General features: G+C 69.9%; 44 protein-coding genes and 1 pseudogene. 25 read left to right on the top strand and 20 right to left on the bottom strand.

The window, feature by feature from the left end; all coding sequences use genetic code 11:
* The 4 genes and pseudogenes from HV826_RS28225 to HV826_RS28210 all read right to left on the bottom strand — a co-directional run.
* A pseudogene (locus HV826_RS28225) lies at window positions 1-227 on the bottom strand (serine protease); the annotation flags it as partial.
* Window positions 228-339: 112 nt separating this feature from the next.
* Window positions 340-1,680 (bottom strand): DUF1552 domain-containing protein, encoded by a 1,341-nt coding sequence (locus tag HV826_RS28220; protein WP_176420061.1) that lies wholly within the window; start codon window positions 1,678-1,680, stop codon window positions 340-342.
* On the bottom strand, window positions 1,677-3,281 hold the full coding sequence (locus HV826_RS28215) for a DUF1592 domain-containing protein (protein ID WP_255217454.1): 1,605 nt from the start codon (window positions 3,279-3,281) through the stop codon (window positions 1,677-1,679). Before HV826_RS28215 ends, HV826_RS28220 begins: the two co-directional genes overlap by 4 nt.
* Before the next feature lie 294 nt (window positions 3,282-3,575).
* Window positions 3,576-5,630, bottom strand: coding sequence for a M3 family metallopeptidase (locus tag HV826_RS28210; RefSeq protein ID WP_217918817.1), 2,055 nt, complete (start codon window positions 5,628-5,630; stop codon window positions 3,576-3,578).
* 99 nt (window positions 5,631-5,729) lie between these two features.
* On the opposite strand from HV826_RS28210, the gene HV826_RS28205 reads away from it, so the two are divergent.
* From HV826_RS28205 to HV826_RS28190, 4 genes are all read left to right on the top strand, one after another.
* The gene (locus HV826_RS28205; protein WP_176420060.1) at window positions 5,730-6,551 is read left to right on the top strand and encodes a protein-glutamate O-methyltransferase CheR; all 822 of its coding nucleotides are present in this window, start codon (window positions 5,730-5,732) and stop codon (window positions 6,549-6,551) included.
* Window positions 6,552-6,671: 120 nt separating this feature from the next.
* Window positions 6,672-7,571, top strand: a complete 900-nt coding sequence (locus HV826_RS28200) for a hypothetical protein (RefSeq protein WP_176420059.1) — start codon at window positions 6,672-6,674, stop codon at window positions 7,569-7,571.
* 3 nt (window positions 7,572-7,574) lie between these two features.
* Window positions 7,575-7,952 (top strand): hypothetical protein, encoded by a 378-nt coding sequence (locus HV826_RS28195; RefSeq protein ID WP_176420058.1) that lies wholly within the window; start codon window positions 7,575-7,577, stop codon window positions 7,950-7,952.
* Window positions 7,953-7,975: 23 nt separating this feature from the next.
* On the top strand, window positions 7,976-8,533 hold the full coding sequence (locus HV826_RS28190; protein WP_255217453.1) for a hypothetical protein: 558 nt from the start codon (window positions 7,976-7,978) through the stop codon (window positions 8,531-8,533).
* A gap of 79 nt (window positions 8,534-8,612) precedes the next feature.
* On the opposite strand, the gene HV826_RS28185 is transcribed toward HV826_RS28190, so the two are convergent.
* A complete protein-coding gene (locus HV826_RS28185; RefSeq protein WP_176420057.1) occupies window positions 8,613-9,014 on the bottom strand; it encodes a hypothetical protein in 402 nt (133 codons plus the stop codon).
* A 164-nt stretch (window positions 9,015-9,178) separates the two neighbouring features.
* Here HV826_RS28185 and HV826_RS28180 point away from each other — a divergent pair, with 164 nt between their 5' ends.
* Window positions 9,179-9,838 (top strand): hypothetical protein, encoded by a 660-nt coding sequence (locus tag HV826_RS28180; RefSeq protein WP_255217452.1) that lies wholly within the window; start codon window positions 9,179-9,181, stop codon window positions 9,836-9,838.
* Window positions 9,839-9,899: 61 nt separating this feature from the next.
* On the opposite strand, the gene HV826_RS28175 is transcribed toward HV826_RS28180, so the two are convergent.
* A complete protein-coding gene (locus tag HV826_RS28175; protein WP_176420056.1) occupies window positions 9,900-10,127 on the bottom strand; it encodes a hypothetical protein in 228 nt (75 codons plus the stop codon).
* 436 nt (window positions 10,128-10,563) lie between these two features.
* Here HV826_RS28175 and HV826_RS28170 point away from each other — a divergent pair, with 436 nt between their 5' ends.
* Window positions 10,564-11,073, top strand: a complete 510-nt coding sequence (locus HV826_RS28170) for a hypothetical protein (protein WP_176420055.1) — start codon at window positions 10,564-10,566, stop codon at window positions 11,071-11,073.
* Between the two features lie 1,423 nt (window positions 11,074-12,496).
* Window positions 12,497-13,030: a hypothetical protein gene (locus HV826_RS36735; protein WP_217918819.1), complete on the top strand. Its 534-nt coding sequence runs from the start codon at window positions 12,497-12,499 to the stop codon at window positions 13,028-13,030.
* 331 nt (window positions 13,031-13,361) lie between these two features.
* On the opposite strand, the gene HV826_RS28160 is transcribed toward HV826_RS36735, so the two are convergent.
* The 5 genes from HV826_RS28160 to HV826_RS28140 form a co-directional block, all read right to left on the bottom strand.
* Window positions 13,362-13,733 (bottom strand): HEAT repeat domain-containing protein, encoded by a 372-nt coding sequence (locus tag HV826_RS28160; RefSeq protein WP_176420054.1) that lies wholly within the window; start codon window positions 13,731-13,733, stop codon window positions 13,362-13,364.
* Window positions 13,734-13,848: 115 nt separating this feature from the next.
* Window positions 13,849-15,279 carry a serine/threonine-protein kinase gene (locus HV826_RS28155; protein ID WP_255207759.1) on the bottom strand — a complete coding sequence of 477 codons (1,431 nt, stop codon included), beginning with the start codon at window positions 15,277-15,279 and terminating at the stop codon, window positions 13,849-13,851.
* Between the two features lie 160 nt (window positions 15,280-15,439).
* Complete coding sequence (locus HV826_RS28150; protein ID WP_176420053.1) at window positions 15,440-15,928, bottom strand: hypothetical protein; 489 nt, start codon at window positions 15,926-15,928, stop codon at window positions 15,440-15,442.
* Window positions 15,929-16,034: 106 nt separating this feature from the next.
* Window positions 16,035-17,543 carry an HAD-IG family 5'-nucleotidase gene (locus HV826_RS28145; RefSeq protein WP_176420052.1) on the bottom strand — a complete coding sequence of 503 codons (1,509 nt, stop codon included), beginning with the start codon at window positions 17,541-17,543 and terminating at the stop codon, window positions 16,035-16,037.
* A 95-nt stretch (window positions 17,544-17,638) separates the two neighbouring features.
* Window positions 17,639-18,190, bottom strand: a complete 552-nt coding sequence (locus HV826_RS28140; RefSeq protein ID WP_176420051.1) for a glutathione peroxidase — start codon at window positions 18,188-18,190, stop codon at window positions 17,639-17,641.
* A gap of 109 nt (window positions 18,191-18,299) precedes the next feature.
* Between HV826_RS28140 and HV826_RS28135 the strand changes: the two genes are divergently transcribed.
* The 9 genes from HV826_RS28135 to HV826_RS28095 all read left to right on the top strand — a co-directional run bounded on the left by HV826_RS28135 (window position 18,300) and on the right by HV826_RS28095 (window position 26,591).
* Entirely contained in the window at window positions 18,300-18,917 is a 618-nt protein-coding gene (locus HV826_RS28135) for a hypothetical protein (RefSeq protein WP_176420050.1), read from the top strand.
* A complete protein-coding gene (locus HV826_RS28130) occupies window positions 18,914-19,153 on the top strand; it encodes a hypothetical protein (RefSeq protein ID WP_176420049.1) in 240 nt (79 codons plus the stop codon). Before HV826_RS28135 ends, HV826_RS28130 begins: the two co-directional genes overlap by 4 nt.
* A gap of 156 nt (window positions 19,154-19,309) precedes the next feature.
* A complete protein-coding gene (locus tag HV826_RS28125; RefSeq protein ID WP_255217451.1) occupies window positions 19,310-19,957 on the top strand; it encodes an START domain-containing protein in 648 nt (215 codons plus the stop codon).
* 164 nt (window positions 19,958-20,121) lie between these two features.
* Window positions 20,122-20,385, top strand: coding sequence for a TraR/DksA C4-type zinc finger protein (locus tag HV826_RS28120; protein WP_176420047.1), 264 nt, complete (start codon window positions 20,122-20,124; stop codon window positions 20,383-20,385).
* A gap of 120 nt (window positions 20,386-20,505) precedes the next feature.
* A complete protein-coding gene (locus tag HV826_RS28115) occupies window positions 20,506-20,727 on the top strand; it encodes a hypothetical protein (RefSeq protein WP_176420046.1) in 222 nt (73 codons plus the stop codon).
* Window positions 20,724-21,719: a type I methionyl aminopeptidase gene (gene map / locus HV826_RS28110; RefSeq protein ID WP_176420045.1), complete on the top strand. Its 996-nt coding sequence runs from the start codon at window positions 20,724-20,726 to the stop codon at window positions 21,717-21,719. The genes HV826_RS28115 and map overlap by 4 nt, the downstream gene beginning before the upstream one ends.
* Before the next feature lie 200 nt (window positions 21,720-21,919).
* On the top strand, window positions 21,920-22,825 hold the full coding sequence (locus tag HV826_RS28105) for a transcriptional regulator (RefSeq protein ID WP_255217450.1): 906 nt from the start codon (window positions 21,920-21,922) through the stop codon (window positions 22,823-22,825).
* Window positions 22,822-25,887 (top strand): serine/threonine-protein kinase, encoded by a 3,066-nt coding sequence (locus HV826_RS37885; protein WP_176420044.1) that lies wholly within the window; start codon window positions 22,822-22,824, stop codon window positions 25,885-25,887. The genes HV826_RS28105 and HV826_RS37885 overlap by 4 nt, the downstream gene beginning before the upstream one ends.
* 86 nt (window positions 25,888-25,973) lie before the next feature.
* On the top strand, window positions 25,974-26,591 hold the full coding sequence (locus HV826_RS28095) for a hypothetical protein (RefSeq protein WP_176420043.1): 618 nt from the start codon (window positions 25,974-25,976) through the stop codon (window positions 26,589-26,591).
* 103 nt (window positions 26,592-26,694) lie between these two features.
* On the opposite strand, the gene HV826_RS28090 is transcribed toward HV826_RS28095, so the two are convergent.
* Complete coding sequence (locus HV826_RS28090; protein ID WP_176420042.1) at window positions 26,695-27,408, bottom strand: class I SAM-dependent methyltransferase; 714 nt, start codon at window positions 27,406-27,408, stop codon at window positions 26,695-26,697.
* Window positions 27,409-27,524: 116 nt separating this feature from the next.
* Complete coding sequence (locus HV826_RS28085; protein WP_368671007.1) at window positions 27,525-28,373, bottom strand: helix-turn-helix transcriptional regulator; 849 nt, start codon at window positions 28,371-28,373, stop codon at window positions 27,525-27,527.
* Window positions 28,374-28,466: 93 nt separating this feature from the next.
* On the opposite strand from HV826_RS28085, the gene HV826_RS28080 reads away from it, so the two are divergent.
* Window positions 28,467-29,447 (top strand): Xaa-Pro aminopeptidase, encoded by a 981-nt coding sequence (locus tag HV826_RS28080; RefSeq protein WP_255217449.1) that lies wholly within the window; start codon window positions 28,467-28,469, stop codon window positions 29,445-29,447.
* A 91-nt stretch (window positions 29,448-29,538) separates the two neighbouring features.
* Here the strand turns inward: HV826_RS28080 and HV826_RS28075 are convergent, their stop codons facing one another.
* The gene (locus tag HV826_RS28075) at window positions 29,539-30,402 is read right to left on the bottom strand and encodes a hypothetical protein (protein WP_255217456.1); all 864 of its coding nucleotides are present in this window, start codon (window positions 30,400-30,402) and stop codon (window positions 29,539-29,541) included.
* A 239-nt stretch (window positions 30,403-30,641) separates the two neighbouring features.
* Here HV826_RS28075 and HV826_RS28070 point away from each other — a divergent pair, with 239 nt between their 5' ends.
* Entirely contained in the window at window positions 30,642-32,051 is a 1,410-nt protein-coding gene (locus tag HV826_RS28070) for a discoidin domain-containing protein (RefSeq protein WP_176420039.1), read from the top strand.
* 97 nt (window positions 32,052-32,148) lie between these two features.
* On the opposite strand, the gene HV826_RS28065 is transcribed toward HV826_RS28070, so the two are convergent.
* Window positions 32,149-32,457, bottom strand: a complete 309-nt coding sequence (locus HV826_RS28065; RefSeq protein ID WP_255207756.1) for a DUF2917 domain-containing protein — start codon at window positions 32,455-32,457, stop codon at window positions 32,149-32,151.
* Window positions 32,458-32,664: 207 nt separating this feature from the next.
* On the opposite strand from HV826_RS28065, the gene HV826_RS28060 reads away from it, so the two are divergent.
* Complete coding sequence (locus tag HV826_RS28060) at window positions 32,665-34,101, top strand: PLP-dependent aminotransferase family protein (RefSeq protein WP_176420037.1); 1,437 nt, start codon at window positions 32,665-32,667, stop codon at window positions 34,099-34,101.
* Here the strand turns inward: HV826_RS28060 and HV826_RS28055 are convergent.
* The gene (locus HV826_RS28055; RefSeq protein WP_176420036.1) at window positions 34,098-34,814 is read right to left on the bottom strand and encodes a hypothetical protein; all 717 of its coding nucleotides are present in this window, start codon (window positions 34,812-34,814) and stop codon (window positions 34,098-34,100) included. The two genes, HV826_RS28060 and HV826_RS28055, sit on opposite strands and share 4 nt — an antisense overlap.
* 81 nt (window positions 34,815-34,895) lie before the next feature.
* The gene (locus tag HV826_RS28050) at window positions 34,896-36,731 is read right to left on the bottom strand and encodes a metallophosphoesterase (RefSeq protein ID WP_176420035.1); all 1,836 of its coding nucleotides are present in this window, start codon (window positions 36,729-36,731) and stop codon (window positions 34,896-34,898) included.
* A gap of 185 nt (window positions 36,732-36,916) precedes the next feature.
* Here HV826_RS28050 and HV826_RS28045 point away from each other — a divergent pair, with 185 nt between their 5' ends.
* Window positions 36,917-37,381 carry a thioesterase family protein gene (locus HV826_RS28045; RefSeq protein WP_176420063.1) on the top strand — a complete coding sequence of 155 codons (465 nt, stop codon included), beginning with the start codon at window positions 36,917-36,919 and terminating at the stop codon, window positions 37,379-37,381.
* 32 nt (window positions 37,382-37,413) lie between these two features.
* Window positions 37,414-38,184, top strand: coding sequence for a class I SAM-dependent methyltransferase (locus tag HV826_RS28040; RefSeq protein ID WP_176420034.1), 771 nt, complete (start codon window positions 37,414-37,416; stop codon window positions 38,182-38,184).
* Between the two features lie 35 nt (window positions 38,185-38,219).
* Here HV826_RS28040 and HV826_RS28035 read toward each other — a convergent pair whose 3' ends face one another.
* Window positions 38,220-39,332: a hypothetical protein gene (locus HV826_RS28035; protein ID WP_176420062.1), complete on the bottom strand. Its 1,113-nt coding sequence runs from the start codon at window positions 39,330-39,332 to the stop codon at window positions 38,220-38,222.
* Window positions 39,333-39,493: 161 nt separating this feature from the next.
* On the opposite strand from HV826_RS28035, the gene HV826_RS28030 reads away from it, so the two are divergent.
* Complete coding sequence (locus HV826_RS28030; RefSeq protein ID WP_176420033.1) at window positions 39,494-39,877, top strand: DUF962 domain-containing protein; 384 nt, start codon at window positions 39,494-39,496, stop codon at window positions 39,875-39,877.
* On the opposite strand, the gene HV826_RS28025 is transcribed toward HV826_RS28030, so the two are convergent.
* Together HV826_RS28025 and HV826_RS28020 are read right to left on the bottom strand one after the other, a co-directional pair.
* Complete coding sequence (locus tag HV826_RS28025) at window positions 39,874-40,323, bottom strand: DUF4265 domain-containing protein (protein WP_176420032.1); 450 nt, start codon at window positions 40,321-40,323, stop codon at window positions 39,874-39,876. The two genes, HV826_RS28030 and HV826_RS28025, sit on opposite strands and share 4 nt — an antisense overlap.
* Complete coding sequence (locus HV826_RS28020; RefSeq protein ID WP_217918816.1) at window positions 40,320-40,841, bottom strand: HNH endonuclease signature motif containing protein; 522 nt, start codon at window positions 40,839-40,841, stop codon at window positions 40,320-40,322. Before HV826_RS28020 ends, HV826_RS28025 begins: the two co-directional genes overlap by 4 nt.
* Window positions 40,842-41,077: 236 nt before the next feature.
* Between HV826_RS28020 and HV826_RS28015 the strand changes: the two genes are divergently transcribed.
* The 3 genes from HV826_RS28015 to HV826_RS28005 form a co-directional block, all read left to right on the top strand.
* On the top strand, window positions 41,078-41,962 hold the full coding sequence (locus HV826_RS28015) for a methyltransferase domain-containing protein (RefSeq protein ID WP_176420030.1): 885 nt from the start codon (window positions 41,078-41,080) through the stop codon (window positions 41,960-41,962).
* Window positions 41,963-42,074: 112 nt separating this feature from the next.
* A complete protein-coding gene (locus HV826_RS28010; protein ID WP_176420029.1) occupies window positions 42,075-44,138 on the top strand; it encodes a carbon starvation CstA family protein in 2,064 nt (687 codons plus the stop codon).
* A gap of 10 nt (window positions 44,139-44,148) precedes the next feature.
* A partial coding sequence (locus HV826_RS28005) for a YbdD/YjiX family protein (RefSeq protein WP_407938440.1) occupies window positions 44,149-44,310 on the top strand: 162 nt, incomplete at its 3' end.

The raw sequence follows: 44,310 nt of genomic DNA, 5'->3' as shown, positions 1-44,310 counted from the left end.
GGCTTGGGGGCGGGCTGGGCGCGGGAGCGCGCCAGGTTGTGCGCGGCCACCATGTCCCGGGAGAAGTCCTTCGCCGCGGGGAGGGCCGAGGTGGGCTGCCTGGAGGCCACGGCCTGCCGGGAGGTGGCGTGCTGTCTGCGCCCCTGCTGGGTGCCACCCCCCGCGCAGCCGAGCAGCGGCAGCAGGAGCAGGGCGGACCAGCGGGAGGCGCGGGAGGAGGAAGGCATGAGGGGGATGATGCGCCAGGAAGCCCACTCATGCATGTGAAGCGTGCGCGGCGGGCACGGCGCGCGGTGGGCCGCCCGCTCGCATGCTCCGCCGCGCACGACACCGCGGGGACTAGACGAGGCCCGGCAGCGGGCCCGTCCCGTCGTCACCGAAGGTGGTGACGTTGGGCACGCCCATGGCCTGCATCAGGTAGATGTACAGGTTGGCCAGCGGGTCCTTCTGGTAGCGGAGGTGCCGGCCCGGCGTGAGCGCGCCGCCACCCTTGCCCGCCAGGATGATGGGCAGGTCGACGTGGTTGTGAGAGTCCCCGTCGCCGACTTCGCTGGAGAAGTAGACAATCGAGTTGTCGAGCAGCGACATGCCGTTGACCTCGATGACCGACTTCATGCGCTCCAGCAGGTACTGGAGGAGCGTCACCTCCCACTTGTCGATGGTGGCGAGCGCGTCGTAGTTGGACTGCACCTTCTGGTGGTGCGAGTACGTGTGGTGTGCGCCGCTGAGCCCCAGGAAGGGGTAGACCTTGTTGGCGCGCGCGTTGGCCAGCATGAAGGTGGCCACGCGGGTGAGGTCGCACTGGAAGGCGAGGACGATGAGGTCCATCATCGCCCGGGTCTTCGCCGTCGGGTCCTCGGACACGATGGGGGCTGCTCCCGTAGCGCAGGTCATGGATGGGACGGACACGTCCTCCACCTGCTTCTCCAGCTCCCGTACGCTGGTGAAGTACTCATCCAGCTTCCGCAGGTCCGCGGTGCCCAGCTGGCCCTGCAGCGCGGTGGCGTCATCGCGCACGACGTCGATGATGCTCTTGCCGTACGCGCGCCGCTTCTCGATTTGCGCCTGGGTCTCCCCGGGGATTCCGCCCGCGAAGAGCCGGTTGAACGCGGCCTGCGCGTTGGTCTCCTTCGCCACCGGCGTGCGTGGCCCCGACCACGCGATGTTGTTGGCATACGGGCACGCGTAGCCGGAGTCGCAGTTGCCGATGCCGCGGCCCGCGTCGATGCCCAGCTCCATGGACCCGTAGCGAGTGGCCCGCGTCGCCGTCAGGTGGTTGGCGATGACCTGGTCCATGGAGATGCCCACGCGGATGTTGGTGCCCTCCGTCTTGAACACCTTGGCGCAGGTCAGGAACGCGCCGGTCGCGGCGGCATGGTGGCCGTCGCCATCCGGGAAGGCGGGCATGTTCGCCAGGCCGGAGACGACCAGCAGGTCGTTCTTCACCGCCGCCAGGGGCTCCAGCGTGGGCGTCAGCTCCCACGCGGGGCCCTCCGTGCTGGGCGTCCACTTCTGCATGTGGATGCCGTTGGGCGTGTAGAAGACGGCCAGCCTGCGGGGCACGGTGCCCGGCGCGCCGTGTGCGTTGCGGGGAAGCATCTGCTCCAGCAGGGGCAGCGCCATCAGCGCCCCCGTCCCCCGCAGGACGGTCCGTCGCGAGAGTCTGAATTTCTTGCTCATGGCGTCTGCTCCTCCTCCGCGCCACGCTGCGTGAAGTGGCTGCTCGAGACGATGCTGAGGATGTAGTCGACGAGCCGCCCACCGCGGGCCTCGGCCTTGTCGGCGACAGCCTTCACCGCGCAGTGGTCGGCCTCGTTCAGGCCACGGCCCGTGGCATAGGTGAGCATGTGCTCGGTGATGCAGTGGGTCAGCTTGGGGTCCTCCTTCAGGTAGCGCTGCATGTCGCGCACGCCGTTGAGGATGGCGCCGTCGGGCATGTCACCCGTGGCGTCCACGGGCGCGCCGCTCACCTCCTGGAGGCGCCAGCGGCCAATGGGGTCGAAGTTCTCCATCGACAGCCCCAGCGGGTCCATCAGCCGGTGGCAGCCCTGGCACGCCGGCGCGCTGCGGTGCAGCGCCATGCGCTCCTTCATCGTCATGTCCGGAGTGATGGGCGGCGGCAGGTTCTCCACGTCCGGCGGCGGCGGCGGCGGCGCCGAGCACAGCAGTTGCTCCAACACCCAGACGCCGCGCTGCACCGGTGAGGTGCGGTCCGGGTTGGACGTGACGGTGAGCAGCGAGCCCTTGCCGAAGATGCCGCTGCGCTCCGGGTGGCCCGTGAGCTCCACGCGCTGGTGCGTGGGGCTGCCGGGCAATGGCAGGCCGTAGTGGGCGGCCAATGGGTCGTTCACGTAGGTGAACGGCGCGTCGATGAGGTCCTTCAGCTTGTGGTCGCCGGAGATGAACTCCGCGAAGAAGAGCTCCGTCTCCGTGCGCATGGCGGCGCGCAGCTCCTCGTTGAACGCGCCATAGAGTGTGCCGTCCGGCGTGGCGGTGCCCAGCGCGCGGGTGAAGAGCCACTGGCCAGCGAAGTTCTCCACCAGCGCGCGTGCCTTCGGGTCCGCGAGCATGCGCCGCACCTGGGCCTCCAGCTCCGCGGGGTCGCTCAGTTGCCCCGCCTCGGCGGCGGCGAACAGCGCGTCGTCCGGCATGCTGCTCCACAGGAAGTAGGAGAGCCTGCTGGCCAGCTCGAAGTTGTCGAGCGTGTACGGCTCGGTGCTTCCCGGCGGCGCGTCCTTCTCCACCCGGAAGAGGAAGTGCGGTGAGACGAGCACCGAGCGCAGGGCCAGCTTCACGCCCACCTCGGGCGGGTCCGCGTGCTGGCTCGCCAGGCTGACGAAGGTCATCAGCTTGTCGACCTCTGCCTGCTGCACCGGCCGGCGCCAGGCGCGGCGGGCGAAGTTGGAGAGGATTTCGTGCGCGCACGGCGCCGGGTTGAGCGGGTCCAGCGCGCAGGAGTTGAAGACGCCGCGCGTCCAGGCGTCTTCCACCAGCCGCTCCGCCGCGGCGGAGTACTTCTCCATCAACAGTGGGGACAGCGAGAGCACATCGGCGATGTTGTCGAAGCCGTAGCCGTGGTCATCGATGGGGAAGTCCTTGGCCGGCTGGGTGGTGTCCCCCAGCAGGTCTCTCACGGTGGCGTTGTATTCCGCGCGGTTGAGGCGGTGGAGCGTGACGCGTCCCGGATTCTGGGGCGCGCTCTCGCACTCGCCTTCCACCGGGGGCTGCCCCGGTGGAACCGGCTCCCCTGGCACCTCCTCGTCGGGTTTGACCCGTGCCATCGGGTCGTCATCAGTGCAGCTGGTCACCAGCAGGGCGAGAGTCACGCCCGCAAGGAAGCGCCAGCCCCCTCTTCGTCGATGCATCATGGGTGTCACGTCGGCTACCCCCCCTCCACACTGCCCCATACGAAGCCGGGACAGCCGAAGCCGTAGCAAGGCGCTCTCCAGCCAGGGACGTAGCCTGGCGGACCTCTCCGTTGTTTCAGGGGGTAGGACGGCGTTGGCTACCCGGAAGCGCGCTGGGAAGAGTTTTGCGCGAGTGGGTAGCGAAGTTCCCGGTGAGGGAACCGCGGACTACTTCGCGTCGAGGTAGGCGCGGTACGCGTCGAAGCCGTACTCCCGCCCGAGGAAGTCCTTCACCAGCTCGGCGGCGGGCTTGGAGCCGCCGGGCTCCAGCACGGCGCGGCGGTACTTCATCGCCGTCTCCCGGTCGAGGAAGCCCTTCTCCTGGAACTCGGTCTCCAGGTCCTTCGCGATGACGGAGGACCAGAGGTACGTGTAGTACGCCGCCGAGTAGCCATCCAGGTGCCCGAAGGCCACCTCGAAGTGCGTGCCGTCCCGGTGCTCGTGCTTGAAGGGGCTGAGCTTGTCCTGCAGGGCCACCAGGGCCTCGGTGGTGTCGAAGCCCGGCTCGCGCGAGTAGTAGTCCAGGCTCACGGCGGACAGGAAGAGCTGCCGCCGCGCCCACAGGCCCTGGCCGAACGCCTTCGACGCGCGGAGCTTCTCCACCAGCTCCGCGGGGATGGGCTGGTTCGTCTCGTGGTGCTTCGCGAACTCCTTCAGCACCTCCGGGTTGCCCGCCCACTGCTGGAGCAGCATGGACGGCGTCTCCACGAAGTCCCACTCCACGCGGGTGCCCGCGATGCCCGCCCACTTCAGGTGCCCGCCGAAGATGGCGTGCAGCAGGTGGCCGAACTCGTGGAAGAAGGTCTCCACCTCGTCGTACGTCATCAGCTCGCCGGGGCGCGCGAAGTTGCACACCAGCGACGCCTCCGGGTAGCGCTTGCCGGCCTGGCCCGCGACGAGGTCGAACTGCGCCGCGTGCTTGTACTTGTCGTCACGCGGGTGCATGTCCAGGTAGATGCGGCCCAGCAGCGTGTCGCCATCGAACACGTCGTAGGTCTCCACCTCCCGTTGCCACACCTGGGCGTCCTTCACCGGCTTGTAGGTGATGCCCCAGAGGCGCGAGGTGACGTCCATCACCCCCGCCTTCACCCGGCTGTACTCGAAGTAGGGCCGCACCGCCTGCGAGTCGAAGCTGTAGCGCTCCGCGCGCAGCCGGTCCTCGTAGAAGTCCTGGTCCCAGGGCTCCAGCACCTTGGCGCCCCGCACGTCCTGCTGCTTGCGCGCCAGCAGCTGCGCGTACTCCTGCTTCGCGCGGGCCTCGGTGGCCACGCCCAGCCGGTCGATGAAGTCCGCGGCCGCCTGCTGCGTGCGCGTCATCTTCGTCTCGGTGGTGTACGCGGCCCAGCTCGCGTAGCCCAGCAGCGTGGCCAGCTCGTGGCGTTTGGCGATGAGCCGCGCCAGCACGTCCTGGTTGGCCGGGTACGCGCGCTGACGGTAGGTGCGCCACAGCTTCTCGCGCGCCTTCGCGTCCTTCGCGTACGTCATGAAGGGGAAGTAGTCAGGGTAGTTGGTGGTGATGACCACTTGCCCGTCCGCGCCCGGCGGGTGCGCCTTGCGGTAGTCCTCCGGCAGGCCGTCCAGCTCGGAGGGCTTGAAGCTCGCCTCGCGGACGTCCTCGGCGATGTTCTTGCTGAACTGCTGCCCCAGCTTGAGCAGCTCCTCGTTGAGCGACTTCACCTTGGCGCGGGTGGCGTCGTCGCGGTCCACGCCGGCGCGGCGGAAGTCGAGCAGCGCGCGCTCCATCCAGTACCGGGTCGCCGCGTCCGCGCCGGACAGGTCCACCGCGGCCAGCACGTCATAGACGCCGCGGTCCTGGGACAGCGCCACGTTGGCGGAGTCCACGCGCTGCTCACACTCGCGCGCGGCGTCGCGGAAGGCCGCTTCTGGATGCACCTCGCGCGCGAGGCTGGAGCGGTTGGCCGCGGCGAGCAGCGAGCCCAGGGCATCGTCATAGGCGGCGAGCACGGCCTGGCCGTCCGCGCGCGCGTCCAGCGCCTTGATGGCGGTCACCTGCGCGCGGGTGCGCTCGAGGTCCGCATCACACGCGGCGGTGAAGTCGGCCAGGGTGCCGGCGAGGACGCTGGCGCCTTCGGGAGGCGGCACGGGCTTGGGCGCGGCGGCGGGGGCCTGCTGCGCGGTGGGCTCGGGGGCCGCGGCGGGGGTGTGCGTGCAGCCGGCCGACGCCAGTGCCGCGCAGAGGGTGAGGGCGCTCAGTCTCTTCAAGGGTGGGTTCCTCCAGGGGCCAACGACAACGCCGGAGCGTCATGCCACATCCCGTCCGCCTCCGCTCGTGCTGACATCCAGGAGGAGGAGGCCGACCCGATGACGGACCGTGAATGCGTGGAGCTGTTGCAGTGGGCCGCGCCCCGCCTGCGCCTGCGCTGGGAGGGCTTCCGGCGCGTGCGGGGGCAGGTGTGCAAGCGCATCGGCCGCAGGCTGAAGGCGCTGGGCCTGCCAGACGCCGGAGCCTACCGTGCCCGGCTGGAGGCCGAGCCCGCGGAGTGGGACGTGCTCGACGCGCTGTGCCGCGTCACCATCTCCCGCTTCTACCGGGACGCGCGCGTCTTCGAGGTCCTGCGCCATGACTTGCTCCCCGCCCGGCTGGCGTCGCTGCGCGCGCGAGGAGAGGCCACGCTGCGGGCGTGGAGCGCGGGCTGTGCTTCCGGTGAGGAGCCCTACACGCTGTCGGTGCTCTTCCAGTTGGGGTTGGAGCCGCGCTTCCCGGGAGCGCGGCTGGCGTTGGTGGCCACCGATGCGGACGCGGCGCTGCTCGCGCGGGCGGCGCGGGGCTGCTATCCGCGTGGGGCGTTGCGCGAGCTGCCTCGTGCGTGGGCGGAGCGCGCCTTTCCGGGACCCGGCGACGAACCGTGCCTGGCGCCGGAGTACCGGCGGGCAGTGGACTTTCGCCAGCAGGACTTGCGCTCCCAGATGCCCGACGGGCCCTTCCACCTGGTGCTGTGCCGCAACGTCGCCTTCACCTACTTCGCGCCGCCGCTTCAGCGCGAGGTGCTGTCACGGCTGGTGGCGCGGCTGGCCCCTGGTGGACTGCTGGTGATTGGCGGTCATGAGTCCCTGCCCGAAGGAGACTTCGGCCTGATGCGCGCCGCTGGCCCGCTGCCTGTCTTCGCGCGGACAGACGCCTGAGACCGCCGGGCTCTGGCTACGAATTCGTCCGGTGCGAGCATTCCGCGTCGCTGGGCCGTGCTCCCCTGACGTGAGCGGGAAGGAGGGTTCGGGCCTGCTCCTGGCCGGGGGAATCCGAGGATGCGCACGAACCTGTGGTGGAGCGTGGTGCTGGTGGCGTGTGCTTGTGGCGGCGCCGCGAAGACGGGTGACGCGCTCCGCTCGCGGCAGGCGGGGCTGTCGCTCTCCGCCGCGCCAGGAGGCGTCCAGGGCACCTTCGTCCATGAGGACGATGATGCGGTGACGTTCTCCTCTCGCGAGGTGGAGCCAGGGGTGTACCGGCTGGAGGTCCGGCTGCGCGGGCTGACGCTCACCGGGTTGATGGAGCCGGCCAGCGGCGTCTCCACGCTGGATGGCTTCGCGGAGGCGAATGCCGCGGACGCGCAGATGGGCGCCGCGGACCGCGCGCTGCTCACCGCCCTCTATCGCGAGCTCGACGCGGCGCTCCCCAAGGGAGACGCGGCGGCCCCCGCGGCCATGTACCTGCGCCGCGCGGTGAGCGTGTGGTCCCAGTACCCGGACACCGTGGGGCTGCGGCGCGTGGTGATGGGCGAGAAGGGACGTGGCTACACGACGTTGTGCAGCTATGCGCGGTGCAACGGGCGCGACTCGGGCAGCTGCGAGGGGCGCTACAACTGGTACGCCCACGCGACGCATGACTGCGACCGGGGCGGCTTCGACTGGCCGGGCAATCAGCAACTGGCCCAGCTCGGTGACCACTATTCGTGTAACGGGGACGAGTTCTATCTGGCCGGTGATACCTGGCACTGCGGTTCACCCAATCACTGGCACCGGCCGAAGGTGGTGGGCAACTGCTTCGGGCGCTGCGGCAGCACGTGCGGCGGGGACACCCAGTACACGGTGGACGCCACCAACCACGACAGCTGCGTGCGCAATGGCCACATCCTGGTGAGCGGCTGGTGCAATGACCAGTTCGTCGCCGCCGTGGATGACGAGCTGTTCGCTCCCAACTGCTACTGAGCCATGTCACGACGGTCCCCGCCAGCGAGGTGGATGGGGTGGCTGATGCTGGCCGCGCTCGGGTGTTCCTTTGAAGCGCCGAAGACGCGGGCCGCGGAGGCGGCGGTGCGCCACTTCTTCTCGGCGCTGCCCGCGGGCGACTGCGAGGTGCTGGCACCGCTGCTGGCCACGGGGGGAAGCGCGAGACCCTGTGTGGAGACGGTGCGTGAGCTGCGGGGGCATGGCCTCACGCTGGTGGAGATTGTCGAATCGACGGTGGACGGGCGCGACGCCGAGGCCGTCCTCGTGCGGGCCCGGGTGGCCCATGGTGGACGCGAGCGTCCGGCACCGTGGTTGCTACGCGTGGAGCGTCAGGACGGCGACTGGCGGGTGCGCTTCTGAGCGCCGGGGCGGGGAGGGGGACCATGCGGATTCGTTACCGTTTGATTCTGGCGGGTGCGGGCGTGCTCGCCGTGGCACTGGGCAGCGTGGAGTTCTGGCCCCAGTCCGAGCCGGCGCCGCTGCCCGCCGCGATGCGCTCCATGGCCGTGCCTCCGGCTCCACCTCCACCCGCGCCGCCCCCCAGGGTGGTGCCGGTGAACGCCGCCGAGGTGCCCGCTCCGGCGCCTCCGCGCGAGGTGCCCCAGGTCACGGTGGCGCGGATGGAGCCAGAGCCCGTGGAGCCAGAGCCGGAGCTGGAGGACGCGTCACTGCCTCGTCCCGAGGACAACGACGACCTCGAACCCGAGCTGCCGCAGACAGCCCAGTGGGAGCTGGAGAAGACGGCGCGAGTGGCGGCGCTGGTGGAGCGAGACGTGGTGCGGCTGGCGCGCGAGCGAGAAGACGCCGCGGCACAAGGTGACGTGCGGCGGGGCGAGCAGCTTGACGTGCTGCTTCAGCGCAGCCTGGAGCAGCTGCGCGACCTGCACGAGGAGGTTCGCAGGCTGGCCGCGGTGGTGAACGGCGTCGCCCCCTCGGAATGAGCGCCAGGGGGCCGGACGCCGAGGAGGCCCTGGCGGCGCCTTCCGTGGCCTGGAGGCAGGGCTCCAGACTGGGAGGGCCTCAGGCGCGGATGCTCGTCTTCCGCGTGCCCGCTCTTTTGTAGACCTTGCCCGCCGTCAGCGGAGTCGTATCGCCGCGTCCTGTCGTCTTCTTGGGACGGCCCTCCTTGCGGTAGGCCACGGCGGCCGCCGACGGCAGCGTCTTGCGCCGCGACGTGCTGCTCTGGCCCGGCTCCGGTTCGGGCAGCTTGCGGCTCTTCGCCGTGAGGCCCGTCCCTGGCGCGTGGCGGGGGCTGACGCTGCGGTCCGCGAAGGTCCGTTTGCCCAGGGCTCGCCGGCCGCTCTTCTTCGCGTGGTGCGTGCTGTCCTCGCTGGAGAGGTGCACATCGGTGGGCTTGAGCTCCAGCGTCGTCCCCTGCCGCTTCGCGCGCTTCACGCGCTCCGTCTGACTCTTCTCTGGCATGCCACCTCCAGCGACACAGGTAGGAATGCCGCGCGGAGGATGCCAGGGAGCAGCGAAGCGGCCGGGGCCCGGTGCCCAAGCCTGGTGGTGCCTCCGAAGCGTCCGTCATGGCCTTCCGGGACGGGTTGCGGCGGCGCGGGGCGAGGTGCTCCGATGGTGGGGCCATGCGCCGCGCTCGAAGCTCCCTGGATGCGCCGTACCTCTCGCTGGAGGCGAGCGAGCTCCGCATCGTCTGCCCTGGCTGCGGGCATGCCGTCACGGTGAGCGCCGAGGCCCTCTGCATGAAGTGCGGCGCGAGCCTGGAGGCGGCCCTGAGCGCCGCGCGAGGTCCGCCGCCTCCGTTGCCCCCGCGCCGGTTGACCCGGGCACAGCGCGCGGCCGTCTCGCGGCCCAAGCTGCACAAACACTACATGCTGGGAACGCTGGGGCTGTGGGCGGGGGTGATGCTGCTCCCGGTGGGTCTGCTCTTGGTGCGGCCCCTGCTCCTGCAAGCCGCCATCTTCATTGGGGTGGGGTTGCTCTTCCGGCGCACGAGCTGGCCGGTGGCGCTGCGGCGCGAGCAGCGGCGCCAGTTGAAGGCGTTGGTCTGGGGATTGCCGGCCGCGGCGGAAGTCACGCGGGTGGAGCGTCAGGTGGCGCCTTCGCTGCATGCTGGGCGCCTGGTGCAGCTCAACTACGTCTTCACGGTGCATGGCCAGCGCGTCGAAGGGAGTCTGCCTTCGACGCACGCGGCGGACCTGCTGCGGCGCCCGGGAGAGCGCGTCTGGGCCGTCTACGTGGCGGAGGACCCTGGCGCCAGCGCGCTGTGGCCACCGGCCCCCTGAAGCGAGCATGGCCCCTGCCCCGGAGGTCGCGAGGCAGGGGCCGCGTCACGACGTGTCTGTGTTATCCGCCGTGAAGGGGCAGGCGCTTCTTCGGCCCGCCAATGTGCTTCACGTTCATCTCGCTGGGGGTCTTCTTGCGGCCCTTGAGCGCCGTCGCGCGGCGCCGATGACTCTTGGGCTCATGCGCCTCGGCGGCGGGGCCCAGCGTCACGCGCTCCAGCGTCTTCTGCCGCCGCAACGCGGCCGCGTCATCGTGGGGCAGCGTCTTGCGCCCCTTGCTGGCCTGCACGCTCGGTTGGGCTCCGTGCGCGTCGACCCGCCGCCTGTTCTTGATGCCTGCCACTGTCGTCCGAACGGCCATGTTGCCTCCCTCCGGGTGAGGTAAGGACGGCGCCCCGGCTTTTCCATCCCCTCCGTCAATCGCCCCGGGTCGGACTTGAACGTTCACCTGAGACAACCTGCTTCGCGGCCCAACGCTGTACTCAAGGTTGCCGCAAGGGACGTGCCGCTTCGTGGTCTGTAGAATTCACTGCCGGGACTGTGAAGCGCGCTCCCCCTGGATGGCATGCGGCTTTCCTTTACGCCTGATGCCACCTGTCCGGCGGGATGTGGCACTTGTCATTGAGGCGATACTCGCCATTTCGCCAGACCATGAAATCCGCTGGCACAAGGGGTGCTCTCTCCACTCGCACGACCGCCTGTTCGGTCGACAGGAGAGGGATCCGATGAAGAAGAGCATTGGCCTTGCGCTCGCTTTGACAATCATTGCTTGCGGCAAGGCCCAGGACGATGAAATGCCGCCAGTCGAGCCCGTGGAGGGAAATACGGCGCAGACCGTGGCGGTGCGGTTGCTGGGCGTCCGCGGCTCGGGGCCGGTGCGCGTGCAGGTCTCCGCGCTCGAGTTGACGGTCGACGGCAACCCGCTTTCGTCTCAGCTGGGTGGCAGTGAAATCGACCTCGGCAACGAAGAGAACGCGTGGGCCGTGACGACGTTTGACCTCCCGGTCGACGCGCGCAAGGTCGGGATCCGGTTGAAGTTTGACCCGGAAGGCATCGTGGAGCGCAACGGGAAGACGCAGTTGCTCGACCTGAGTGGGCCACCGGTCTCGTTGATCGCGGACGCCGCGCAGCTCCGAAAGCGCAGCAAGGTCGTGCTTGAGATCGACCTCGCGCGCTCATTGGTCGACCGTGGCGAACAGGTCTTCATGTTTCCGGAGTTCATTGTTCGCTACTGATGAGACTTCGAGCATCACGGCCACATGCGGTGAATTCAAACTGTAAGCAGAAATGAAAGGTAGATGGGGGAGTATGCGTTTTGGATGGCTATTGGCAACAGCGGGCCTGCTGACAGGCAATGTCGCGCTTGCGCATGAATTGGCGTGTGACAAGCGAGTGAACGGGGAGCTCATCTACGAGATTCAGTCGTACCCGGCGCCGCTCGAATGGACGATGAAGGTGCGCAATGTGCACCCAACGGGCGCGTCGACGGTCGATGTAGTGGAGGACCGACTGCTCACCGATGCGTTCGGTTGGGTCCCCACTCGGACGCCGCCGTACACGCTGGCCGTTGGAGAGTTCTATACCGAGCGCTACACGGTCACGGTGAACTCGTTCGAGGAGTGCAAGCAGCTCGCGCTGGCTGATGGTTCGAAAGACGAGCTCATCGACAACGTGTTCTCCGCGTCCTGGGACGATGGTGAGATTCAATGCCGGGCTCGCGTCGTCTGCCTGCCGCTCTGCCCGCCCGGGACCTGCATCGGCGAACAGGGACCTCCGGGGCCCGAGGGACCTCTGGGGCCCGAGGGACCTCCGGGCGAGGATGGGCTCCAAGGGCCCGTGGGGCCTCAAGGCGTGCCAGGCGTCGCTGGACCGCAGGGGGTGCCCGGCGTCGCCGGTCCAGTGGGTCCTCCCGGAGAGACGGGCGCCACCGGACCTGCGGGGCCGGCTGGGCCCGCGGGTGAGACGGGCGCCACGGGCCCTGCTGGGCCCGCGGGTGAGACGGGCGCCACGGGCCCTGCGGGGCCGGCTGGGCCCGCGGGTGAGACGGGCGCCACGGGCCCTGCGGGGCCGGCTGGGCCCGCGGGTGAGACGGGCGCCACGGGCCCTGCGGGGCCGGCTGGGCCGGTTGGTGAGACGGGTGCCACGGGCCCTGCGGGGCCGGCGGGGCCGGTTGGTGAGACGGGCGCCACGGGCCCTGCGGGGCCGGCTGGGCCGGTTGGTGAGACGGGTGCCACGGGCCCTGCGGGACCGGCTGGGCCTGTTGGTGAGACGGGTGCCACGGGCCCTGCGGGACCGGCTGGGCCTGTGGGTGAGACGGGTGCCACGGGACCTGCGGGACCGGCTGGGCCTGTGGGTGAGACAGGTGCCACGGGCCCTGCGGGGCCTGCCGGGCCGGCTGGGCCTGCGGGTGAGACGGGCGCCACGGGACCTGCGGGGCCGGCTGGGCCGGCGGGTGAGACGGGCGCCACGGGACCTGCGGGGCCGGCTGGGCCTGCGGGGCCGGCTGGGCCTGCCGGAGAGACGGGCGCCACGGGCCCTACGGGGCCGACTGGGCCCGCGGGTGAAACGGGTGCGACGGGGCCTGCTGGGCCGACGGGGCCTGCTGGTGAAACGGGCGCGACGGGGCCTGTCGGGCCGACGGGGCCCGCGGGGCAGTCCGTGGTCGGTGCGTCCGAGCCCCCCGGGGCGAACTGCACCTATGGGGGCGTCCAGTACACCTCCGCGTCGGGCATCAACTATGTCTGCAATGGGGCTCCGGGCGACACGCTGGCCTTCGGGTACTTCTATGCCCTGATGCCGCCCGACAACGCGGCGACCGTTGCTGCCGCGTCCGCGGTGGACTTCCCGCGCGATGGCGCAACGAACGGAATCAATCGGGCCAGCGACAGCGAGTTCATCCTGCCCGCGATTGGTGTCTACGAAGTCTCCTGGCAGGTGAGCGTCACCGAGGCCGGGCAGCTCATCCTGGGGCTCGACAGTGGTGGCGGGGTCGTGGAGCAGATCAACACCGTGGCTGGCCGCGCTACCGGAGCGTCTCAAATCATGAACCACGTCTTGATCACGACGACCGTGGTGAACTCGGTGCTCACCGTCCGCAATCCCGCGGGGAACTCGCCGGCACTGACGATTACGCCCCTCGCTGGCGGAACGCGCGCCGTCTCCGCCTCGCTGGTCATCAAGCAGATTCAGTAGCTGGACCCCCGGAGAGGCCATTCGACACGTTCGAGTGGCCTCTCCTCAGGGGCGATGGTCCGTAGGGCGCTGCCGGACGTGACGTCGACCGTGTTCGTCAGGGCCTTCCGTGGGCGAAGGGAAGACGGATGGAGCCCGGTGCTACGTCGACGACCCGTTGCCACGCCGGGGCGGGCGGGTGCTGGTGGTTCTTTGCCTCCCTCCGGGTGAGGTAAGGACGGCGCCCCGGCTTTTCCATCCCCTCCAGGGGACGGCGGAGGTCATTACTCACCTGCCTGCCGGGATGAAGAGATGCCGCGCGCTGTCTGGATGCGTTCGCGCGCGTTCGACTTCATGAGGGTGGGTATCTCCCGCTCTTCCACTCCCGGAGCGTCAGTGCGGCACTGAGCCCGACCTGGCTCATCGGCGTCGCGGCCAGTTCCTCCAGGGTGCGCTCCGCCTTTTCGGAAGCAAACTTCACTAAAGCCGTTGCGGCCCAGTATCGGGTTCCGGGCTCGGTCACCGTCAGGAGGTTCAGCAGGGGCGGCAGCGCGGCGGGCCCTCGTGTGTTCAGCTCGTCACGAGCTGCTGCGGCGGCGTCGTACTCGCGGTTGGCTGCCTGGGTTTTCCGTGCGTTCAGCAGGCTCCCATGCCGCGCCGAGACCTCCCGAAAATGGTCCACCAACCGGGCGGTATCGAGATTTCCGAGTCCGTGCGCCTTCATGGCAGGACGCCGAACCACGGAAGAAGGGCTACGCGCCAGGAGGCGAGCCGCGCCGACAAGTCGCAACGTCATGTGTCCTCGCTGTCGGCCCCGTCGACTACATCAAGCAAGGTGTTTAAAAGGGTGGCTCTGAAGGGCCCGAGGTAGATGGTCGCGCGGATGGGAACGTGGGGCCGTAGCACGCGCCTTTGTAGACGATGTAGTTCCAGTCTGGGTCGCAATCCTTCAGCGCTACGTCTAGCTTCACCCAACACCCACCATTGATGGGGATTTGTGTCTTGCTTGGGCAGCGGCCTGCGGCATCTGTTCGCGTCTGGCCTGGGATGGGCCTGGGAGGAGGCTCTACGGCGATGGTTGACCACGCAGATGGAGCCCGCCGCAGTGGTCCCGGGGCCGTCAATGCGGAGTCTCCGACGGCCACCGTGCCGCCATCCTTCACGACCTCGGACTTGGATGCGTGAGCCTGCTCGGCTCCCTCGGAGTCCGCGCGCAGCATCCACATTGCGCCAAGTGCCATGGCGCTTCCCAGAGCGCCTGCTACCGTGACCCATGTCCACCGAGTCCACCTGGACGCTTGAGGCACGGCGTGGTGGGCGTCAGCCCCAGCGTCGCTAGACCGGGAGTCCTCCTGGTCAAAAAGTGGCAGATCCGCCTCGGGGCCCGCCTGGGTTGCGGCCCGTGTCAGCGCTTCGGCCAGTGCTTGGGGGCTACCGCGTGCCTCGGGCTGCACGGCCAGCATCTGGGATACAAGCGCGCTCAACTCCGCGCAGCATCGACCGTTGACTGCGCATGGCGGGTGAACCCCCGGGCCCTTCGGATTCCAGGCGTGGCGCGCATCATCCAGTTGCGCCGTTGCGAGCGGGTACTCGTTGGTTACGAGCCGGTAGGCTGTTACCCCCAACGCGAAGACATCATCCGCAGGTCCGGGTGCGTAGGCGGAAGTCGACGCACGCGTGGGATGCCGCGCCGAGCGCCACGCCTCTGGTGAGCGATAGGGGGGCGTCCCCGGAGGAAACGGCGGTGGCGTGAGGGGGGCGGCACCTACGTAGTGTCCTGACCCGAAGTCGATCAAGAAGACCTGGTCGTCCGTAGCACGCACCAGCACGTTGTATTCCTTCACATCTCTGTGGACCCCGCCCGCGGCGTGGGTGGCCTCAAGCGCACTCGCGAGGCTGGCGAGGACGTTGAGCACCTGTCGCGAGGTGGTCCGTCGCACTCGCCCCCACTCGGATAGGGACACGCCCTCTATCCACTCCATGGCGAGGTAGGGGTGCGTGGCGCCCGCCGCTTGCTGCCAGCTCCCATGGTCCACCAGTCGCGGGACGCTCCGATGGCGGATCCGAGCGAGGAGTTCCGCTTCGCGAGTGAAGCGCTCATCGCCTGGGTGCAGTGCGACTTTGAGCGCAACGGGCTCAGAGTCGCCTGCTGCATTGATTGCGCGGTAGACGGCGCCGTAGGTCCCCCACCCTCGGCGCTCCAGCACGCGCCACCGCCCTACGCGTGTTCCGGGTGGCAAACGTGCTGGATTCAGGGTTCCAGGTCCCATTGCAGACCCCGTGCAAAGAGGAGGGGCGCTACGCTGGCGGCGAGTCTACTTCCTGGAACGGAGGGTGTCAGGGACACCTCTCGGTTTCCGGAGCACCCTCCAGTGACGCCCCCTCCGGCAGTGAACGGGATCGCCAGGACGTGCGCCCAGGGGCCCGGCGCTACGTCGACGAGCCCTTGCCACGCCGGGGCGGGCGGGTGCTGGTGGTGCTCTCCGGCGGGAACAGCCAGCCGTCCGTGCCGCGCGGGGCGCTGTTGCTGGTCCGCGACGTCTCCGTGGGCTCCAGGTGCAGGCCCCGGCAGCCGCGGCACCAGGACTGGGGCCGGCGCTCACCGCGCATGATGCGGTAGCCGAAGTCCTGCGCCGTGGGGCCCCGGTGGCCGCAGCGGGGGCAGGTGCTCAGGGACGTGACGCCCGTCTCCTTCGCCTTCTGCTTGCCATGCTCCACCACCAGCGCCAGCGCCGCGGCGAACCCCACCCGCCGCTCCGAGGCGACGTGGAAGCGCCGGGCGCGCTTGCGGCCCTTGCCGCCCAGCACCGGTTCCAGGTCCATTCCCCCAAGCAGGTTGCGCTGCTCGAGGATGCGCGTCGAAGAGCTGTTCGCGGTCGAGTGGCTCACAAGAGCACTCATACCGGGGCGGTCTGACATGCCCCGTGGAGGCGGATGCCTGCCTGCCCTCGCCTCGGAGGGGCACTGAACGAAAGTTCAATGAATCCAAGGCTCTACACATCCGCCCCGCCCGGTAGGACGCCGGCTACTCCCCGCCGTCCGCGCCGGACAGGCCGCCGCCGGCCTCGCTGGTGCCGAAGACGGGGGTGCCGCCGGGCAGGCTCGGGTCATGCGGGAGGCTGCCGCGCGGGCTGCGCAGGTAGACGAAGGGCGTGGCGAACAGGAAGTTGGACACGCGCGACGTGTAGATGTCCGCGTACCGCTCCACCTGCCGGGCCAGGTGGCTCTTGTCGTTGCCCGCGCGCGTCAGCAGGCCCCAGATGGGGTTGGACAGCTCGGTGGCCGCGCGCGCCAGGGGCCCCAGCTCCGCGTCCAGCGCCTCCACCTCCGCGCGCAGCGTGGCCTGCCGCGCCACCAGCTCCGCCTCCGTCGGCGTGTCAGTACGCGGGCCGTACTGGAAGCGCCGCCGCTGGAGCTCCAGGCGAATCTGGCGGCTCTCCGCCTCCAGCCGCTCCTTGACCACCATGCGCTCGGCCAGCCGGGTCTCCGTGGCGCGGAACGCGGCGATGGAGCGCACCTCGTCCTCCAACTCGCGCAGGATGAGCGCCGTGCGCCAGCGCAGCACGTTCTTCGTGACATGCACGTCGCCGAACATGTGGTCGCCCACGTAGAGAATCTGGTCACCGCTCATGCCCAGGTGGCGCTCCAGCTCCACCGCGCTGCCGCCGAAGTACGGCGTGCCGGGCTTGAAGGGGCCTGAGTGCGGACGCAGCAGCGCCTCGCCGCTGGACTCCACGACTTCGAAGAGCGACGAGCGCGTGGTGAAGAACTCCGGCTTGCGCGCGGAGACAATCACCACGTCGAAGAGCTGCCGCCACGTCATGCCGTCGGGCAGGTGCCGGTCGAAGGCGAAGTGCATCATGGGCTCGGTGTAGGCCCACTCGCTGTTGGTGATGAGCAGCAGCTTCTTGCCGGCGTTGCGCTGGTCCAGCAGCGCCAGCGGCGTCTCCGGGTCGTCGATGACGTAGCGCTCCGGGTCGGCGATGATCTCCGCCTTCAGCCGCCCCTGCATGTGCGTGGCGTCCAGGTTCTTCCGGACGTGCTCGTAGAGGTCCGAGTAGCCCATGGGGCCCGGGAGCTGGCCGGCGTCCAGCCGGTCCACGAGCTGCGCGTAGATGCACGCCTCCGACAGCGAGAAGAGCGTGTTGAGGAACACCCAGCGCCGCTCATGCAGGTCGATGATGGTGCGCGCGTATTCGTCGCGCTGCGCCTCGAAGCTCATGGCCTGCGTGCCGTGCAGCGCCTTCTTCACGAAGCCGAAGCGGTTGGCCTTGAGGAGGTTGCCCTTCTCCGTGTCGATGATGAGGCCGCGCATCGACAGCTCGGGGTCGAACGACAGGTCCGCCACCGGCCAGCCCTGCTCCACGAGCCGGTCGCGGATGTGCTCGTAGGCGCGGCGCTCCCACGCCTCCACATGGTAGTGGATGAGCGTGTAATCCATGTCGTAACCCACCGCCTTGATGGCGCGCAGGTTGAGGGTGCGGTTGCAGAACAGCCCGCGCTCGGGCGGGGGACCAGGAATGAACGTGCTCATGGCCCCCCTGGCTTGCCCCGGAGCGCGCGAAAAGTCACTGCTTTCGTCAGGGCCCGTCCGCTGGACGGCAGAAGTCCAGCGGCACCCCGGCCGGCTCAGGCCTGCTTCGCGAGCTCCGCGTCGATGGCGGCCAGCAGGCGCGCGTCGTCCGCGGCGACGTCCGGCGCGAACCGCGCGGCGACGCGGCCATCACGCCCCACGAGGAACTTCTCGAAGTTCCACTGCACCTCCGGCGCGGGGTTGGCGGTGATGCCGTAGCCCTGCAGCCGGCTGCGCATGGGGCCTTCACCCACGGCGTCCGGGATGGCGCCCGTCAGCGCGTGGTAGAGCGGGTGCTTGTCCGCGCCCACCACCGAAATCTTGGAGAACAGCGGGAACTTCACGTCGTAGGTCAGCGTGCAGAAGTCCTTGATCTCCGCCTCGCTGCCCGGCTCCTGGCCCAGGAAGTCGTTGGCCGGGAAGCCCAGCACCTCGAAGCCCTCGGCGCGCTTGCGCTCGTAGAGCTGCTCCAGGCCTTCGTACTGCGGCGTCAAACCGCACTTGGAGGCCACGTTGACCACCAGCAGGACCTTGCCCTTGAACTGGCTCAGTGACTGCGGGGCACCGTCAATGGACTTGAGGGGAATGTCGTAGAGGTTCTGGCTCATGCCTCACCCTATAACCGCTCGGTGGGGAGTAGGCCGGGGAGATTGTAAAATCCAGAATTGACGACTATCCATCACCTCCTCTCAACCTTCCCTCATTGGAGGTCTGCCCATGTCGTGGACGATTCGGAGCCTGCTCCTTGGTGTCTTCCTGCTGTCCGGCTGCAAGCACGCGGGAGGCGGCGTCACCCCCACCCCGACGCAGCCGCAGGCCTGTGATGCGCAGCAGGCGCAAATCTCCCGCGAGGCCGACGAGCGCGCCAGCCCGTGGAGCGTGGAGCAGCACCTGGCGAAGAACTTCCCCGGGAAGAAGGTGTCGTGGCTGATGACGGACTCCGCGTACCAGAACTTCGTGGTGAAGCCGAACGCGCAGAAGTTTGGCCGCTGCAATGACAGCGGCTGTTACCTGTTCGCCGCGCCGTCGGAGACCATCCAGGCCGCCGTCGAGAAGTCGATGGTGGACGGCGCGCATGACCCGGCGGTGATTGGCCAGGCGCTGGGCCTGCCGGCGAAGAACTTCGAAGGGCCGCTGCGGATGATGACGCTGGACCTGGCGGCCACCGGCGTGTGCGTGCGCCTGCCCGTGGACAGCGACCCGGGCGTGTGGAAGTGCACCAGCGAGGCGGACACGGACTGCTTCAAGTTCGGTGGCTACACCTCTGGCGGCGTGCCGGAGCTGATGGTCATCGACGCGCCCGTCTCCCAGGCGGTGGTGACGGAGATTCCGTGAGCGAGGAGCAGGTCCTCATCCAGAGCCCGCTGATGTACCGGCTGGTGCGCTCGGCGGAAGGGGCGCTCTTCCTCGACGTGGTCGTGGGAGGCATCGCCCAGTTCACGGTGCGGGTGGTCCTCACCGCCCAGGAAGCGGAGGCCTACGGCCGGCTGGGCCGCCCCTACGCCGACCGTCTGGCGATGGATGTCATGGCCAGCCCGGCGTTCGGTGGGCGGGCCATCCGCGTGCCGTAGGGCGCGGCGAGGGCTGGCCGCCCCGGGCCATCTTGGAGGGTGGCTCGGGGGCGGTGCTTGCGTGGGCCCGTTGCACCTTCGTGAATGCGCCGCCGCGCCTGGGTGTCGGAGGCTGACGTGACGTCACCTCCGGCCCGAGCCGCGAAGGAAGCTTGCATGAAGATGCTGTGGAGTGGGGCGGCCCTGTCCGCCTGTGTGCTGGGGCTCGCCGCCGGTGCGGCCCGCGCCGAAGCGGCGTGGAAGACGGTGGCGGAGAAGCCCTACGTGGTGAAGGTCCGCGCGCGCCCGGGCTCCGAGGCCAAGGACGTGTGGGCGGAGGGCGAGCTGGCCGCGAGCGCCGCGGACGTCCAGGCGGTGCTGCGGGACGTGGACGCCTACCGGCGTTGGATGCCGTACGTGAAGGAGTCCCGCATCCTGAAGGACCTGCCGGACGAGGGCCAGCGCACGTACACGAAGCTGGACCTGCCGGTGGTGTCCTCGCGCGACTACATCTGCGACGTGGTGCTGGAGTCCAAGCTGGCGGAGGACGGCTCGGGGGTGTTCGCGCAGCGCTGGCAGGCGACGCCGGACGCCATTCCCCAGCGGCGCGGCACGGTGCGTATCCGGCTCAACGAGGGGAGCTGGCGCGTGGAGCCTCGCGGCGAGGGGAAGTCCCACGCCGTGTACCGCTTCAGCGTGGACCCGGCCGGCTCCATCCCTGGCTTCCTGGCGCGCATGGGGCAGAAGGACGCCGTGGAGGACACGTTCCGCGCGGTGGAGAAGCGCGCCCGGGAACGCGCCGCGTCCCGCGCGAAAGCGAAGTGACGCCAGCGCGCCGCAACCGATGCGGGGCCCTGGCCGGAGTACGCAAGCCTTGCGCGCCTCCAGGGCTGTCGCGCCGCGCACCGCAAGGCACGCTTCCTGAAAGCATTATCTCCCGCTGGGCCGCGGGTTGGCAGTGGCCGGGGTGGCAGCAGTAGGAGGCGAACGTGGAGCTGCTGGCTCGGGAGGCCCAGGAAGCATTGCGGCAACGCAGCCATCGGCTGCGCGCCCGGGCCTCGTCGGGGGTGGGAGGGCTGTCCTTCACCCAGGCGGAGGCGCAGGAGCTGCGGGACATCGAGGAGGCGCTGACGCGCATCGCCCAGGGTGAGTTCGGCCGGTGCGCGCGCTGCGGCGGGGCCATTGGCCGGCACCGGCTGCGCGCTGTACCAGAGGCCCGGCACTGCCTGACGTGTGCTGCCCTGGCGCGCTGAAGGCCCGCTCCCTGCCCGGGCGGGCGACGTTGCCTGGCGCGCAGGGGCGCCGCCCCGCCTGGGAAAGAAGCCGTGCACGGGTGCGTGTCTAGGGGTATAGACACGCCCGACATGTGTCCCATGGTGAAGACCGAAGACCTGATTGACGCTCAGGCGGTGGCCGGGTTGCTGCGCCTGCGCCACTCCAACAGCGTCAGCACCTACCTGCGCCGCTATCCCGACATGCCCCGGCCCGTCCTGGACCTGGGCACGGGGCGGCCCCGGCTTTGGCTTCGTCCCCAGGTGGTGCGCTGGATGCGCGCCCGTAAGCCCGAGCAGCTCCGCGCTGGAGGTGAGTCATGACTACCGCCGTTCCCCGTACCCCGCCCGCCGTGCTGCCGGGGCCCAACGACGCCTGCTGGTGTGGCAGTGGCACCAAGTACAAGAAGTGCCACCGCGGCGCGGACGCCGCCGAGGCGCGCAAGAAGGGCCCGGACGTCCTCCGCAAGGGCGTCCGCCCGGGTGTCATCAGCCCCCGCCGCGAGGTGCCGCTCCACATCCCCCGTCCGGACTACGCGCTGACGGGCCGTCCGTCGCGCAAGGACGTGGGCTCCGACATCAAGACGCCGGACGTCATCGCCCGCATGCGCAAGGCGTGCAAGGCCGCCGCCGAGGTGCTGCGGGAGGTGGGCTCGCACGTGCGTCCGGGCATCACCACGGACGAGCTGGATGCGATTACCCACGAGGCGTACATCAAGCGGGGCGGCTACCCGAGCACGCTCAACTACCACCGCTATCCGAAGTCGCTCTGCACGTCCGTCAACGAGGTCATCTGCCACGGCATCCCGGACAGCCGGCCGCTGGAGGACGGGGACATCGTCAACCTGGACGTCACCATCTACCTGGATGGCGTGCACGGTGACTGTTCGATGACGGTCTTCGTGGGCAACGTGGACGAGGAGAGCCAGCGGCTGGTGCGCGTCACGCGCGAGTGCCTGGAGCTGGGCATCGCCGCGGTGAAGCCGGGCCGGCCCATCAGCGATATCGGCCGCGCGATTGAGACGCATGCCACCCAGAACGGCATGAGCGTGGTGCGCGCCTACTGCGGCCACGGCATCGGCGAGACGTTCCACACCTCGCTCCAGATTCCGCACTACTACGAAGCCGAGGCCGACACCGTCATGCAGCCCGGCATGATTTTCACCGTCGAGCCGATGATCAACCTGGGCGGCTGGGGTCACCGCACCTGGGATGACGAGTGGACCGCCGTCACCGCTGACGGCAGCCGCAGCGCCCAGTTCGAGCACACCCTGCTCGTCACCGAGCAGGGCGCGGAGATCCTCACCGTGCCGTGAGCCCGTGGACGCGCGCGGCCGGGTGCTTCCGGCCGCGCGCTCCGGCTCCCCGGCGGTCGCTGTCAGGGACGTAGCCCGTCGGGTGAGCGCGGCCCCGCGCAGGCGCGCGCCGCTCGGGGACCGGGAGCCCGCTCAGGCATTCGTGCTAGAGATTCCGGGGAGGGGGATGTGGTCTCATCGTCACGGGAAGTCACCATCTCATGTGTACGGACAGCGCTCTTCCCGAGGAGATTCTCGAGACGGTTCTTCGTTCGATGGACACCGCCGCCGCGGGCCGCTTGCGCTCCGCGCCGGAGGCGCCGCGGGCGCTCGCCCTGGCCTTCCGTGAGGCGGCCTCCCTTCAGTGCTCGGCGCCCGAGCCCCTGGTGTTCGCGCGGCACCTGGGGGCACGGCTCTCCGAGGCGGAGGACCCCGTCGTCGCGCTGGAACGTTTGCACGCACGGGACCTTGCCCTTGCGCTCGCCTGCGCTCGAGGGACGCCGGGGGCGGCGGACCTCTTCGAAGCGCAGGTCCTGCGCAAGCTGCATGGCTCGCTCGCACGGCTCCATTCCTCGCCCACGTTCGTGGATGAGGTGCTTCAGGCGCTCCGGGGAAATCTGCTGATGCCTCGGCCCGACTCGCCGCCCCGGCTCCTTGGCTATGCGGGCGTGGGGTCGTTGTTGCACTGGGTCAACATCTCCGCGGTGCGCCTCGCGCTCCGGATGCGAAAGGCCCAGGGGAAGGAGGCGCGGGTGGACGCGGAGATGCTGGCCGCGGACCCCGCGCAAGGCGGGCTGGAGCTGGGGCTGGTTCGCGAGGAGTCCCGCTCGCACGTGCGCGCCGCCTTCGTCCAGGCGGTGGCCTCCCTGGACGACGAGGACCGGGAGTTGCTCCGTCTCCACTTCGTCGAGCATCTGTCGCTGGCGCGCATGGGGGAACTCTACGGCGTGCACAAGTCCACCCTGTCCCGGCGGCTGTCCGGGGTGAAGGCGCTGCTGGAGACGCGCACCCACGAGGGGCTGACGGAGCGGCTGTCGCTCTCCCAGGACGAGCTGGACAGCATGATGCGGGCCGTTCATGGCCGCCTCGACGTGAGCCTGTCCGGACTCCTGGCGGCGAAGGAATGAGCTGCCCGGACGAGAACGACCTCGCGCGTCACCTGGAAGGCCAGCTCTCCTCCGAGCGTGAGCAACAGGTGCGTGCCCACGTTGCCGGCTGCGCCGAGTGCCGGAGCGTGCTCGCCGCGCTGAGCCCGGATGAGGCGCGGACCTCCTTCGCGGGCGTGGGGCCGCTCGCCACGGGCACGCGGGTGGGGCGCTACGTGGTGCTGGGGCTGCTGGGCGAGGGCGGCATGGGCCGGGTTCATGTCGCGTATGACCCCGAGCTGGACCGCAAGGTGGCGCTGAAGCTGCTCAAGCCGGAGCGGTTCCAGGAGGACTCGCTGGCCCTGGCGCGGCAACGCCTGGAGCGCGAGGCCCGCATCATGGCGAAGCTGTCCCACCCGCACATCGCCAGCCTCCACGACGTGGGCGAGTACCAGGGGCAGCTCTTCCTGGTGATGGAGTTCCTGGAGGGCGGCACGCTGCGGCGCTGGCTGGCGGAGCAACCGCGCCCGCTCCGGGAGGTGCTCGAGCGCTTCCGGCAGGCGGCGGATGGACTCGCCGCGTCGCACGCGCTGGGCATCGTCCACCGGGACTTCAAGCCGGACAATGTCTTGCTGACGAAGGGGGGCCTCGTCCGCATCACTGACTTCGGCCTGGCCAACGCGACCCTGGTGCCCGGAGCGGCGGCTCCCGGCGCGGTGACTTCGGCGTCCCTCACCGTCACGGGGACCTTGCTGGGCACGCTGGCCTACGGCGCGCCCGAACAGCTCCGCGGCGAGCATGGTGACGCCCGTTCGGACCAGTTCTCCTTCTGCGTCGCGCTCTACGAGGCGCTCAACGGCCAGCGTCCCTTCGAGGGAAATACGCGTGAGGCCTTGCTGGAGCAGGTGGCGCGGAATGCCGTGCGGCCGGAGCGCGCCGGTGTCCCCGCGTGGCTGCGGGCCGTCGTCCGGCGCGGGCTCGCCGCCGACCCCGCGGAGCGGTTCTCCTCCATGGAGGCGCTGCGCGCGCGGTTGTCCCGGGACCCCGTGGCGCGCAGGCGCACGGTCGCCCTGGTGATGCTGGGCGCGGTCCTGACGGGGCTGACTGTTTTCGGGTTGCTGTCCAGGCAGCCGCCTCAAGCGCTGTGTCAGGGCAGTGAGCGGCACTTCGCGGGCGTCTGGGATGCGCGGATGCGGGAGTCCACCCGGAGGGCCTTCCTGGCCACGAGCGCCCCGGACGCGGAGGCGTCCTTCTCCGCGGTGGCGGCGGCGCTGGAGCGCTGGAAGCTGGACTGGACGCGCGAGCACCAGGAGGCCTGCGAGGCCACGCGGGTCTGGGGTGAGCAGCCAGACCAGGTCCTGGGCCTGCGCATGGCCTGCCTCGACGAGCGGCTGGAGGAGGTGACCCGCGTGGTGGCGGCGCTCCAGAAGGCGGATGCCCGCACCGTGGCGCGCGGCTTCGGGCTGGGGGGCTCGTTGGCGAGCCTGCGGCGCTGCTCGGACGTGAGGACGTTGATGGAGGCCGTGGCGCCTCCGGAGGACCCGGCCGTGCTGTTGGAGGTAACGGCGGTCCGGGCGGAGCTGGCCCGGGCGAACGCGGGGCTGCTCGCGGGGCATACGCCAGAGGCGTTGAAGGTGGCGCTGGCGGCACGGGAGCGGGCCGTACGCACGCGCTACCGCCCGCTGGAGGCGGAGGCCCACCTGCTGTGCGCCACGCTCCAGGAAGACGCCAGTGCGTTCGAGGATGCGCGAGCCTCGCTGGTCCAGGCCGGCCTCGCCGCGGAGGCGGGGCGCCATCATGCCGTGCTGGCCCGGGTGCTCTATGTCCAGGCGTGGTTGAGTGGCCATGACCTGGGACGGACACAGGAGGCCTGGGCCTCTCTGAACCGCGCTCAGGCGGTGGCTGAGCCGCTGCGCGACCCCGAGTTCGACGCGCTGTTGAGCTATGTCCGCGCCGAGTTGTTCGAGCAGGAGGGACGTTTCTCCGAGGCGGAGCCACTGCTGCGCGAGGCGCTGGACCGCGTCACGGCGAAGGGCGTCTCCTATGCCGCTGCCCGCGCGGAGCTCAACGGACGTCTGGGCTTGCTGGCCCGGCATCAGGGCCGGCTCCTGGAGGCGAAGCGCTGGCAGGAAGAGGCGCTGCGGCTTCAAGAGGACTTGCATGGCCCCGACCACCGCGACACCGCCCGGGCCCTGGTGAACCTGGGCGGCACGCTGGCGCACGCGGGGGAGCTGGCCCGCGCGGAGGCCGTCCTGCAGCGGGCGCTGGCCAGCCTCCGCCGCAGCCTGGGCGAGGAACACCTCGTGGTGGCGCGCACGTTGTCCAACCTGGCCGTCATCTATTTCGAGTGGGGGCGGGGTCCGGAGGCGCTGCGCGCGGCGGAGCAGAGCCTCGCGGTCGCTCGCAAGAGCGTGCCGCCGGAGGGCGCGGACGCGGTGCTCATGGGCATGACGTCGAACCGGACGGGGGTGCTGGGCGAGCTGGGCGCGCGCGAGGCCGAGCTGGAGCAGGCCCGGCGCAGCCTGGCCCACCGTGAGCGCGTGTACGGCGCCACGCATCCGGAGGTCGCGTTGGACCTGCACGAGGTGGGGCGGCTGTTGCGATTGCTGGGGCGCGCGAAGGAGGCTCGGGGCTTCCATGCGCGCGGCGTCGCGCTCCAGGAGTCGTTGCTGGCGCGAGGTGCGCTGGAGGGGGAGGGGCTGCGCTGGCTCGCGGATGCCCTGCTGTTCCTGGGGCGCGTCGAGGAGGCTCGGGGCCACGCGGAGCGGGCGCTCGCGAGGCTGGAGCGGGACTGGGGGCCGGTGGCGCCGGAGCGCATCAAGGCGCTGGTGCTGCTGGGCGACATCCATCTGGCGAGGCGCGAGCCAGCGGAGGCGGCGGCGCCCTTGAGGGCGGCGCTGGCGGCGCTCGCGAGCGAACAGGTGGCGTCCGCGCGGGTTCCCCTGGCGCGGCGGCGGCTCGCCCAGGCCTTGCGTCTGTCCGGGGCGTCTGGCGAGGCGTGTCAGGAGGCGCGCAGGGCGTGGCTGGAGTGGGCGCCCTGGCGCAAGGCCTACCCCGGTGAAGTCGCCGAGGCTCGAGCCGAAAAGGACCGCTGTCCGCGCTAGCCGTCCGATTTCGACGCAACGATGACTCCCGGGCTGTCTCTTTGTCGTGGGGCAAATCCCCATGAACCTTTTTCCGGGAAGTTCCGATGAAGAACCTGACGCGTGCGTTCGTGCTGTCGCTCTCACTCCTCGCTGTGGCGTGTGGTGACTCCAAGGGAGACGACAAAGACGGTGACGGAGGAGGAGGCGGCGGCGGTGACGGAGGCGGCGGCGACGCGCTCCAGTGTTCCGCGGTGGGGTGGTGCACGACGTGGAGCGCGGACACCACCGAGGTGACGAACGCACCGCCGCTGACGGGGGGCACCCTCCGGGAGGGCACCTACCGCGTCGAGCAGGGCCGCGGCTACGACGCGGCGATGGTCCTCCGTGGCAGCTCCGTCATCCTCCTGGGGGGAAGCTGGAACAACTACCTGGGCACCTGGAAGGTGAGCAACGGGAAGCTGGAGCTGACCCGGGCCTCCGCGTGCGACGACTCCAGCGAGGGGCCGCTGGACAACCTCTTCACCGAGGTCCACGCCTTCGCGGTCCGGGGCGACGAGCTCTTCACCCAGGACCAGGACAGCTCGGGGGGGGCCATCCTCCGCTGGAAGCGGGTGAATGACCTGTGTGAGGAGAGCGCCTCGTTCAAGTGCCGGAGCGGCATCTGCTCCTGTGCCACGACGACGAACAGGCCCATGACGGGGCAGCCGAGCTGCAGCGGGTGAGCGCCAGGGCTCACTCTCACGTGCTCCTCCTCCGTGGCGTGAGCCTGTGGGCGCGCGCGGCCGGACTCCTCCGGCCGCCCGCTCCGGGTTCGTCCGGTCGCGCTCAGGGCGCGTTGCGCGCCAGGAAGACCTTGTACTGAAGCGACACGAAGAGGGTGCGAGGCTCCACCAGTCCCGCCCTCGCGAACATGTCGAAGAGCGCGGCGTCGGAGGGGATGGGCTTCATCTGGGCGGACATCTGGCGCCGCCGCTCCAGGGCCTCCGGGGAGACGCCGCAGGCCCGCAGCCGCCGCAGCTCGATGTCCGTCAGCACGGGGTCCATGCCGACGCGGCAGCCCAGGACCAGCGGCGCCCCCGGCTTGAGACGCCGCGTCACCTCGCGCAGCAGCGCCATGCGGGCCTCCTCGCCCTCCACGTGGTGGAGGACGCCCATCACCTGCGCGCCGTCGAACGGGGCGCTGGCGGGCAGGGTGTGCAGCGCGCCCTGGTGCAGGTGGGTGCGTGAGCGCAGCCCCTCGTCCTCCAGCCGCTTGCGAGCGACGGCGAGCATGGGCTCCGAGGGCTCCACGCCCGTGAAGCGCCAGCCCGGAACCTCAAAGCGGTGGTAGGGCACCAGCTCCGCGCCCGTGCCCACGCCCACGAAGAGGATGGATGCGGCGTCCTGCCCGTCGAGCTGGGCCGTCAGCGCGCTGGCGCCGAGTTCATAGATGGCTGGCGCGCCCGCGAGGTTGATGGCGGCCTGGGCGTCGTAGTGGGGGGCGCGGTCCGCGCCGAAGCCCGCAACGACGAGGTGGTGGGCGGAGTGCTCATGCGTCATGCGGGGACCTCGGGGGAAAGCAGATGGAGCCCGAGGATGCGTCGCGGCCTCGATGTTCGGGAGAGCGGGGATTCAGGTTGAATCGGCGGGGACGCGAGCACCGCCCGCCGCGGCGGTCAGGCGGGCTTGAGCGCGCGAGCGCGGTAGGCACGAGGCGAGAGACCGAACGCTCGCGTGAAGCTCGTCGTGAAGTGGGACAGGTCCCCGAAGCCGGCCTCCAGGGCGACATCGGTGATTCGCGCACGGCTGCCGCGCAGCGCCGAGGCCGCCATGCCTAGCCGCGTGGCGATGACGAGCTGGCGGGGTGTCTGCCCCGTCACTGCTCGGAACATGCGCAGGAAGTGAAAGCGCGTGAGCCCCGCGACGTCCGCGAGCGTGTCCAGCGAGCAGTCCTCCATGAACTTTGATTCGAGATATCGCAGGACCCGGGCCACTCTGCGCGCCTGGAGGTCGGAGACCTCCACCCGTGTCTCCGTCGGGTTGCTTCCCAGCGTCACCCCCGCGTCCACCACCGCCAGTGCCGCCTCTCGCAGGTCCTCCACCTGGCCACTCTCAAGTGCTTGTCGCGCCAGGAGGACGGCGTTCACCGAGGTGAGCGACGCCGGAGCGCAGACGCGCGCGAAGGGGCGCGTTGCTCGCGAGGAGCGTCCCAGCGAGCGGAGGGCATCGTCCAGCAGCGCGTCCGAGCACTCGATGACGAGCGAGCGGTCTCCACCATCATCGACGTGCCGGAACTCATACGGCGCCGCCCGGTTCCCGAGCAGCAGCGCGCCCGGCCCCACCACCGCGACCCCCTCGGGGCTCCGGACATGGAACGCGCCGGACAGCACGACGCTGATGCAGACCCGAGCGTGCTCGCCGCCGAAGATGGGACTTCGCGTGCCTGCTCGGCAGACACAGTCCCTGATGTCGACGGCGTCGTCCGCGCTGAGCGCGTGATAGCCAGGAGCCCGCTCGGGAAGCACCGCAACATTCCCAAAGTTTCGCCTCATGGGCCGATGCTATCCCGACCGCCGTGGTGCTGAAGCAAGGCCCAGGAGGAGCCGTACATGGCGGGGATGTCGTCGATGCGAGGCGTGCTCTTGATGATGACGCTCTGGGAGCTGGGGTGTGGCGCACACGGTGGGCGGCCCGCGGAGGCGCTGAAGCGTCAAGAGGGCACCTGCACGCCCGAACTCTACGGCGCGGGGCTCTTCACCACCGGGGCCTGGGACTTCTTCATGGCCTTCTCGCCAGACCAGCGACGCGTGCTCTTTGGCAGGGCAGATGACCGCTTCGAACAATATACGCTCTACGAAACGCAGCTGACCGCTGAAGGGCACTGGTCCCGTCCGGTGCTCCCTCGCTTCGCCACGGAGTGGAGCAACGCGGACCCACACCTCTCGCCCGACGGGCGCACGGTGTACTTCATCTCGAACCGTCCCGAGCCTGGGGAGCAAGGCCCCCGAAGCTCGTATGACATCTGGGCCGCGTCGCTGGGCGCCGACGGAGCATGGGGGGACGCGCGACGCCTTCCGGCCCCCGTCAATGACAAGCACCGCGACGAGTGGTCACCAGCCGTGGCCGCCAATGGCAATCTCTACTTCGGGGGTGAGCGAGACGGCACCCTGGGGGGCAGCGACCTCTGGGTCTCCCGCTGGGTCGACGGCGCCTACCAGCCGCCAGAGAACCTGGGGCCCGCCATCAACTCGTCGGTCCATGAGCTCGAGCCGTGGATTGCGCCTGATGAGCGCTACCTCATCTTCAGTGCACTGCGGCGGGAAGACGGCCTGGGCGGATACGACTTGTTCCTCAGCCGCAAGGTGGATGGCGCGTGGACGCCTGCGCGCCGGCTCTGCGAGGGCATCAACACGCCCGCGAGCGACTACAACCACAGCGTCTCCCCCGACGGGAGGTGGCTCTACTTCAGCAGCACGCGCCCCTTCACGGGTGACGTGGGGGCACGTTTCGATGCGCCACGGGATGACAGCGCCGTCCAGGGCATTGGCCGCGGCACGGGGGACATGTACCGCATCCCCATGAGCGCGCTGGGGTTGTGAACCCGGCAGCGGAGCACATCCTGGCCGCCGGGTTCCGCAACCTGCGCGAAGTGCTTTGCGTGCGCCGGCGAGGAGAGGGGCGGCCTGGGGCTCACCCCTCCTTCACCCAGGCGCGGAGCTTCGGGCATGGCAGGGTCGTGGCGAGCGACTCTTCCATGCTGCGCTCATAAATCGTGATGGCGCCCGGCAGGTCGGAGCCCGCGATGTCTCCGACCGCCTTCATGGCACCGCGGATGCTCGGGTCGACGCGCGCGCCGTGCTCGGCGAGGAAGCGCTTGATGGTGGCGCGCCATTCCACGCCGGCCCGCGGCTGTTGAGTGACTTTCAGTGCGGAGAGTGACTTGCAGAGGCCGCTGTAGAAGTCGCGCAACCGGGTGGCTGCCGCCGTCCGTTCCGCCTCCGTGGTCCGGAACCGCGCCCACAGCTCTACCTGCACCCGCTCGTCAGGGTTCGCTGGGAAGCTCGGGAAGGACCAGGCTGTCAGCTTCTCCTCCGCGCAGCGGGTGTCGAGGAACATCGACCGCACGTCATGGGCTTCCGGCCCCCTGTCTTCCCCCAGAATCGTGCCGTCCGGCTTCAGGGTGAAGCGCACCCGGAGGCGGTCATCCGTGTCGGGTAACGGCTTCCAAGGCACGAACTCCAGGGCGTTGTCCTTCTTGCGCTGGATGGAGACCAGGCGCATGCAGGAGGCCAGTGTCTGACTTTGGCTGTCGAAGGCGCGCCGCACGGCATCAGGTGACAGGCCCGGCGAGGTCTCCACCCGTTCCGCCGGGGAGACCTCCGCGGCCTGGGCCGTGAGGAGTGAAGGCACGAGCGTGAAGAGCGCGGCGAGGCGGCGACAGTCAGGGACGCTGGGCATGATGGCGCGGACGATAGCAAGTCGGGGCATGGCATGGTCCAGGAGCCGCCCCATTGCTGTGGCCGCCAGCAAGCACGCAAAACCACAGGAGTCCATCACGAGCACGCGGCCGGGTGTCACCGCCGATGATGGGCGCGGCTCGAGGCGCCTTCCTGTGATGAATCAATGAATGCCTGGTGTTCACTTGGAGTGTGATATGACTCCGGGTCTCAAGCACCCCATTTAAATTAAAGACCGTTCTTCTTGAGTGTTTTCAGGATGCATGGTGTGTCGAGTGTTTGTTGTTGTTCTGGTTTCGGGCGCGCTCGAGCCACTATTCATTCACGGAGAGGAACATGACTTCATCCCTGACATTTCGCCGCGACCTGCTCATCGGTCTTGCGTGCGCCGCGCTCGTCGTCGCGTGCGCGCCTCAGGAAACCACCAGCACCGACTCGCGCGAGGACAGTGGCCTTGACCAGGCGACGCTGGCGCTGAGCAGTCCGCCCAATCTCGCGCTCGGCAAGCCCGCGTCCCAATCGAGCACGACCCACTCCGCGGATGCGTCACGCGCGGTGGATGGCAACACTGAAGGAGCCTTTGACCAGGGCTCGGTCACCCACACCGACAACACCTGGCAGCCGTGGTGGCAGGTGGACCTGGAGGGCGTTCACGCCATCTCCTCCGTCGTTGTCTACAACCGCACCGATTGCTGCTCAGAGCGGCTCCAGAACTTCCGGGTGCGGGTCTCCGATGATGGGCTGAACTGGCAGGACTTCTCCTTTACGGGGATTGCTCCTGCGCAGTCCGTGTTCGCCATCAACCGTACGGCGCGGTTCGTCCGCGTGCAGCTCGACGGCACCGCCCCCCTGAGCCTCGCCGAGGTCCAGGTCCTTCCGGCTCATGGGAACGTCGCGCTCGGCAAGCCGGCGTCCCAATCGAGCACGACCCACTCCGCGGATGCGTCACGCGCGGTGGACGGCAACACTGAAGGGGCCTTTGACCATGCCTCGGTCACCCACACCGACAACACCTGGCAGCCGTGGTGGCAGGTGGACCTGGAGGGCGTTCACGCCATCTCCTCCGTCGTTGTCTACAACCGCACCGATTGCTGCTCAGAGCGGCTCCAGAACTTCCGGGTGCGGGTCTCCGATGACGGGCTGAACTGGCAGGACTTCTCCTTTACGGGGATTGCTCCTGCGCAGTCCATTTTCGCCATCAACCGTATGGCGCGGTTCGTCCGCGTGCAGCTCGACGGCACCGACCCCCTGAGCCTCGCCGAGGTCCAGGTCTTCGGTGTGCCGCCTTCGCCCTCCGAGCTCCTCATCTCAGTCGACACGGCGGGATGCAACACCAACGTGGCTATCAACAATGCCATTGGTCAGAGCTTCCGTGTGAACGGGGCAACTGACCTTGACAAGATTGAGGTCTGGATCAAGCCGGAGCTCTACTACACGACTTCGTACGCCATGGAGGTGTACGACGGAGAGGGCACGGGCGGCGCGAAGCTCGCGACCTCTCCGACGACGGTGACGCTGGGCTCGCTGACAGCCGGGGTGCCCGCCGCCTTCCGCGGTTTCTCCTTCACCCACCAGGGCGTCACGCTGCAGCCTGACCGCGCCTATACGTTCAGGCTGGTGCGGATGTCCCAGTATTCTGGCGCCTTCTCCAAATGCGACGACGTCTATCCGGGGGGATGGCAGTACTGGCTGGGGTACAGCCCGGATCGTTTCAACGACGTATCCTTCAGGTTGTACGGCTCATAGCAACAGGCGCGCGCACTGACTCACTCCGGGCTTTCAATGTGGCCCGGAGTGAGGGCCCATCGTGTCAGTGCGCGGGAAGACATGAACCGGGGCGGGCTCAAGAGCGCCCGGCTTCGCCGGTTCGTCGCGAAGGACTCGGGGCGGTCAGGCAGAAGCGTGAAGGCCGCAGGGCCTGTACCACCACATGCCCCGCGTGCTCCAACCGCAGGGTGTCCCCGGGCCACAGGACGTAGTCACGCGCGTCGCCCTCCCGGGTGAGCCACAGCGTACCTTCCGCGCAGGTGAGCGTCAGGGGCTCATCTCCGCGCGTGCGCACGCTCCACGGGGTGCCCTGGGCCAGCCGCATCGGGCCCGTGTTCAATGCAGGCCGCGTTCCCCACCGCAGCCGCTTCGTCACCTTCCTCATCCAGTCCCACATCACCGCGTCCTCCAGGGGCCAACATGCGCCCCCTGGCGGTTGCGGAACAGATTCAGCCAGATGAGATTGTGACCGGCACAATTTGGCCCTGACAGGCTGTGCTGGTCGTCATCGGCGGGAGCTGTATCTGGGCAACGGGCCCGTTTTCGTCTCCGATGCCGGCCGTGGTGGAAGCGGCTCACTTTGGGAGGCGCCATGGGCGCGGTGGCACACAAAGCAAAGCTCTACGAGCAGGTGGCCGAGCGGCTCGCGGATGCCATCTCCGCGGGGACCTTGCAGCCTGGAGACAGGCTGCCGTCCGTGCGGCAGCTCAGCCTGCGCGAACGGGTGAGCATCTCCACCGTCCTCCAGGCCTACCTGCACCTGGAGTCCCTGGGGCTCGTCGAGACGCGCCCCCAGTCCGGCCACTACGTGCGCCGCCGTGAGCGCCCCCGGCTGGCGGAGCCCCAGGTGTCCCGGCCCGCGTCCAGCGCCACGGCCGTCACCGTGAGCGGGCTCGTCGCGAGCGTCTATCAATCCATGGGGGACGACCGCATGGTGAAGCTGGGCGCCGCCTCGCCTTCGCCGGAGCTGCTGCCCGTCCGCAGGCTGTACCGCGAGCTGAACGCGCTCAGCCGCGAAGCGCGCGACCGGAGCATCCTGTACGACGTGCTGCCCGGGTGCCTGGAGCTGCGCCAGCAGCTCGCGCGCCGCTCCCTGGACTGGGGCTGCTCGCTGTCCGCGGACGACTTCATCACCACCTTCGGAACGTCCGAGGCCATCCACCTGTGCCTGCTCGCGGTGGCGCGGCCCGGGGACACCATCGCCATCGAGTCCCCCGCGTACTACGGGACGTTGCAGGCCATCGAGGCGCTGGGCCTGCGCGCGCTGGAGATTCCCTGCTGCCCGCGCAACGGCATGCAGATGGAGGCGCTGGAGGCGGCGCTGACGCGGCGGCGCATCGCCGCGGTGCTGGTGGTGCCCAGCTTCAGCAACCCGGTGGGGAGCTGCATGCCCGACGTGCGGCGCCAGCGGCTGGTGAACCTGCTGGATGCGCATGACGTGCCGCTCATCGAGGACGACATCTACGGCGACCTGCACTTCGACGCCGAGCGCCCGCGCTCATGCAAGGCGTTCGACACGCGCGGCAACGTGCTGCTGTGCAGCTCGTTCTCGAAGACGCTCGCGCCGGGCTTCCGCGTGGGCTACGTGGCGCCGGGCCGCTTCCGGGAGCGGGTGGAGCTGCTCAAGTTCTCCACCTCCGTGACGACCGCCACGGTGCCCCAGTATGCGATTGCGCGCTTCCTTCAGAGTGGAGGCTACGACAGACACCTGCGCTCCCTGCGCCGCCGGCTCGCCGCGCAGGTGGAGCGCACGGCGGAGGCCGTGGCGGAGTCCTTCCCCGAAGGCACGCGCGTGACGCGGCCCACGGGCGGCGCGCTGCTCTGGGTGGAGCTGCCGCGGCAGGTGGACGCGCTGGTGCTGCATGCGAAGGCCCTGGAGGCGGGCATCAGCATCGCCCCGGGGCCCATCTTCTCCGCGCGGATGGAGTCGTATCGTCACTGCTTCCGGCTGAGCTGTGGCCACCCGTGGACGCCGCGCATCGAGGCGGCGCTGTCCACGCTGGGGGCGCTGGCGCGCGGCCTGGTCTAACGCGCGAACAGCAGGCCCGCGCCTTCCCGGGCCGCCCGGTCGACGGCGCGGGCGATGGCGTCAATCGCCGGGGCGGGGGCGCCTCCCCTGCCGGTCCGTGTCAGCTTCAGGCGGAGCGATGTCATGAAGCGGCCCTTGCCGGTGAGCGGCGGGTAGTCGGGGGCCTCGCCCAGGTACTGGCGCAGGTCGTCGCGTACCTGCCGGACCTCGTTGGACGTCCAGTAGCCCATGGAGGGGAAGTTGCGCCGCAGGCCGATGCCCTCCGCCACCACGCGGTCCGGGGCCCGGCCCCAGACGAGGTGCCGCCACAGCTCAAACGTCCGCTTGGGGCAGTTCACCGCGATGACGACGTCCGAGGCGCGGACCTGCTTGTCGGTGGGCTTGAGGTCCGTCGCCAGCTCCATGCCCTCCGGGGTGCCCGTCTCCTCGCGGGTGAAGTAGTCGGACAGCTCGTCGAGCAGGTCCAGCATCGTGTCCGCGTGGCGGGTGGGGGGCTTGCGCAGGGACTCGGAGCCTTGCTGGAGCAGGTGGTCCACGAAGGCGAGGAGGGCCTTGAGCTCCTCGTCCGAATCGATGTCGGCCAGCTCCTCCGCGCTCAGGTGCTCCGTGTTCTCCCGCCAGAGCCATTCGCGGAAGGCCGCGAGCCGCGCCGGGGTCAGCAGGGGCACGAGCCCTTCGGGAGGCGTCAGATAGATGAAGACAGGGGCGCTCATGGCCTCTGTCTACTCCGGACTTGGACGCCTGGGGATGGCCGAGGCGCTTCCGGGACGGTGGGCGGCCGGTGGCGGCACGGCTCACACGCGGATGGGAGGCTCGATGAGCACGGGCGCGGTGGCCTTCGGGTCATCCGGGTCGAACGCGGGCGCGTAAGGCCCCGCGTGGGTCTCCTTCCACTTGCGGGGCACGCGCTCAAGGCCCACGGGGAAGACGGTGAGGCGCCCGTCTTCACCGATGCGCAGGCGCAGGAAGTTCTTCCAGTCCGGGAGCGCGAGCGAAATGAAGGCCTCGTTGGAGTGCGCGCCGAAGCGGTTCACGCTCAGCCACAGGTACAGGCCCATGACGAAGGGCCCCACCAGGAAGCCGCCCAGGAAGGTGAAGCCCGAGGACAGCAGGAACTTGCCCGCCAGGTGCCACCAGCCCGCCTCGCAGTGGATGCCGTCCGCGGAGATTTCTGGGCACACGCCCAGGCAGCTCACGGTGAAATAGGTGGCGCCCCAGGCCACGAAGAAGGCCGCGGCGATGTGCCCGAGCCCATGGAGCGTACCCGCCAGCGTGCGCCACTTGCCGAAGGCCGAGTCCGCCAGCCCGATGAGCCCGGCGATGGTGCCCATGCCCAGCACCAGCGTCCACGGCCGGGCCACCATGCTGTTGGCCACCGCCAGGATGACATCCGAGAGCTGGGACATTCCGAAGGAGCCCACCTCCGCGTAGGCCGCCAGCGCCAGCAGCAGGTACAGCGCGCCCGTCAACAACCCGAACAGGGGACTGTGGCGGATGAGCAGCAGGTTCTGCCGAGCCAGCTTCCGGGACGTCCATTCGTCCGGGAAGCTCTTCTGCAGCGTGTAGCCGTCCCGCAGGACGTGGGCGGAGGGCGCGTGCGTGGGATGGAGGAACGCGCCGCCACCGCCCGCGGTGATTTTCTGCCGCCCGCCAGCGTCCTCGTGCCGCCGGTAGTGGTGCAAATCGCCCGCGAGGAAGACGTTGATGCGCCGGCCGAACACCTTCTCCTGGAGGTACTCCAGGTTGTTCTCCAGGTAGCTGCCCTTGCGCCGCTCGGTGGCGGCCAGAATCCAGGCGGGCTCCGCGTTGCAGAGGATGATGCGGTCGTCGGGGCCCATGTGGCTGGCCACTTCGCGGAAGTACTCCACCTGCGGCACGTCGATGTCGCTGTTGAGCTGTACGTCCGTGCCGATGAGCCACCACCGCTGGGGCAGCTTCAGCGCGAAGTAGCTGCGGCTCTGCCGCGTGCGCCGGCCGGCAATCCACCGGCTCGCGCAGAACAGCCGCAGGAAGGCGCCGAGCCCGTCGTACCAGTCATGGTTGCCCGGAATCACGAACAGGTCCGGGCTGGGCGCATGCGAGCGCCGCATGGCCGCCTCATAGGGCTGCACCAGCCGCTCGTCGTACACCTCGCGGCTGGCGCCGGGGTACACGCCGTCACCGCCGAAGACGAGCAGCCGTCCTCGCTGCGTGGCGTGGGGCTCCGCGGAGGGCTGGCCCTGCACGGGCAGCGTCAGCTCTGGCAGCGCCAGCAGCCGCGCCACCGCGTAGGTGGAGTTCCAGCCGTCGCCGGTGTCCGACACGTAATCCAGCCAGAAGCCGCCCTCCGGCATCGGCTCCTGCGAGTAGTCGAAGTAGGGCACTTGCGGCCGCACCACCGCTTCGATGAGCCGGTGGTCCGCGCGCGCGCCGAAGACGGCCGCCACCACCGCGTCCAGGCCCGTGCGCAAGAGCTGCGCGGGGTGAAGCCAGCGCACCATGTCCGCGCGCTTCCGGCGTTGCGCCGCCAGGCTCCGGTCCGACGCCGGCAGGCCCTCGCGGGGGGACAAGGCGTAGGGGCGCAAATCCTCGGCGGGCAGGTCGGCGCGTGGCGGCTCCAGCGGCTCCACTGGCTCACGTTCAGCGGCCATGAGCGGGCTGCTCCAGGAAGGGGCCGGTAAGGACGGTGAAGCCGAGCCCGGGGGCCGCGGGCGAGGACGTGTGCAGTCGTGAACGCATGGCTGTCCTGGATTACCACGGCCGTGGCCCTCGCCTGGAGGCCAGGCGGGCGCGGTTCGCGGTTCCCTGGGGCCGCCGGGTGGGGCACCCTGGGGACATGCCGGACTCGCCGCTCAAGGATTTCCCGGTGGTTGTCTCCTTCCCCCTCCACTGGGGGGAGATGGACGCCTTCGGCCACGCCAACAACACGCGCACGTTCACCTGGTTCGAGACCGCCCGCATCCACTACTTCGCGCGCATCGGCCTGACGGGCCCGTCAGGCGCCGGGGACGCGCGGACGAACCGCGACGGCGTGGGGCCCATCCTGAAGGCCACCAACGCGGAGTACCTGCGTCCCGTCCTCTTCCCCACGCGCCTGGTGGCCGGCTGCCGCGCCACCCGCATCGGCACGTCCTCCCTCACCCTGGAGCACGCGGTGGCCGGAGAGGACGACGGCGTCATCTACACCCGGGGCAGCTGCGTCATCGTCACCCTGCGCTACGCCACGCACGAGAAGGTCCCCGTGCCGCCGGAGCTCCGCGCGGCCATCGAGGCGCTCGAGGGGCGCTCCTTCAGCTCGTGAGTGAGCGGCGGTCTCCGAGCGGCGCGCCGTCCATGAGCGACCTGGCGCTGGGGTTCTACGAGGGCATGGCGGAGGAGTATCACCTGCTCTTCGCCAACTGGCCGCAGACGGTGGAGCGGCAGGGCGCCATGCTGGACGCGCTGCTGCGCCGCTGCGAGGCGCCGCCGCCCCGGCGCGTGCTGGACTGCGCGTGTGGCATCGGCACCCAGGCGCTGGGGCTGGCGGGCCGTGGCTACACCGTCCACGCCACCGACTTGAGCCCCGCCGCCGTGGCGCGCGCCGAGCGCGAGGCGCGCGCGCTGAACGTACACCTCACCACGGGCGTGGCGGACCTGCGCACGCTGGACGCGCAGGTGGAGGGCACCTTCCCGGTGGTGCTGGCGCTGGACAACGCGGTGACCCACCTGCTGACGGACGAGGACCTGGACGCGGCGGCGCGCGCCATGGCGTCGAAGCTGGCGCCCGGCGGGCTGGTGGTGCTGAGCGTGCGCGACGCCGACGCGCTGGCGCAGAGCCAGCCCCGCTTCACCTCGGAGCGGCTCCTGGAGGCGCCCGAGGGCCGCCGCATCCTCTTCCAAATCTGGGACTGGGCCGCGGACGGACGGACGTACACGGTGCGCCAGTTCATCCTCCGCCCCGAGGGAAAAGGCTGGCACACCACCGAGCACACCGGCGTGTACCGCGCGCTCCAGCGCGTGGATTTGGAGCGGGCGCTCACGCGCGCGGGGCTGATGGATACGCGCTGGCACACGCCGGAGGAGACGGGCTTCCATCAGCCCATCCTCACGGCGCGGCGGGCCTGAGCTTTCGCGGGGAGGCACGCCTCGCCGCGTGAGGCTCAGGCGCCGCCGCGCTTCGCGTCCGCTGGGGCGTTCGGGTGGCGGGTGAGCAGCAGGCGCAGGGGGGGCTGACGCCGCACCGCCTCTTGCTTCAGCAGGTGCGCGATGAGGGCCGGCGGGGCCGCGCTCCAGCGGGCGATGTTCTGGATGAGCATGGGCGAGCGGTAGGTGCGGCCGCACAGCAGTGACGCCGTCTTCCCATCCACCGGCAGGCCGATGAGCGCCGCCAGCGCGCGGCCCTCCGTGTTGAGGATGAGCTCCACCTTCTCCTCCGCGGGGCCGCTGGCGAAGCGCTGGCGGAGCACCTCGCGCGCCGCGCGCCGCGTGGACTCTGGCACGTCGCGGTCATTGCCTACCTTGTGCAGCTCCATGAGCCGGCGCGCGCTCCATAGCCGCCGGAAGAGGCTTGCGGGGAGCTGCGGGTTGCGCACGAGCCAGCGCCGCACCCCCGTGTCCGCCGCGAAGGCCGCCCGGGCGCACAGCGCCTCCAGGCCGACGGGGTTGCGGTGGTAGCGCGCGACGAGTCGCGCATGGGGCAGGCCCGTGCGCGCGTTCTCCAGCACGGCCTTGATGACGGCGGGCACCGGGTCGAAGCACAGCGCGGAGAGGACGGGGTCCTCCGCCGCGTGGGCGTGGGCGATGCGCTGGTCCTCGGGAAGCGGGTGCAGCCGGAGCTCGAAGAGCTGGCGGTAGTTGCCCAGGGCGACCTCGGGCTCGTCCTCGGCGTCAGTCGCCGCGGCGGGGGCGGACGCGGCGTCCTGCGGGGGCAGGTCCGCTTCGGGCGCGGCGTCCAGCGGCGTCAGGTCGAGCACCGGGAGGTCCGCTTCGGGCTCGATGGCCGCGGGGGGCGCCCGCCGCTGGGGCTCGGAGGCCACGGGTGGGGAGGTGGCTGGACGCGCCGGGCTAGAGGCGGGCGTGGGCAGCAGCGCGCCCTGGGTGACGAGCCGGGAGAGGATGATCCGCAGCCGCTCGGGGGGCAGGCCCGTCAGCGCGGGCAGGTTCCGGGCAGGTGTGGCGCCGTCCAGGCGGGAGAGCACGAAGCCCTCTTCTGGACTGAGCGCCAGCGTCCGCAGGTCGACCGAGGGGTTCGGCTTGGGCATCCACTCCGTCATGGCTCCAGAGTCTTTCATGACCTGGAGGACTCGGGCAGGTCCGGGCCGGGGCGAGCGACCTGTGACTGGAAAACATGACGGATGCTGGACGGCCTGCCCGGCGGATGGGCGTGCGGGGAGCACCCTTGCCTGTCCCTGCCCGTGGGCCCTAACTTCACACCATGTCCGACCGCATCGAGACCTATGCCGAGTTCTGGCCGTTCTACCTGCGGGAGCACGCGCTGCCCTCGACGCGCTGGCTTCACTTCACGGGCACCACCCTGGGCGTGGGGCTGGGCGTGACGGCCGCCGTCACGGGCCGCGGCGCGCTGGTTCCGGCCGCGCTCGTCGCCGCCTACGGCTTCGCGTGGTTCAGCCACTTCGTCATCGAGCGGAACAAGCCCGCGTCGTTCAAGTACCCGCTCTGGTCGTTCATCTCCGACCTCCGCATGGCGGGGTTGATGGGCGCCGGACGGCTGGCGCCACACCTGGAGCGCGCTCGGGCGGGAGGCCTGGGCTCGGGCGAGGCGGCCCGCGCGGTGCCCGAGGCGCAGCAGGCCCGCTAAGGCAGACACGCCTCCTCGTAGCCCCAACGCTCCTCGTCTTCACCTTCGTCCAGGAGCGGCTTCAAGGCGTCGAGAGAGACCGTGGGCGGAACATCCACGGAGATGAGCCCGGGGACATGGCTTTTCTCGACGGCGCAGCCCTGCTTCTCCAGGAGCGCCTTGACGGAGGGGACCTCCTCCTCGTCGTAGATGATGAGGCGCAGGGTGGCATGCCCCGAGGGCCGGACGACCTTCTGGAACAGGAGCTCTCCGTCCACGAGCTTGGCGGAGACGACGTCTTCGCAGGCGACGCCCTTCGCGAAGAAGGGGACGTTGTCGAGCTGGAACAACCCTTCTCCTACAGGGCGCGCCCAGAGCCCCTCGGAGTCCGCGGGGGGGTAGTCGTCCTCGTCCTTCTCCAGCTCGAAGATGACCTTGACCCGGTCATCGCCATCCGCAGTGCTCATTTCGACTTCCCGTCGCAAGAGTGCCTGTTGCCCTTCTTGAGGTTGCACTTCCGGCAGAGCACCTGTCCATTCTCCACATCCCCCGCGCCTCCCTTCGACCTGGCGCGCTTGTGGTCGACATGGGCCTCGTTCGACGGAGGCGTCACGCCCTTCTGGTGCCTCTTGCCGGGGACCGTCTCGACTTTGCAATTCACACAGCGGATCTTTCCGTCATTCTCCTTCGCGTTCCGTTCCTTCACGGTGTCCTTCTGCCGCTTCGTGAAGGCCTTTCCGGACCGGTCCTTCTTGTCCTTGTCCTTGTCCTTGCTCGAAATCCCCGCCTGACCGTCAGGAATGGCGGACTCAAGGAGCGGAACGGGTTCAAAGGGCGAGGGCGCCGCGGGGACCTCCATCGTGGATGGCGTTGCGACCGCGACCGCGAGCAGGACCAGATATAGAGTGTTCATCAGGACACTCTCGCATGTGCGAGGCTTTGGTGGCAGGTGTGAGGAATCGCGGCGACCCGCGCGGTGGCGCACGGCCTTCCATTGACCCTGCGCACAGCGCCGCTGAACTGGCCGACACCTCCCTCCATGACGCAGTCCCGGGGCTTCGAGGAACCAGGGGCTGGGCCGCGACCTACGGGAGAGCCATCTCTCGGCTCGTCCAGCAGGCACGCTGGCACCCAGGGCAGGCGGGCGCCGGGGCGCATTGACGCGTCCGGGACGCTCTCCCAGAATCCGGCTCGTTTCGGGCATCCGCCCGGGGGACCTCCGTGAACCTGCTGACCCGCGTAAAGAAGAGCGTCCGGCACCGCGCCGCCTACAAGGCGTCGGGGCCGTTGTCGAAGCTGCTGAGCCTGACGGGGTTCGGCCGCTATGGCCCTGGCCCCCAGCTCAAGCAGCCGGAGCCGCTGCGCCAGGCTGGCATCCCCGTCGAGCCCTACCGCTTCGACGTGGCGGAGCTGGAGCGCTTCTGGGACGGGCTCCAGGCGCACAACGCCACCATCCGGCACTTCTGCGGCTTCCAGCCCTACTGGGAGAAGCGGCCACAGTACTACTTCACATGGAAGCAGATTGAAGCGCTGGTGGCGCGTGAGGACGCCGTCTACGTGGACATCGCCTCCACCCCGAGCAGCCCGTACCTGGATGTCGTTCGCGAGCTGGGTCGGACGCGGAACATCTACGCGCAGGACCTCGTCTTCCCGCCGGGCATCCACGGCCACCAGATTGGCGGCTCGGCGGCGGAGCTCCCGCTCGAGGACGGCTCGGTGGACGCGATGACGCTGCACTGCTCCTTCGAGCACTTCGAGGGGCGCGCGGACACGGGCTTCATCCGGGAGGCGGGGCGTGTGCTCCGGCCCGGAGGAAAGGTCTGCATCGTCCCGCTGTACCTGGGCGAGTACGCCTTCACCATGTGTGACCCCGCGTGGGGTTACGACATCCGCCGCGACGCGGAGCCCATCATCCATCTGTTCCCGTGCTGGGGCGAGCGGCATGGCCGCTTCTACGACGCCGTCACCTTGAAGGAGCGCGTCCTGGCGCCCGCGCACGCGGCGGGCCTCACGTCCCGCGTCTTCCACTTCGAGAACATCATGGACCTGCACCCGACCTGCTACACGCACTTCGGGCTCGTCCTGGAGAAGCCCGCGAAGGGGTGACGTGCGCCACGTCCCTGCATTTGTTACCCCGGGTGCGGAGCCCGGGCTATAGCCGCCCGTGGGCCGGTGCCCGCCGCTCGCAGCGGCATGGCGCCGCCACACGGAGGCACGCATGGGTGGAGTCGCGCGGAAGTTGGCCTGGGTGCTGCTCGCCGCCGCGGGCGCGGTGAGCCTGGGCACGGTGGCCCTGCACCGGGGCGAAAGCATCAACGCCATCTGGCTGGTGGTGGCGTCCGCCTCTGTCTATCTCATCGGCTACCGCTTCTACGGCCGCTTCGTGGCGCGCAAGGCGCTGGGCGTGGAGCCCTCGCGCGCGACGCCGGCGCACCTGCGCAACGACGGCCTGGACTACGTGCCCACGGACAAGTGGGTGCTGTTCGGCCACCACTTCGCCGCCATCGCCGGCGCGGGCCCGCTGGTGGGCCCGGTGCTGGCCGCGCAGATGGGCTACCTGCCCGGCACGCTGTGGATTCTGGTGGGCGCGGTGCTGGCGGGCGCGGTGCAGGACTTCGTCATCCTGGTCTTCTCCGTGCGCCGTGACGGCAAGTCCCTGGGCGACATGGTGCGCCTGGAGCTGGGGCCCGCCGCCGGGGTGACGGCGATGATTGGCGTTTTGATGATCATGATGATCATCCTCGCCGTGCTGGCGCTGGTCGTCGTGAAGGCGCTGGCGCACAGCCCCTGGGGCACCTTCACCGTCGCGATGACGATGCCCATCGCCGTGCTGATGGGGCTCTACCTGCGCTACCTCCGCCCCGGCCGCGTGCTGGAGGTCTCCATCGCGGGCTTCGTGCTGCTGATGTTGTCCATCTGGCTGGGCGGCCACGTCGCCGGGCACCCGACCTGGGGCGCCGCGTTCACGTTCGACGCCAAGGCGCTGGCGTGGATGCTGATTGGCTACGGCTTCTGCGCGTCCGTGCTGCCGGTGTGGCTGCTGCTGGCGCCCCGCGACTACCTGTCCACCTTCCTGAAGATTGGCACCGTGCTGCTCCTGGCAGTGGGCATCCTCCTGGCCGCGCCGGAGCTGCGGATGCCGGCGGTGACGCGCTTCATCGACGGCTCGGGGCCCGTGTTCTCCGGCGGGCTGTTCCCCTTCCTGTTCATCACCATCGCCTGCGGCGCGGTGTCCGGGTGGCACTCGCTCATCTCCTCCGGAACGACGCCGAAGATGCTGGCCAACGAAGGGGACGCGCGGATGGTGGGCTACGGCTCCATGTTGATGGAGTCCTTCGTCGCCATCATGGCGCTCATCGCCGCGTCGGTGCTGGACCCGGGCGTGTACTTCTCCATGAACTCGCCGCCGTCGGTGATTGGCACCACCGTGGAGGAGGCCGCGCGCACCATCAGCCAGTGGGGCTTCGTCGTCACGCCGGAGGTGCTCAGCCAGACGGCCAGGGACATCGGTGAGTCCACCATCCTGTCCCGCGCGGGCGGCGCGCCGACGCTGGCGGTGGGCATGGCGCAGATTCTCCATGGCCTCGTGTCGGGCGAGGGGATGATGGCCTTCTGGTACCACTACGCCATCCTCTTCGAGGCGCTGTTCATCCTCACCACGGTGGACGCGGGCACGCGCGTGGGCCGCTTCATGATTCAGGAGCTGGCCGGGCTGGTGTACGCCCCGCTCAAGCGCACCGAGTCCTGGACGGCCAACATGATTGCCACGGCCCTCTGCGTGGCGGCGTGGGGGTACTTCCTCTACCAGGGCGTGGTGGACCCGCTGGGCGGCATCAACACGCTGTGGCCGCTGTTCGGTATCGCCAACCAGATGCTGGCCGCCATCGCGCTCACGCTGGCGACCGTCATCCTGGTGAAGATGAAGCGGCAGCGCTACGCCTGGGTGCCCGCCGTGCCCGCGGCGTGGCTGGTGCTCTGCACGCTGACGGCGGGGTGGCAGAAGGTGTTCGGCGACGACGTGCGCATCTCCTTCCTGGCCCATGCGCGGGCGTTCTCCGCGGCGGTGGCGGAGGGGCGGGTGGTGGCGCCCGCGGCGTCCGTGGAGGAGATGGAGCGCATCATCACCAACGACTACCTGGATGCCGCCCTCACGAGCGTGTTCATGGTGCTGGTGGTGGCCACGGTGCTCTTCGGCGTGCGCGCCGCGCGGGCGGCCTGGCGGTCCCCGACGGCCACCGCGAAGGAGTCACCCGCCGTGCCGCTGCCGGCGGAGGTTCGCTGACATGGCCGCCGTGTGGGCTCGGCTGGGGCACGCGTGGCGCCGCGCGGTGCAGGTGGCCCGGCTGATGATTGGTGTTCCGGACTACGACACCTATGTCGAGCACATGCGCCGCCACCACCCGGACCGGGAGGTGATGAGCTACGCCCGCTTCTTCGACGAGCGGCTCCAGGCC

Origin of the sequence: Myxococcus sp. AM010 (assembly GCF_013372585.1) — a bacterium.
GTDB classification, from domain to species: Bacteria; Myxococcota; Myxococcia; order Myxococcales; family Myxococcaceae; genus Myxococcus; species Myxococcus vastator.
Note: the sequence above shows the minus strand (reverse complement) of the source record. Positions and strands in the feature narration are given on the sequence as shown.

Bases quoted from the DNA above. Each gene is read 5' to 3' on its own strand.
- HV826_RS28220 (WP_176420061.1), bottom strand. From the start codon at position 1,680: ATGAGCAAGAAATTCAGACTCTCGCGACGGACCGTCCTGCGGGGGACG.
- HV826_RS28215 (WP_255217454.1), bottom strand. From the start codon at position 3,281: ATGGCACGGGTCAAACCCGACGAGGAGGTGCCAGGGGAGCCGGTTCCA.
- HV826_RS28205 (WP_176420060.1), top strand. From the start codon at position 5,730: ATGACGGACCGTGAATGCGTGGAGCTGTTGCAGTGGGCCGCGCCCCGC.
- HV826_RS28200 (WP_176420059.1), top strand. From the start codon at position 6,672: ATGCGCACGAACCTGTGGTGGAGCGTGGTGCTGGTGGCGTGTGCTTGT.
- HV826_RS28195 (WP_176420058.1), top strand. From the start codon at position 7,575: ATGTCACGACGGTCCCCGCCAGCGAGGTGGATGGGGTGGCTGATGCTG.
- HV826_RS28190 (WP_255217453.1), top strand. From the start codon at position 7,976: ATGCGGATTCGTTACCGTTTGATTCTGGCGGGTGCGGGCGTGCTCGCC.
- HV826_RS28185 (WP_176420057.1), bottom strand. From the start codon at position 9,014: ATGCCAGAGAAGAGTCAGACGGAGCGCGTGAAGCGCGCGAAGCGGCAG.
- HV826_RS28180 (WP_255217452.1), top strand. From the start codon at position 9,179: ATGCGCCGCGCTCGAAGCTCCCTGGATGCGCCGTACCTCTCGCTGGAG.
- HV826_RS28170 (WP_176420055.1), top strand. From the start codon at position 10,564: ATGAAGAAGAGCATTGGCCTTGCGCTCGCTTTGACAATCATTGCTTGC.
- HV826_RS28160 (WP_176420054.1), bottom strand. From the start codon at position 13,733: ATGAAGGCGCACGGACTCGGAAATCTCGATACCGCCCGGTTGGTGGAC.
- HV826_RS28155 (WP_255207759.1), bottom strand. From the start codon at position 15,279: ATGGGACCTGGAACCCTGAATCCAGCACGTTTGCCACCCGGAACACGC.
- HV826_RS28150 (WP_176420053.1), bottom strand. From the start codon at position 15,928: ATGTCAGACCGCCCCGGTATGAGTGCTCTTGTGAGCCACTCGACCGCG.
- HV826_RS28145 (WP_176420052.1), bottom strand. From the start codon at position 17,543: ATGAGCACGTTCATTCCTGGTCCCCCGCCCGAGCGCGGGCTGTTCTGC.
- HV826_RS28140 (WP_176420051.1), bottom strand. From the start codon at position 18,190: ATGAGCCAGAACCTCTACGACATTCCCCTCAAGTCCATTGACGGTGCC.
- HV826_RS28135 (WP_176420050.1), top strand. From the start codon at position 18,300: ATGTCGTGGACGATTCGGAGCCTGCTCCTTGGTGTCTTCCTGCTGTCC.
- HV826_RS28125 (WP_255217451.1), top strand. From the start codon at position 19,310: ATGAAGATGCTGTGGAGTGGGGCGGCCCTGTCCGCCTGTGTGCTGGGG.
- HV826_RS28115 (WP_176420046.1), top strand. From the start codon at position 20,506: ATGGTGAAGACCGAAGACCTGATTGACGCTCAGGCGGTGGCCGGGTTG.
- map (WP_176420045.1), top strand. From the start codon at position 20,724: ATGACTACCGCCGTTCCCCGTACCCCGCCCGCCGTGCTGCCGGGGCCC.
- HV826_RS28105 (WP_255217450.1), top strand. From the start codon at position 21,920: ATGTGTACGGACAGCGCTCTTCCCGAGGAGATTCTCGAGACGGTTCTT.
- HV826_RS37885 (WP_176420044.1), top strand. From the start codon at position 22,822: ATGAGCTGCCCGGACGAGAACGACCTCGCGCGTCACCTGGAAGGCCAG.
- HV826_RS28095 (WP_176420043.1), top strand. From the start codon at position 25,974: ATGAAGAACCTGACGCGTGCGTTCGTGCTGTCGCTCTCACTCCTCGCT.
- HV826_RS28090 (WP_176420042.1), bottom strand. From the start codon at position 27,408: ATGACGCATGAGCACTCCGCCCACCACCTCGTCGTTGCGGGCTTCGGC.
- HV826_RS28080 (WP_255217449.1), top strand. From the start codon at position 28,467: ATGTCGTCGATGCGAGGCGTGCTCTTGATGATGACGCTCTGGGAGCTG.
- HV826_RS28075 (WP_255217456.1), bottom strand. From the start codon at position 30,402: ATGGACTCCTGTGGTTTTGCGTGCTTGCTGGCGGCCACAGCAATGGGG.
- HV826_RS28070 (WP_176420039.1), top strand. From the start codon at position 30,642: ATGACTTCATCCCTGACATTTCGCCGCGACCTGCTCATCGGTCTTGCG.
- HV826_RS28065 (WP_255207756.1), bottom strand. From the start codon at position 32,457: ATGAGGAAGGTGACGAAGCGGCTGCGGTGGGGAACGCGGCCTGCATTG.
- HV826_RS28060 (WP_176420037.1), top strand. From the start codon at position 32,665: ATGGGCGCGGTGGCACACAAAGCAAAGCTCTACGAGCAGGTGGCCGAG.
- HV826_RS28055 (WP_176420036.1), bottom strand. From the start codon at position 34,814: ATGAGCGCCCCTGTCTTCATCTATCTGACGCCTCCCGAAGGGCTCGTG.
- HV826_RS28050 (WP_176420035.1), bottom strand. From the start codon at position 36,731: ATGGCCGCTGAACGTGAGCCAGTGGAGCCGCTGGAGCCGCCACGCGCC.
- HV826_RS28045 (WP_176420063.1), top strand. From the start codon at position 36,917: ATGCCGGACTCGCCGCTCAAGGATTTCCCGGTGGTTGTCTCCTTCCCC.
- HV826_RS28040 (WP_176420034.1), top strand. From the start codon at position 37,414: ATGAGCGACCTGGCGCTGGGGTTCTACGAGGGCATGGCGGAGGAGTAT.
- HV826_RS28035 (WP_176420062.1), bottom strand. From the start codon at position 39,332: ATGACGGAGTGGATGCCCAAGCCGAACCCCTCGGTCGACCTGCGGACG.
- HV826_RS28030 (WP_176420033.1), top strand. From the start codon at position 39,494: ATGTCCGACCGCATCGAGACCTATGCCGAGTTCTGGCCGTTCTACCTG.
- HV826_RS28025 (WP_176420032.1), bottom strand. From the start codon at position 40,323: ATGAGCACTGCGGATGGCGATGACCGGGTCAAGGTCATCTTCGAGCTG.
- HV826_RS28010 (WP_176420029.1), top strand. From the start codon at position 42,075: ATGGGTGGAGTCGCGCGGAAGTTGGCCTGGGTGCTGCTCGCCGCCGCG.